Raw genomic sequence first — 56457 nt, 5'->3', positions numbered from 1 at the left:
CAGGGGACGAGCTTCCAGCCGACACCGGTCGAGCCGGTGGCGATCCAGGCGCTCGCCCCCTCGGGCGCGACGGCGATCCGCGGCACCGTCGCAGAGATCTTCGGCAACAAGTTCGTGGTCCAGGACCCGACCGGCCGCGCCCTCGTCGAGACCGGCCGCGAGGGGGAGGACGGCAAGCTCGTCGCCAAGGGCGAGGCCGTCACGGTTCAGGGGCGGTTCGAGACGGGCTTCCTGCACGCCCGGGTTCTGACCCACGGGGACGGGCGCAAGGTCGTCCTCGGCCCGGCCGGCGGTCCACCCATGGGCAGCCTCGACTGGGCCAAGGACCGGATCGGCCTCGGCCCGAAGCCCGACCTCCCCGCCCTGACGGCCGCCGTGCAGGCGGCCGGCTATAGCGATGTGCGCGTCACCGGCCGTGGCCCGCGCCACCTCGAGGTGGCTGCCAAGGATCGGGACGGGCAGGAGCACCAGCTCCATGTCGGCTTCGACGGGCAGGTCCGGGAGCGGCCGGTACCCGCGCGACCGCCGGTGTGAGCCCGCGCCGGGGCGGGACGGCATGCAACCCTTCCCGCCCTGCCGCGTCCTCCTCTGTCTCTCACCTGACGAGGATGCCCGCCGTGGAGCCGATGAAACCGATGGAACCCATGAAGCCAATGGAACCCATGAAGCCGATGAAGGGCATGGAGCCCTGGTGGCCGAAGGATCTCGGCGATCCCGCGACCAGTGGCGCGCAGAATGGAATGAAATACGCCTTCTTCCCCGACAAGCACCGTCTGCTGATCGAGCGCGACGGGCAGATCTCGACCTACGATAGCGGCGACCACCGGATTGGTGGAGTCTCGCAGGCGGACGGGTCCTCGAAGTCGCTGACCTTCTCCAGCCAGAACGGCGACGTGGATCTCGGCTCGCTCAAGAAACTCGACTGAGGCCGCCGTGGACAGGCCGGATCGGCGCCCTTAAGCCCGGCCCGGCCATGCGAGACGCCCCGCCGAGACCCCCGACCCCATGCGCGCGCTGATCGATCTCGTGCGCGCCATGCGGGCGCCGGACCGGCGGCGGCTGGCGCTGATCGCGTTGGGCCTCGCGGTGGCGGCGCTCCTGGAGGTGGTGGGCGTCGCCGCGGTGATCCCGTTCCTGACGCTGGTGGGCGACCCCTCCGCGGCCACCCGCATCCCCTATCTGGTCCAGGCCCGAGCCTTCCTCGGCCTCACCGACGAGCGCGCGTTCCTGCTGGTCACCGGCGGCGCCGCGCTGGTCGCGATCCTGGTCACCGCCCTGGTCAATGCCGGGCTGACCTACGCGCAGCTCCGGTTCACGCATCTGGCCGGCTACGGCTTCAGCCGGCGGCTGCTGTTCCGCTACCTTGATCGCGAGCGTCTGTTCTTCACGCAGGCCAACAGCGCCGAGCTCGCCAAGAACGTGCTGTCCGAGACCGACCGCCTCGTGGTCGGTGCCCTGACGCCCGCCACGGTGCTGGCCTCGCGGGCGAGTTCGGCGCTCGCGGTGATCGCGTTCCTGCTGGCCTACGCGCCGCAGCTCGCCTTGATCCTCGGCGGCGGCTTCGGCGGGCTCTATGTCGGGATCTACCTCGTGATGCGGGCCCGTCTCGCCCGGCTCGGCGCCCGCACGGTGGCCGACAACGAGGCCCGCTTCCGGATCGTGCAGGAGACCTTCGGGGCGCTCACCGAGCTGAAGCTCTATGGCCGGGCGGAGGCCTTCGCGGCCCGGTTCGACGCCCCGGCGCGCGCCTACGCGGTCGCCACCGCGACGAGCCTCCTCACCGGCCAGATGCCGCGCTTCGTCATCGAGGCGCTCGCCTTCGGTGGCGTGATCGTGGTGGTGCTGTTCGCCCTGGCGCAGGGTCTCGATGTGGCGGGCATCCTGCCGCTGCTGGGGCTGTTCGCCTTCGCGGGCTACCGCATGCTCCCGGCCTTCCAGAATATCTTCACCTCGGTGGCGCTGATGCGCTTCACCCTGCCGGCGGTACGGGTGATCGTCGACGAACTCGCGCACGAGCGGCCCCCCCTGTCCCGCACGACGGAGCGCCTGCCGTTCACGCAAGCGATCCGCCTGGAGGGGATCGGCTTCGAGTACGGCACCGGCCAGCCGGCACTGGCCGACATCGATCTGACAATCCCGGTCAACACGACCATCGGCCTTGCCGGCCGGACAGGTTCGGGCAAGTCGACCCTGGCGGGTCTGATCCTCGGGGTGCTGAGCCCCGGCGTGGGGCGGATCACCGTGGACGGGTGCCCCCTCGATCCCGACACGCTCCCGGCGTGGCAGAACCGCATCGGCTACGTGCCGCAGGACGTGTTCCTGGTCGACGGCACCGTGGCAGAGAACATCGCACTGGGCCTCGACGCGCCGGATCGCGCCGCCGTCGAGCGGGCAGCCCGGCTCGCCGGAGCCCACGACTTCATCGCCGCCCTGCCGCAGGGCTACGACGCGCGGGTCGGCGAGCGCGGGGCGCGGCTCTCGGGCGGCCAGCGCCAGCGCCTCGGCATCGCCCGGGCGCTCTATCACGATCCCGACGTGATCGTGTTTGACGAGGCGACCTCCGCCCTCGACGAGGAGACTCAGGGTGCCGTGATGCGGGCGCTGCGGGCGCTCTCGGGCCGGCGGACGCTGATCCTGATCGCCCACCGCCTCTCGACCCTGGAGGGGGCGGACGCGGTCCATGTGCTCGAGGCGGGGCGCCTCGTCGCCTCCGGGCCACCCGAGGCGGTGCTGCCGGGCCTCGGCACGGCGGCGTGACGAGGCCCCTTGCGTCCTGCCCTGCCTCCGTTACCTCGGCTCTCCGAGGCAGGACCGGGAGACGACCGTGAGCACGCGCATCGAGCTGAAAGCAGCGGACGGCACCACGGCCACGCTCGCCACCCACGGCGCCGAGCCGGTCTCCTGGCGGGTCAATGGGACCGAGTACCTCTGGAACGGCGATCCCGCCCATTGGAACCGTCATGCGCCCTGGCTTTTCCCGGTGGTCGGCGCCTCGGCGGGCGGGCGGGTGAAGGTCGGCTCCGAAAGCTACCCGATGGGCCAGCACGGCTTCGCCCGGGACCTGTCCTTCACGGTGGTGGATCAGAGCGCCGAGGCCGTGACGCTGCGCCTCACCGACGGGCCCGAGACCCGGCCCCACTACCCCTTCGCGTTCCGGCTCGACGTCACTGCCCGGGTGCGCCCGGCGGCCCTCGACTTCGATGTCACCGTCGCCAATCCCGGCGACACGCCCCTGCCCTACGCGCTCGGGTTCCACCCGGCCTTCCCTTGGCCCTTCGCGGCTGGGGCGCGGGCGAAGGATGGCGGCTACGCGGTCGTCTTCGATCGAGCGGAGCGTCCGTTCGCCCCGCAGGTCGGCCCCGGCGGCCTGCTGCTGCGCGACGAGCAGCCGATCCCGCTCACCGGCGACACCCTGCCCCTCGATCCGGCGATCTTCACCGAAGCCTTCGTGGTCCGGAACGCACGCAGCCGCGCGATGCGCTTCACCGGGCCCGATCGGACGATCCACATGGAGATGGCGGATTTTCCGCATCTCGCGATCTGGACCAAGCCCACGGCGCCGTTTCTCTCGCTCGAATGCTGGACCGGCTACGCCGACTGGGCGGATTTTTCCGGTGACCTGACCGAGCGGGATTCGCAGCGCCTGCTTCCGCCGGGAGCGGAGACGCGCCACGGCGTCCGCCTGACCCTGGAAGGCTGACAGGTGCGCGTCTGGGTGGCGCGGCCGGAGCCCGCGGCGACGCGGACCGGCGCGATGCTGGCGGCGCGCGGCCACGCGCCGCTGGTTGCCCCGGTGCTTGCCGTACGTCCGACCGGGGTGCGGCTGCCCGACGATCGATTCGACGCGCTGCTGCTCACCAGCGCCAACGCGATACCGGCCCTACGGGATGTCCCGTCCCTACCGGTCTTTGCTGTCGGTGCGCGCACGGCCGCGCTGGCGACGGAGGCCGGACTCGGGCCGGTACACGAGGGGCCGGGCGATGCTATCGGCCTCGCGGCCCTGGTGCGCCGGATCCTGCCGCCCGGCGCGCGCCTCCTCCACGCGGCGGGGGCCGACAGGAAGCGTGAGCCCGCTGCGACGCTGACGGCGGCTGGTTTCCGGGTCACGACCGTCGTGGCCTATGCGGCGGAGGCCCTGCTGGCCCTGCCCGATCCGGTCGGTCGCGCGCTCGTCGGTGGAGACCTCGACGCCGTCCTGCATTACTCCCGGCGCAGCGCCGCCCTCGCCCTCGCCCTGGCGGAAGGCGCAGGCCACGGCGGAGCTTTCCGCCGCCTGAGGCATTACTGCCTGTCGGCGGATGTCGCCGCACCCCTGGAAGCGGCGGGTGTTCCGGTCCATTTCGTCGCGGCGCGTCCGCGGGAAGCGGAGCTGCTGGACGCCCTTGCGCTGCCGCCCGGCCCGGCGTGCGGTGACAGGGAGGCCGGGCCGCCGCATCTCGCCCTCGCGCCCGGGGCCGGGGCGGTGCTAGGGGGGCGCGGCGACGCCGAAGAGTTGGAGGACTTGCCCGTGACGCCACCACCCAGCGACGCCGACAAGCCCGGATCCGGCGGCCGCAAGCCGGATTCCGCGCCCGCTAAGCCTGGACAGACCAACCCATCCGGGGCTGAGACCCGGCCCGGCGCGTCCGCAACGGGCGCGACCGGCGGCGCGAAGCCGGGCCCGTCCGGGCCCGCCGCGAGTCAGTCCCAGCCTGCCGGCATGACACCCAGGCCGGCGACCGAGCCGGTCGTCGCCGCCAAGCCCGGATCGAACGACGCCAAGCCCGGATCGAACGACGCGAAGCCCGGATCGAACGACGCCAGGCCCGGATCGAACGACGCGAAGCCCGGATCGAACGACGCGAAGCCCTCCGCGGTTTCGGCCGCGCAGCCGGGTGCCGCCAAGCCCGATGCCGTGAAGACCGAAGCGACCGGGATGGCCCCGCCCAAGGATGCGTCCGGCAGGCCCGAGGCCGGCCGGACGGATCCGCCGAAGCCAGGATCCGCCCCGGCACCGGACGCCGCCAAGATGGCTGCCGCCTCGGCCACATCCCCGGGCTCGACCGCCTCGGCGACGGGTGCGGCGAACGCCGCGTCCGGCAAGCCGGAGGCCACGAGGACCGAGCCGCCGAAGCCCGGCCAGCCGGGTACGGGTCAGCCGTCGGGCTCCGGGTCGCAATCCGGGCCCCGTCCAGGCGGATCACCCACAGGCGCCGCGGGTGCGGTGACTTCCGCAGCGGTCACGGCCGGGCCGATCCTCGATATGAAGGCCAAGCGCATCCCCGATCCACCGGGCTCGGGCAAGGGACCGAGCCCGGAGGTGAAGGCGGGGGGCAAGGAACAGCCCAAGGATGCTCCGAAGGACTCGGTGAAGGGGCCGATCCCGGGCGTCGCCGCCAGCCCGGCCTCCGCCGCTCCGCCTGCGCGGGCGCGGGCTGGGTTCGGCTCCCTGGCGACCGCGGGTTTGCTCGGCGGCGTGATCGGCGCGGGGCTCCTGTTCGGGGCGGAGACGGCCGGGATCGGCCCAGATCCGCGCCTGAACACGCTGGACCAGAAGCTCTCCGGGCAGATCGCGGCCCTGAGCGGTCGTCTCGATGGGCTCGCGCCCCGGGACGCGCTGACGGCCCTCGACAAGCGGATCGGCACGGCCGAATCGACCGCCAAGCAGGCCCTCGACAAGGCGGGAAGCGCCGCCGCGCCGGCCGCCGCCGCGCCGGACGGCACCGCCTCCGGTCAGGCGCCGGCGGTCCCGGCCGATCTGGCGGCGCGCCTCGACAGCCTCGATCAGCGCGTGGCCGCGCTGCAGGAGGAGCCGGGCCGCGATCAGCCGACCGATTCCAAGCTCAATGCGGTCCAGGATAACGGCAAGGAAATCGCCGATCTCGACGCCCGCCTGAAGGCCCTGGAGGCGAACGGGGCCAAGGCGAGCGCGGCCGAGGACACATCCAGAAAGCTCGCTGCGCTGCAGGGCGAGGTGGAACAGAAGGTCAAGGCGAATACCGAGGCGGATGCCGCCCTCGGCCAGCGCCTCGATGCACTCCAGCAGACCGTCGATGCGCGGGTGAAGGCCGCCACGGATGCGATCCAGACGGCCACGCAGGCGAGCCGCACCGCCGCCGAAGCCGGGCAGGCCCAGGCCGCGGAAGCCTCGAAGGCGGTCGAGCGCCGGCTTCAGGAGCAGGCCGACAGGATCGCCGCCCTGGACAAAAGCGTGGCGCAGCGTGCCGAGACTGCGACCGTCCAGGCAGCCCTGCGGGTGGTCGTGGCAGACCGCGTGGCTTCGGCGCTCGAATCCGGATCGGCCTACGCGGAGCCCCTGGCGAGCCTGCGCAAGCTCGATCCGTCGACGGAGGCGCAGGCCAAGGCGCTCGCGCCCTTCGCGCAGACCGGTGCGCCCACGGCGAACCAGCTCGCGGATGAGTTCCGGCCGATTGCCGAGCGGATGGCCGCCAAGCGGCGGGCACAGCGGGCCAAGTCGGCCGCCGAGACGGGTGATTTCCGCGCCAAGCTCCTGAGCATGGCCGACGGCCTCGTGCAGGTGCGCAAGGCCGATGCCCCGGCGCCGGAAAGCGCCGATCAGCCGGAGGCGAAGGTCCAGGCGGCGCTCGATCGGGGCGACCTTCCGGCGGCGGAAGCCGCTTTCGTGGCCCTGCCGGCGGACGCGCGGGACGAGGCCGGCGATTTTGGCGCCAAGCTCAAGGCGCGGACCGAGGCCGAACAGGCCGCGCGGACGCTCATCGGAAACGCCTTCCAGGCCCTGCCGACCGGCTCGGGATCCGGCACGCCCGCGCCAAACCCGGCGTCCAACTCGCCCGCCGCACCCGGCCGTTGAACCGGTGACGGCATCGAACCGCGCGCCGCGCGGCCGCAACCTCTCCGGGCGGGCGTGCAGGCGCCCCGCCCCTCCCGCACCCAGCGACCGTCGCCGCGCGGCCGTCGACAGGAGACACTGACCCCATGTGGCGCGCCCTCGCCTTCCTGGCCCTGCTCGCACTCGCCGCCTTCGGAGCGGTCTGGATCGCCGACAGGCCCGGCACCGTCACCGTCGTGTGGAACGGCTACCAGATCGGCACCAGTCTGGCGGTCGCCCTCGTCGGCGTGATCGCCGCGGCCATCGTGCTCGGCCTGCTCTGGGCGATCGTGCGCGGCGTGATCGGCCTGCCGGAGGCCCTGGTCCGCGGATCGGCCGAGCGGCGCCGGACCAAGGGACTCTCGGCCCTGTCCCGCGGCATGGTGGCGGTGGGTTCGGGCGATCCCCTGGCGGCCCGCCGTTATGCCGGCGATGCCGAGCGGCTCCTCGGCACGGAGCCGCTGACCCTCCTGCTCAAGGCGCAGGCGGCCCAGATCTCCGGCGACCGGGACGCGGCCGAGAGTGCCTTCCAGCGCATGGTCGATGACCCTGAGACCCGGGTGCTCGGCCTGCGCGGCCTGTTCGTGGAGGCCCGCCGCCGGGAGGACGAGACCGCCGCGCGTGCCTACGCCACCGAGGCCGCCCGCCTCGCCCCGAGCGTCACCTGGGCGAACGAGGCCCTGCTGGAGGCCCAGAGCGCCGACGGCGATTGGGGTGCGGCCCTGGAGACCATCGAGCGGCGCTCCTCGCTCGGGTTGATCGACAAGGCGACCGCCCGCCGCCAGCGGGCCGTGCTGCTGACGGCGATCGCGGGCGAGCACGAGGCCGGCGAGCCGGACCTCGCCACCGAGCGTGCGCTGCAGGCCGTGAAGCTGGCTCCGGATCTCGTTCCGGCCGCCTGCATCGCCGGACGGCTGCTGGCTCGCCGCGGCGATTTCCGGAAGGCGGCCCGCATCGTCGAGGCGGCTTGGAAGGCCAATCCCCATCCGGACCTTGCCAAGGTCTATCTCGGCCTGCGGACCGGCGATTCGGTCCGCGACCGCCTCGCCCGGGCCGAGGTTCTGGCCAAGCTGTCGGTCTGGGATCCGGAGTCCCGGCTCGCCTTGGGCCAAGCGGCCCTCGATGCGCGCGACTACAAGCGCGCCCGCGAAGCCGTGAAGCCGCTCCTCGCCGAACGGCCGACCGCGCGCGCCTGCCTGATGATGGCGGCGATCGAGGAGGCCGAGCACGGGACAGCCTCCGGCCAGGCCCGCGAATGGCTCGCCCGGGCCGCCCGCGCGCCCCGCGACCGCATCTGGATCGCCGACGGGGTCGCTTCGGAGACCTGGGCTCCGGTCTCGCCGGTGAGCGGCCGGCTCGATGCCTTCGCGTGGCGGGAGCCGCCGAACACGCTGACCGCCCCCGCCGCGGTCGAGCCGGAGGCCGACCGGAACCACGCCACGCCGCCCGCCCTCGTCCCGGCTGGTCCGAATGGAGGGGAGTCGGCCCCGTCCCGGCCGAGCGGGGCTGAAGCGGATGCCGTCGTGCCGCATGGCATCGCGCCGGCGCCCGGAACGGGCGGCAAGGCCGCCGGGACCGACCCGATCTCGGCCGGGATGGCGGCAGCCGCGCTGCCCGCCTCCAAATCGGCCGAGCGAGCGGCGCTCAAGATTGGCTGAGTCCGCCCGGGCCGGCTTTGATTTAGCAGTCGATTGGCGGTGCAAGTCTTGTATCAGGGCTTGCAGACCGGGTGTCCGGCGCGCAAGCATTGGTCAATAGGCCTTTGGGGTGCTCTTTGCCGAAGCGGATGCCGATTCGGCAGAAAGCGCACCGGGCCGTGCGTTGCGCCGCGCTCGACCCCGGAGACTCGATCATCCGCCTCCTGATGCCCGCTTCGGACAGGCCGCCGGCTCGGCCGACTCTGAATCCGGTCCAGCACCGCGGTGTGCGGCCGTGACGAGTCTTGACGATGACGGCGAACCGCGGCGGCAGGTCGGCGCCCTTCCCTTCCGGTTCGGGCGGGACGGGAAGCCGAAGGTCCTGCTGGTGACGTCGCGCGAGAGCCGGCGCTGGGTGATCCCGAAAGGCTGGCCGATGAAGGGGCGCAAGCCGTTCGAGGCTGCGGCCCGGGAGGCTTATGAGGAGGCCGGGCTGCGTGGGGCGATCGGCAAGCGGCCGATCGGGCACTACCTCTATCAGAAGCGCCTGAAGAACCTCGACGCGGTCCAGTGTCAGGTCAAGGTCTTCCCGCTCAAGGTGCGCAAGCAGCTCAAGCACTTTCCTGAGGAAAATCAGCGGGATCTGCGCTGGTTCACGCCCGCGGAGGCCGCCGAGGCGGTCACCGAGCCGGGGCTGGCCGCCCTGATCCGCACCGCCTGCCGCTGGTAAAACCTCCGGATGCGGCGTTGCCAACGCGGCGGCGATCCGTTATGGCCCCACTCGACCGGACGGACACGCCCTTGCGGGGGCGCCCCGGACACCGGCTGCGGTAGCTCAGTGGTAGAGCACTTCATTGGTAATGAAGAGGTCGACAGTTCAATCCTGTCTCGCAGCACCATTTCCATCGATCATCTGAACAGGTCCGGCTGACGACAGGGTGTGGTAACCGCTCGTCTCACACAGCGGTTTTATACAGCATCCTTCCGAATGGCCCTGCCTCGGGAAGACCTGCAGTCAGGGGTCTCTCCGCGATGCTAGCGAACTCGTCGCACGGGCGATCTTGGTCGTGCAAACGGTTGCTGGATTCGCGGCCTCCTTGTCGTGCAGCCGAAGCCCTTCGAGCAGGTCTGCCGGGCGCACGTGGTCTGCCGAGACATCGTGCGCGAGGAAATCTGATCAGAAGCGATCACCGTCCGTTTGCGCTGCACCGGACAGCCGCACTGTAACTCGGGACCATGGCGGGACGTTCTTGCCTGGATCCCCGCTGCGAACGCAGGCACTGCGCGAGCCGCTGACCTCGATCCGGATTTTCGAGACGCTGTGAGGACTTGGCTGGAGAGGCGGCTACGACGCGCTGCGCCGCTGCGCTCGGGATTCAAGCGTGAGCGCGCGACCATTACGACACCGGCTTTCGCGCCCGACAACTTGGCCTCGACGGGGCGACTGCGCAGGCCAAGGCCCGGCCTGATCCCCAGGAGCGCGCGGATCATTTGGCAGGTGGTCGCGGCCGAATGGCTCGCGCCGGTGTCCTGCACCGGCCGCTTCGACAATATCCACGCCGTGCCGGCCGCCCTCGGCTTGCCCTGCCGCCCACGCTTCGTCACCAAAGATTCCGTCGCCGCCTGTGCGATCAACGGCCCGATCGAGGAACGGGCCGATGGCGAGCGCGTCGAGAATCCGTCAGGAAGGGGGCGTGGTCGGCTGACATGCCCCGCGCCTTCGTCCGCGATCCGACCCTCCCCGATGGCAGGCACGACGCCTGTCGGCCCGAGTCTGTCAGAATAACATGCTGATTTCGTGGTTTCTTCGTCTGCTGGTGCGGTGAACGTGTTGATTTGATTTTCAAAGATCGACCATGTTTTCAAGAATTGGTGAATCTTAGCAGGGTCGATTGATTGTCGAGAAATCGAAAAGGTGATCCCCTTGCTCGGGGCCGGCTTCATCGATTCGCGACGGTGCATCCTCGTGGAGCCCTCCGAGCAGGTTCATCGTGGCTGCGTCGCCGCTCGGCTCAGACGCGGGTCGCGGCTCCGGGCTGATCAACGGCCAAGCCAGGCTGCATGAACGGGACCGGTCGCCGTATCGGGTTTCGATGCGCCGATGAAGATCACCACCGGGCCGTGGGCGGCACGCCGGGGGTCGTAAAAGTCCAGCAGGTCCGGGTAGATCCGCTGAAGGAAGGCCGGGGATCGGCCGCTGCGGCGCAGGAGGTGGTCGATCACCACCTGATCGCCGTGGACGGCATTCGGCACCGGGCCGCAAGAACCCGGCTTCATCCAGCGCTCCGGATCGGCCGCGAAGGTCGTGTAGAGGTCGGCAAGCCCCGCGTCGGACCAGCGCAGCAGCGCGCTGGAGAGGCGGCCCGCGTGGAAATAGTCCTCCATCGCGGCGAGGCCCGGCTCGGCCAGGGCGTCGGCCGGGCCGGTCAGGACGGTGTCGAGATCGCACAGGAGTGTCGGACCGGTGCTGAGACCGGGGCGGAACGCCTCCATCTTGGACCACCAGATCGGCCAGTCGTGACGAAGCGGCACCGTCTCCACGCCCGGCACGGACACGGGCAGATCCGTGAGGCAGAGCAGGCGCTCGAAGGCCGGGGCATGACGGCGGATCCCGGCCGCGAGACGCGCGACCCAGGTCGCATCGTAGCGCCCGCCGCCCTTCAGCACCGTGATCAGCGTGGCCATGAGGTCAGTGGTCCTGCGGAATTGGCGGATGCACGCGAAGGCGACCGGCCGACTCGGCTTCGGTGAACCAAGCCCGCTCGGCCGCCCAGGGATGGCCGGGCCAGCCTGCGAAACCGAACCCGTAGGCCTGTGCCGGCGGTGCGTGGGCCGCGCGGTCGAGCAGCAGCGCCAACGTCACCAGGAAACCGGTGCTCGGGTTCGGCGGCCCCGCCGTCCAGGGAGCGAGCCCGGAATGCGCCCGTGCATGCAGCGCGTCGGACAGGAGGTGGATCGGGCGGCCCAGCGGTTGCAGCAGGGCCAACATTTCGCGCGTCCAGCAGATCGGCTCGGGCACGTTCTGCGCCGCCGGCAGGGTCGGGAAGGGCAGGATGAAGGCCTGTGCCGCGCGGACGACCGGGCGCTTCAGGAAGGTCGGGTTCGCCAGCCATTCCCGCGTCTGGCCGCCCCGGTTGACCAGGGCAAGATGCGTCACGCGGCGTCCGGCGCCGCCGCCAAAGCCCGCCGCGTTGTTGAACCGCACCACGCTGTCGGCCGCATCGATGGCCGCGCCAGCCGCTCCGATCCCGGGGGCGTTGCCCACGATGGCGAGGGACCCCTCGGCGGGCAGGCCGGCGCTTCCGGCGGAGAGGGGGTCGACGTCGGGGGGCATGTGCGTCAGGGGGTTTCGCGGATCAGCGGAGGTAAGGCGCCCGGCCGGTGCAGCCAGCCCTCCGCCAGCCGCTTCCGCCGGAGAATGACCATGCGCCGATGTTTCGTCTGCGCGGCCGACATGCTTGCGCCGAGCGGCCGGCACTTGGTCTATCCGGGCGGGCAGCGCCGTGCCTTCCCGGTTGCCTGCGGCTCCTGCGGGGTCCTGCTCGCGGCTGAGGCGGATCCGGGCGCGTGCCGGGCTCACCTCGCCCGCAGCCTGTCGGAACCCGTCTTCGCCTCCGATCCGAAGGCACCCTACGGGCTCGATCTCTACACCCTGCGCTGCGCCGCCACCCGGCATGGCCTCGGCGCCCGTCCCCTCGATGCGGCGGGTCACGCGGATCTCCGGCACCCCCACGGCACCCGGGCGGCCAGGGCGGCCCTGTTCGCCCTCGACGCGACCGGCGGATGCAGGGTCTCGCTGGGCCTGCTCTGCCGTCCCGAGGACCGCGATCGGGTGATCGCGGCCCTGCCGGCGCAGGCCGCCTGGACGGATGACGTCGTGATCCTGCTCGACGGGCCGGTGATGGCCCCGGTGCCGAGCCCGGTCGCCGGCCTCGCGGAGGGCGCGGTGCGCATCGCGGCGCGACCCCTGGACGGGGATTTTGCCGCGCAGCGCAACGCCCTCCAGACCCTCGCCCGTCACGGCTGGGTGCTGCAACTCGACGCCGACGAGGCGCTCGGTCCGGCGACCGCCCGCTTGCTGCCGGGCCTGGCCGCCCTTGCGGAGGCCGGGGGCGTGGTCTCGATCGGCCTCCCCCGGGCCAACCGGGTCGACGGCGTGCTCTCGGACGTTTTCCCGGATGTCCAGTACCGGCTGAACCGCACGGGCCTGCGCTTCGCCGGCCGCGTGCACGAGCGGCCGGTCCTCGATGGCGGATGGCCGGACAGCTTCATCACCCTCCATGGAGCCATCGAGCACAGCCTGAGCGGGGCCCATGTCCGGGCGCGGTCGCAGCGCTACGAAGCCCTGGATCCCGGTCGGGGGCGTCCGGAGGAAGCGATGGCGCTGCTACGCCCCTACGCCGACTGACGAATCCGGTGCGTTCCTCCGCGGTCAGGCGCTCCGCGCCGCGGCGATCGCCCGTCGGTAGAGCGCCAGGGTCTCGTGCCCGAGGCTCACTCGGTCGAAGCGGCCGGAGGCCGCAAGGGCGCGGGCGCGGTACCCGCGGCGCAGCTCCGGATCGGTGAGGAGCGGACGCAGGGCGTCAGCCAGGGCCGGCCCGGTGGCGGCCGCGGCCAGGGGGCCGGCGCCGGCGGCGCCCACGAAGGCGCGGGCGCTCGCATCCTCCGCGCAGGCGACGACCGGGCGGCCATAGGCCAGGGCTTCCTGATAGACGAGGCCGAAGCTCTCGTAGCGTGAGGGCGCCAGCACCGCGTGGGCCTCGGCATAGGCCGCCGACAGGCCCGGGCCGTCGATCCGGCCGCGGGCGCGGATGTGCCGCCGGGCGGCGTCCGGCAGATCGGGTGGCAGATCGCCCGGCGGTACGCCGACGAGGTCGAGCTCGAAGGGCGGCAGGTACCCCGCTGCCCGCTCCGCGGCGAGGAGCACGATTGCGGCGAGGAGCGCGTCGAACCCCTTGCGTGCCTCCGCCCGCCCGACGAAGAGCAGGCGCACCGGTTCCGCGGCCTCCGGGTAGGCGGCGCCGCGGGCCGCCGCGGCGAGCGCGGGTGGGAGGCTGAGCCCGATCACCGCAGCGGGCTGCCGGCCGGTGAGTCCGTAGGTCCGGGCGACCACGTCGCCGTGGGCGGCGGTGTTGGCGATGAGGCCAGCGCTCGCCCGGACCTGCCTGCGTTCCAGGCGGTCGGCCGTCCAGCCGTCGAGGCTGTTCCGCGGGCTGTCGGCCGGGTCGCGGGTGAAGGTGGCCGGCGTCGAGCTGCGCGTCACCAGGGGCAGGTCGCGGAAGCCGGCGAGCAGGGCGGCCGGCGCGTACCAGTTCGTCGATTCGAGCACGTCGAAGGGCGCCGCGGCATGGGCGGCACGTACGGCGCGCCGGAATGCCAGCGGCGCAGCCAGATGTCCGGCCGATCCCCAGAGGCGCAGGCGTGCCAGGGGTCTGCCGGGCGGCAGGGCGAGACCCGACACGGCGACGCCGTCGATCCGTTCGTGTCCGGTCCGGTCCAGGGTGAAGACCGTGACCTCCGCGCCCGCTTCGGCGAGGCTCTCGGCGATCTCGCGGGCCGCGGTCGAGAGCCCGCTCGGCGATGGCGGGTAATCCCAGGCCAGGAGTGCGGTGCGCATCAGGCGGCAAGCAGGCGCTGGTAGAGCGCGATATAGTCCCGGGCCATGCGCTCGGCGGTGAAGCGTTCCTCGAACCGGCGGCGGATTCCAGCGCGATCGAGCCGGCCGATCCGGGCCAGGGCCGCGACGGCCTCCGCCTCGGTGCAGACGATGAAGCCCGTCACACCGTCCTCGACGATCTCGGGGACCGAGCCGCGATCCCACGCGATCACCGGGGTGCCGCAGGCCATCGCCTCGATCATCACGAGCCCGAAGGGCTCGGGCCAGTCGATCGGGAACAGGAGCGCCCGGGCGCCGCCCAGGAGCTCGCCCTTCCGGGCATCGTCGACGGGGCCGAGATAGGTCGCATCGGTGCCGAGTAGCGGACGCACCCGCTGATCGAAGTAATCCGGATTGCCGACATCGATCGTGCCGCCGAGCCGGATCGGCAAGCCGGCGGCGCGGGCAACGCGGATTGCCACGTCAGGCCGCTTCTGGTCGGTCATGCGGCCCACGAACGCCACATGGTCGTCCGGCACGGCACGGTACGCGTAGCGCGCCCGGTCGATGCCGTGATGCACGATGCCGGCGCGGTTGGCCTCCGGGATGCCGGAAGCCTGCGCGGCCGAGATCGCTGCGACCGGCAGGTCCGGAAAACCCCGAAAAAACAAAGCCCGGTCGAGCTCGTCGACCCGCCAGTGGATGGTGGTCAGGCTGTGTCGGCGACGCGTGCCGAGCAGCGCTGCATGGGCGAATTCACCGTGGCAATGCACGATGTCGAAATCGTCGAGCCGCCGCCGCAGGGCCTCCAACTGCAGGGCGTCCAGGGCGGCTGGCACCCCGGGTGCGACGCGCCCGTATTGCCGCTCCAGAGCCGCGAGACTCGGGTAATCGCCGATGCGCGGCAAGTCTGTCGCACTGTCCGCGGGAGCAAACAATGTTAATTCCACGCCCAAGCTTCGCAGCGCCGTGCTGAGATCGTGCACAACCCGCTCGGTGCCACCATGATGATCCGGGGGGACGGGAAAAATGTTCGGCGCGACCTGGGCAACGCGGAGCACGATAGCCTCTTTACATATGTTAAGCCGAGGGGCGGCAAGGGATTTATATAAGTTAAGATCCCGCAGGCGCTCGACGTCCGTAGCCTGCGCCTGATGTTTGTTCTGCATATCGCCCTGCAGGGCTGCCTGCGCGGCGACGGCGTCGTCTATGGGCTCACGGCCGATACCGGCGGCCATATCCGCTATCTGCTCGATCTGGTCGCGGCCTCGGCGCAGGACCGCGACGTCAAGCGGATCGTGGTGGCGACCCGCCTGTTCCACGGCCCCCTCGGCGCCGCCTACGCCGTGCCCGAAGAGCCGATCGCCGACAAGGTCACGCTCGTGCGGCTCGCGAGCGCGTCTGCGGATTATCGCGTTAAGGAGGCAATGCACGCCGAAGTCGCGTCCTTTGCCGAGAATCTCATTGCCTGGATCGCCGCGCAGGATCGGGCGCCGGATGTGATCCACGCGCATTACGCGGATGCGGCGACGGTAGCGGCCCTGGTGGAGGATCGCCTCGGCATCCCGTTCGTGTTCACGGCCCATTCGCTCGGTCGGGTCAAGGCGCGGATGCTGGGCGCCTCCCCTATCCGCCCCGATCTCGCCCACCGGATCGCCGCCGAGGAGGAGGCCCTCGCGCGGGCCCATCTCGTCATCGCCTCATCGCGGGACGAGGCTGAGGTGCAATATGCCGGCTACGCCGCCTACGATCCCGGCCGCGTCCGCGTCCTGCCCCCGGGCAGCGACCTCGCCCGCTTCGCCGCCGCCCACCGCCATCCCCGGGTCGACGCCGCGATCGACCGCTTCCTGGACGATCCGGACAGGCCGGCGATCCTGGCGCTTGCCCGTCCGGTGGCGCGCAAGAACCTCGCCGCGCTGGTGCGTGCCTATGGCGAGAACCGCGCGCTCCAGGCCTGCGCCAATCTCGTGATCGTCGCCGGCACCCGCGACGACATCGACACCCTCGACGGCGACATGGCGGCGACCATGCGCGACCTCCTCGTCCTGATCGACCGCTACGACCTCTACGGGCGCGTCGCCTACCCGAAGACGCACCGTCCGGAGGACGTGCCGGCGATCTACGCCCATGCCCGGGCCCGGGGCGGCCTGTTCGTCAACCCGGCTCTCAACGAACCCTTCGGCCTGACGCTGCTGGAGGCCTCGGCCGCCGGACTGCCGCTGGTCGCCACCGACAGCGGCGGCCCCAACGACATCGTCGAGACCTGCGGCAACGGCCTCCTGGTCGATCCCCGCGTGCCGGAAGCGATCGCCGAGGCCTGCCTGCGGATCCTGGGCGATCCGGCCCTCTACGCCCGCTGCGTGGCCGGGGGCGCCCGGGCGGCGGCGGCCTATGACTGGGACCGGCACGCCGCGCGCTATCACGTCCTGCTGCGCGCGCTGCTGGACGCGGAACCGCCCGCCCCGGCGCCCCGGCAATTGCTCGTCTGCGACATCGACAACACGCTGGTCGGCTGCGATGCGGCGATGGGCATTTTCCGCCGGTGGCGCAGCCGGCAGGCGGGGCTGGCGTTCGGCGTCGCCACCGGCCGGTCCTTCCACAGCGCCATGGCGGTGCTGGAGCAGCAGGACAGCCCCAGGCCCCAGGTGATGATCACCTCGGTCGGCTCCGAGATCTACCATCTCGACACCAACGGCGTGACCTACACGGCGGACACCGCCTGGAGCCGGATCATCGCCACCGGCTGGGACCGGGCCGCGGTGCAGGCGACCCTGGCCGGGCTCGCCGGGCTCGTACCCCAGGGTCCGCTGGAGCAGCGTGCCCTGAAGCTGAGCTACTTCGCCGACGCTGCCGTCGCCCGGTCCGTCCGCGCGTGCTTGGCCCAGGCCGGACTCGCCGCCCGCGTGATCCACAGCCACGGCCGCTACCTCGACGTCCTGCCGGCGGCGGCCTCGAAGGGCACCGCGGTCGATCACGTTCGGGCCCTCTACGCCCTGCCGGAGCATGCGGTGTTCGTGGCGGGCGATTCCGGCAACGACATCGAGATGCTGGGCGCCCGGGTGCAGGCGATCATCGTCGCCAACTACTCCGACGATCTGGCGAGCAACGCCGCCCTTCAGCATTCCTACGTGGCCCGCCGGACCCATGCCCGGGGGATCATCGAGGGGGTCTCGCACTTCCGCCGAATGCTGGCCGATGTCGGCTGATCCCGGTGGAGCGCCGGGCCCGAGCGTCCTGACCCTGGTCCGCGGCCGGGCGGACCGCCTGCGCAACCTGATGCACGGGCTCGCCCGTCAGACCCTGCCACCACGCGAACTGATCATCGCCTGGATGCAGCCGGATCGTGCGCCGGACCTGCCGGATCCCGGCTGTCCGGTCCGCCACCTCCACGTGCCGGGCGAGCCGATGCCGCTCGCAGCCGCACGCAACCGGGCCGCCGAGGCGGCCAGCGCGGATCTCCTCGTCTTCCTCGACGTGGACTGCATCCCGTCGCCCGGGCTGGTGGCGGCCTACGTGCAGGCCGCCGCGACGACCCGGGGCCTGTTCCTCGGCGAGGTCCTCTACCTGCCGCCGGGGGCGGTCGCGAACGAGCGCGACCCGGCGATGCTCGATCGCCTCGGGCAGATCCATCCGGCCCGGCCCGTCCTGCCGGAAGCCGGCCTGCGGCCGGAGCCCGATGCGGGCCAGCTCTGGGGCCTGTCCTTCGCGCTGCCGGCCGCGTCCTGGCGTGCCGTCGGCGGCATGGACGAGGCCTTCGTGGGCTACGGCGGCGAGGAGACCGACCTCGCCGCCCGGCTCGCCGCCTCCGGGCTGCCGGTCTTCTGGGTGGCGGGCGCCCGCGCCTACCACCAGCACCACCCGGTCCACGTGCCGCCCCTGCAGCATTTCGCGCCGATCCTCGCCAATGCGAGGCGCTTCCGGGCGCGGCACGGGCGTTGGTGCATGACCTACTGGCTCGATCAGTTCCGCGCGGCCGGCCTGATCGACTGGCACGCCGACGCCCCCGCGATCCGCCTGATCCGCCCGCCGACCGCATCCGAGATCGCCGCCGCCCTGCGGCCCGACGCCCTGTTCTCCTGAGATCGAGCCCGAACCCAACGCCATGAAGAAGCCGATCGCGTTCTTCGTCCATCACCAGGGACGCGGCCACGCCAACCGCACGATGGCGGTGGCTGCCGAATTCGCCCGCGACCGGCCCGTCTCGGTGCTCACCGCCGATCCGCGCCTGTTCGACGGGTTCAGCCGCGACATCGAGATCGTGGCGCTGCCCAACATGATCGGCGCCACCGTTCCCACCGCACGCCTCTACGCCGAGCCGACGCCGCAGGTGATGCACTGCGTGCCCCTCGGCCTGACCGAGATGCGTCGGACCATGCGGACCATCCTCGACCACTTGGACAGCCGCGATGTCGGGCTGTTCGTGGTCGACGTCTCGGCCGAGATCGCGCTTCTGTCCCGCATCGCCAGCGTGCCCGCCGTGCAGATCCGCATGCATGGCGACCGCTCCGATATCGGCCATGTCGGCGCCTACGAGGCCTGCGTCGGGATGCTCGCCCCCTTCGACGAACGCCTGGAGCAGGACGATTATCCCGCGCGCCTGCGTGCCAGGACCTTCTACAGCGGCGGCCTGTGCACCAGCGTCGACCGGGTGCCGGAGCGCGCGGAGGCCCGCGCCAGGCTGGGCCTGGATCCCGACCGGGGGATCATCGTGGCGGTGACCGGTGGCGGCGGCAGCGGCACGCCCTACGCGCCGCTCACGGTCGCGGCCCGCGCCGAACCCGACGCCCTGTGGCTGACCCTCGGGCCGACCCACCGCGAGGGTCACGAGACCGACTTCTCGAATCTGCGCGAGCTCGGCTGGGTCTCGTCGGTCACCGACTACCTCGCCGCCGCCGACATCGTGATCGCCTCGGCGGGCGACAACACGGTCCACGAGGTCGCCCGGGTCGGCGGCCGTCTGATCGTCATGCCGGAATGGCGCTACTTCGCCGAGCAGACCCGCAAGGCCGAGGCCCTGGTCCGCCTCGGCGCCGCCGTGCAGGCCCCCGCCTGGCCGGGGGATCTCCAGGGCTGGCGGGATCTGCTCGCCCGCGCCCGCGCCCTCGACGGCACCGCCCTGCGGAGCCTCTATACCCCCGACGCAGCCGCCCGGGCCGCCGGCTGGCTCGAAGGGCTGACGGACGCCCTCTGGGACCACGGATCCGCCGGGGCCGAACCCGCCGCGCTCCCGGGCCTCGCCGCCGAGTGACCCCCGCCCTCCCTTCGCCCCAACCGGAGCCCGATCGCCGCATGTCCACCGTCTCCGTCGTGACCCTCGCGAAGGGCCGGCCGGCGCATCTGCGCAACGTGCTCCGCGGCCTGGAACGCCAGACGCAGGCCCCCGCCGCCTTCATCGTCGCGGTGATGCAGGACACGCCCTACGACCTGCCCGAGGTCGGCTTCCCGGTGCACCAGATCCTCGTGGGGGGCCGCGAGCTACCACTGGCGGCGGCGCGCAACCGCGGCGTGGCGGCGGTTGACAGCGACGCCGTGGTCTTCCTCGACGTCGATTGCATCCCGGCCCCCGACCTCGTCGCCGACTACGCCCGGGGCTTGCGCGAACTCGACGGGCTGCTGATGGGCGAGGTGCTGCACCTGCCCGAGCGCGCCACATCGGGCGCCTGGGACTATGACGGCTTGGAGGCCGTGGCGGAGCGGCATTCCGACCGCCGGGGGCCCCCGGCCTCCGGCATCGAGATCTGCACCGATTACCGTTGCTTCTGGTCGCTCAACTTCGCGATCCGGCGGGCCACCTTCCTGGCGACCGGCGGCTTCGACGAGCGCTACACCGGCTACGGCGGCGAGGACACAGACTTCGGCAAGATCCTCGATCAGAGCGGGATCCCGATCGCCTGGATGAAGGGCGCGCGCGCCTATCACCAGTACCACCCGCACCACATGCCGCCTGTCCATCACCTCGACAGCGTGGTGCGCAACGCCGAACTGTTCGAGGCCAAATGGGGCTACCGCACGATGGGCCACTGGCTCTACGCCTTCAAGGTGATGGGCCTGATCGACGACACGCCCGACCGTCCGATCCGCATCCTGCGCCGGCCCGACGCCGCCGATCTCGCTCTCACCGGCCAGCAGAGCCATCAGCCGTATACGAACTCCGCCTCGGTCATTCGTGCCATCGAGGCCCGGGCGGGCGAGCCCGCGCCGGTGACGGTGTGAGGATCGCCCTCCTCGCCCATCTGCGCCACCCGATCGCCCCGCCCTTCGCGGGCGGCCTCGAAGCCTACACCTGGACCCTCGCCGACGGCCTCGCCGCCCGGGGCCATGCGGTCACGCTGTTCGCCTCCGGCGACAGCGACCCGCGCTTCGCCCTGGATCCTGTGATCCCGGTCCATCACGAGCGCAGCCACGCCGGCCTGGAGCACCGGGGCGATGCGGGCCTCAAGGCCCATCTCGACGACGGTTACGCCGCCGCCTGCGACCGGATCGGAGCCGGAGGTTTCGATGTGCTCCACAACAACAGCCTGAGCCGCCTGCCCCTGGAGAAACGGCGCTTGGCCGCGATCCCCACCGTCACATCGCTGCACGTACCGCCCTACGACGCCCTGCGCTGGTTCGTGCAGGCGAGTCCCGCCCCGGGACACCGGATCACCGCAACGTCCCGGGCGCAGCTCGATGGATGGTGGCCGGACGGGGCGCCGCCGGAGGCCTCGGTGCTCCACAACGGCATCGATCCCGCCGCCTGGCCCTACCAATCACGGGGCGACGGCAGCGCCGTCTGGTGCGCGCGGATCACGCCCGACAAGGGCGCGCATCACGCGATCGCGGCCGCGCGCCGGGCCGGGCTGCCGCTCACCCTGTTCGGCCCGATCGAGGAGCCCGGTTACTGGGCGACGCAGGTTGCGCCCCAGCTCGGTGGAGCAATCCGCTACGGCGGTCAGCTCAGCGGCGCGGCCCTGGCCGCGGAGGTCGGCCGTGCCTCCGTGTTCCTGGCCACCCCGTGCTGGGACGAGCCATTCGGGCTGGCGGCCGTGGAGGCGATGGCCTGCGGCGTGCCGGTCGCCGGGTTCGCCCGGGGCGCCGTCGCGGAGGTGATAGGCGAGGCCGGATCCCTCGCCGCGCCCGGCGACGCGGCGGACCTGGCCCACGCCATCGGCACGGCGCTCCGGATCCCGCGGCCGGTCCCGAATGCGCGCGTCCTGCGCCACTTCACCCACGCGCACTGGCTCGACCGCTGCGAGGCGCTCTACGCCCAGGCCCGCGCCGCGGCCGCGCCGGCCTGCTGAGACGCCCCGCACAGCCCGCCAACCCCATGAAGCCCGCACGGCTGACGCAGCCGCGCTTCCCCGCGCCACAGACCCCGAGCCGAGACATGACCCGACAGGACCTCATCGCCGCCCTGTGGCACGGTCGCGACCCGTTCGCGGACCCCCCGGGGGATCTGCGTCCCCTCGATCTTCAGGGCTGGCGCAGCATCCACCCCTATCTCGAGGAGGCGGTCATCGATCTCCGCCCGGCCGTGATCGTCGAGATCGGGACCTGGAAGGGGGCGAGCACCCTGTACCTCGCGCGCACCCTGGCGGAGCACGGTATCGCCGGCACGGTGGTCGCGGTGGATACGTGGCTCGGGGCCGTCGACCATTGGGCCGATGAGAGCCTGTTCGCGGAACTCGCCACGGAGCACGGCTTTCCGAGCCTCTACCGGACCTTCCTGGGGAACGTCCTGCGCGAGGGCATTGCCGACCGGGTGGTGCCGCTGCCCCTCGACTCTGTGAACGCCGCCGAATTGATGCGCCTGCGCGGCTTGCACGCCGACGTCATCCATCTCGATGCCGGCCACGAGGAGGCTTCGGTGGCGGCCGACCTGCGGGCGTGGTGGCCGGTGCTGCGCCCCGGGGGCCTGTTCATCGCCGACGATTACGACCGCCTCGGCGGGCGCTTCCCCGGCGTGACCCGGGCCGTCGACGCGTTCTGCGCCGAGTTCGGACTGGCGGGCCCCTGGTCGCTCCGGGGCAAGTGCCGGTTCGCCAAGCCGGATTGAGAGTCGGCGATTTCGCCCGGCAGTGAGCGGCCGGTCATTGCCCCGCGGTCCGCAGGCCCGGGGCATTCACACGTCACCATCGGACAGGTGATGAACGGTTCCGCGCCGTCCCCCCGGTCCGGGAACGGCGCGGCAACGTGGGATCGCCACACCGATCGAACGAGACGCGCGCAGTCGATGTGTGAGCTCGCGCGATGCGCGGGGAGCGTCTTCCGTCATCACCGCCCTGGCGAACTGCGCGCGTCGGGGGTGCGAATGCATAATTCTTGCTTCCGTATGCCGTCGGGTTGTTTACCCGACCGCCACGCCGGCCCCTCGGTCATCTCCCCCCCTCTGTCTGGGGGCCGGCGTGGACGCCCGGCCTGCCATGTCGGCCCCTGCCTGATGGCGCCGGTGCGTGGGAGGGCTCCGAACGCGGCACTGAGCGATGCGGGATCGAAAGGCCGCGCCAGCGCACAAGCGACGGAAGCTTGAACTCTTTCGCGGGGCCTGCTTATTGAACAGGGGACCATTGCGGAGGTCATGTCCCGTAAAGCCGCATCCCTGCGGCGGCTTGTCTGGGTTGGCCACTCCTGTATCCGCGAAAGGTCCGGCCGCCCGCGGCGCGCCTCGATCATCGGACTGGCGGCACAGAGATCGGTCGAGCCGGAGCCGGACGGGGTGTCAGAGACGAAGGTCCCACACGCATGACAGGTCCCGGCGATGAGCCAGACAAGATGGCTGAAGTCGCCGGGCTGGCGGCGGCGATTGCCGATCGCATCCTCGATCAGCATGCGGCGGGGACATCGATCCCGCCCGAGCAGTTCAGAATGCTCGTCCGGGCGGCCCGGATGCTCCTGGATCACGGGGTGCCGTGGCCGCCGTCGGTCGAGCACGTCGTGATGGAGGTCGCCCGTCGCCTGGAGGGGGCCGAGGCGCCCGCGACCGAGGAACTGCCGCCGCGGAGCCACGACGTCGTCGTGCATCTGACGCAGGCCCTGAGCGCCTTCAAGCGATCCTGAATGGACCGCGCAACCAAGCCGGCGCAATCGTTGCGGAGGCGATCCGTGCAATCGGAGCGCCTTGCGAGCGCGCATCCTCTCCGTCGGACAGGTGATTTCCGAGGGAGCAAAGCCAGCCGGATCTTCGTTGCGGTGTTCGACAGGAACGGCATCACTTTACGCGCCGGGGACAGTGCGACGCGGCTGGCCGCCGCTCGGAGCTGGGACCGTGCGGCGTCCGGTTTGGAAGCGCGTCAGGAGGTTGGCCGGTTGGCTCGTTTGATCTCGATCGCCGCTGCGGGAGCAGCGGCGCTGCTAACGTCAGGATCCGCCTGGGCAGCCTCCGACATCACGATCGCGTCGATCGCGACCGGTCGGCTCTACGTCATCGGCACCACCGATCAGCCGCACATGCCGGTGGAACTGGACGGCCAGTTCCGCACCGAATCCGACGATCAGGGTAAGTTCCAGTACGAACTGGTCTATCATCCGCCGCGCTGCATCGTCTCGGCGGCGATCGCCGGCAAGACTTACGAGGCGGTGGTCGGCAATTGCGGTGAGACCTGCGCGCCGCCCACCGGCGCCGCAGCCCCGCGCGGTGGCGGCAGGCCCGCGCAATCCGCGGCGCCCGGACCGACGGTCTCGGCGGCTGCGCCGGGTGGATCTGCGGAGCCTGCTCAGGGCGCGCCCGCACCGACGCCGCCCCGGTCCCGCATCGCGCGACCCCCGCTCCCGCCGCAGCGCCCGACCTCCGGTCTCGGCACCTGACCGCCCTCTGGCGGGAGCCGACTCAGGCCGGCGAGGCGAGCGGCTTATCCTTCTCGACCGTGTAGGTCCCCGCCACCCGCGTGGCACCGGAGCCGTTGCGCAGGCTGTGCGGGGTGACCGCCGGGACCTGAAAGCTGTCGCCGGCCCGCAGGGTCCGGTTCGGCTGGCCGTCCACGAGCAACTCGGCCTCGCCCGCCAGGATGACCGAGGATTCGATGCCCGGATGCGTGTGGCGCGCGACGATGGCCCCCGGCGCGATCTCGGCGGCGACCTGCACCACGACATACTGTCCCCCCGGCAACGCCTCCGTGCTGAGGATTTTCCGCGTGACACCGGTGGTCTGACCGGCCGGCTGCGCCTGCGCGTCGGTCGCGACGGCCGCGAAGCCGCCCGCCACCGCGCAGAGCGCACAACTCACGAAGCCTCGTCGCGTCACCATGGGCGTTCCTCCGGCGCGCGCCGGCTCGTTCGGGCCGGATCTTGCGCGCATGCGCAGGACGATGCGCCATTTTCGGACGTCCGCAAAGGCGACGCGGCGAGCCCGGGCCGCGGGGGATTCCAGGAGGCTCCGCGTCACGGCCCGCGTCGACGGACGAGCGGGATGCGTGGACCATCGGCGGGTCGGGACGGTCAGGCGCTAGGCCAGAGGCCGGATCGCATCGCCTGGTGTGAGGGCCAACGGCTGCACCGAAGCGGCAGCCGGATCAGGCCAGGAGGGTCGCCACAGCGTAGGCGACGATCAGGAAACGGTCCGGTGAGGCGAGCACCGCGCTGCCTTCCCGGTGATCGAGGACGAGGGTACGGATTGCGGTGAACATTCACGGGATCGGCGATCACGGATCTTCCGATCGGGGTGCCGCCGCACTGTGCCCGTTCGAAGTCTGTCACGGGTCCGGCCAATGCGTTCCCGGACCTGTCGCCGGCCGGCGACACGCCCGCGAGAACGCGGCTATCGGCTGCGCGCGTTCGGATCGCTGACGGCCCCCGCGGCGGCCGCGCTGAGCGCCGCGCTGATGACGACGAGGAGACTTGTTGAGAGCATGGAACAGGCTCCAGGGACTGGAGCGAACCAGCACGCATGGTAGTTAATGGCTGGTTAAACAGATGCTCCATCCAACAGGATCGACGGAACATTACACCCACAACACCAGTCGAACGCCATTACGCTGAGCTTCCATCCCGCGAGCCGGCGGTCCGTCCCCATGGTCAACCAGGACAACCAGCGTCGGAACGTTCGGATCGCCAACAGAAGCACCGGTCTTCGCCCCCGCCGTGCGGGACAGACCTCAGAGCCAACGCTCGTCGATGTCGGTGGCATTCCGGTCGGCAAGGGGTTGCGTGTCGTCGCCTTCGGCGAAGATCACGACATCGTCGGGACCGACATCGCGGGTGGCGTAGAAGTCCCAGCGGCGATGGATGACCCGGGGGCCGCCGAAGATCCGGAAGGCGTTCCAGTAGCGGTCGTCGCGGAACCCGACATAATGGATGCAGCGCGTCGTCATCCGCAGCGCATCAGGACCGCCGGGCGATCCACCGCGCCAGACGCGGTCGCAGCGGCAGGGACAAACGGTAGGCGATCTCGGCGATCGCCAGCACCGGGCGGACGCCGAAGATGCGCAGGTTGAGCAGGCGGCCGAGCCAGCGCCAGCCCGGCAGGTTCCTCCAGACATGGGCGAACGCGTCCGCGCCCGAGACCAGCCGGCCCTCCGCAGTGCGCACGTGGAAGCGTCGCAGGGCGGCGGCGCGGGTGAGGCCGGGTCCGAGCGCCGGCGCGGGCCGAGAGCATCCGACATCGACGAAAGTCAGCCGGTCGGCGCCGGCGCAGGCCCGGTAATGGCCGATCTCGGCGCGACAGAGCGGACAATCCCCGTCGTAGAAAATCCTGAGGGTCTCGCCGGATGCGCCGCTCATGGAACGTTCAGGGCCTCAATTGGCTGGCGGCACCAGGATCAGCTTGCCCTTGAAGGGCGCGCTCTGGTTGCGGCTGCTGGTGCAGGCATACTCTTCCTGGCCAGCCTTCATGGTCCGCAGCCGCAGGGTGCCCTGGCCGTTCTGCTTGATCGTATAGCCCTTCTCGCTCTCCACGTGGACGAGATCGCCGTCCGAATGCTGGATCAGGCCGTTCTCGAACTGGCCGGGCGCGGTGAGGATCACGGGGGCATCGGCGGTGCTCTTGATGTGGAGCACGACGTTCGTGTTGGCCGGCAGGCGAAGTTCGGCCGGATCGCAGACCGGCTTGCCGTCCTTCATGCTGACGTTGAGTTCCACCGGCGGCGTCACGTCGCTCGACGGGGGCGGAAGGGGCTTGCCCTGCGCGAAGGCCGGACCCGCGGCGAGACAAGCGACGAGGGCCGCCGCGCCACGTGAGAAAGTCAGCATCAGGGGCATCTCCGGGACAGGTTTTCGGCGTCCGCCGACGTCACCGTCAGAAAGGCGACGCGCTCCGCACTGTTCCCGGGCGCAACGCCGCACCGGCTCATCCTCCGGCGCTGACGGGCACCGATGCCGGGCCTGCGCCGGCCTCAGTCGAGGGCATAGCCGAGCAGGCCCTCGGTCGCCTGCCCCTCGCACTTTGCGTCGGTCGACGCGAAGTGATCCCGCCCACCGGCGAGGCAGCGGAAGATCGGGTGGCTGCCAGGGTGGGGCGCTTCGTAGAGGTAGCCGGTCTGCCCCAGCGGGGTCCGCCCCTCGCAGAGCGGGTCGCGGCTGAGGAACTGGCTCGCGCCCGCCATGCAGCTCATCAGCTTGGCGGTCCCCGGCTGCGGGACGAGGAACACCGTTCCGAGCGCGGATTCCGGCCCGTAACCCCTGGGGATGTAGCCGGTCGTCATCCAATGGCCGCCGGGCCCTAGCGCCCGCTTCAGGGGCGCATGGTTGGCGGCGGGCCGCTCGGTCGCCACGGCGATCCGCCAGGTGCCCGGGTAGGGATCGCCCCCGGAGAAGTAGACCGTGACGGTCGGCAGGAAGGGCGTGAGGCTGCCGAAGGGATCGCGCTGAAAGCCGGGGCTGTGATTGAGGTAGAACCCTGTCACGTCGGTGTTGAGGAAGCCGACAGGGGTCCATTGCGCGGGCGTGCCGCCCAGCAGGGCTTTCAGCGGCATCCGGTAGAGACCCATCTGGAAGGTCTCCCGGTCAGGATTGCGGGTCGGATCCTTGCAGGTGACCTGCTGACAATTGCGCCCCGGCAGGCCCGTGATCACGTAGACGTCGCCTGAGGACGAGTCGTAGCTGAAGTCGGAATTCGGATTGATGGTCGAGCCGTCGCGGGTCCGGTTGGGAACCCGCACCGGCGGCTCGAAATGCACGGCATCCGCCGTCCGGCGCACGTAGAGATCGCCGAACCCCGCCACGCCCTGCGGACCGGTCAGATCGGTGGTGAAGACGAGCAGGCTGGAGCGGCCGTCGAGGTTGACGGTCGCGGGCTGCCCGGCGCCGTAATTGCCCTGCGCGACGGCCGGGTTGAGCGGGGCGATGACCGGTTCGGGATAGTCGATCCAGGTTATCTTGTCGTTGGAGAAGGCCAGACCCGTATGGTTGTTATGGCCCGGCAGGTTGTCGGCACCGGAGTAGTACATGGCGTAGGCATAGGGCCGACCGTCCGCGGGGTTGTGGAACGTGCCCTTGATGACACTCGGATCGCAGACATACTGGTGATTCCAGGATCCGGGCGTGGGCTGGAACACGACCTGTGCCGGCGAGAAGCCTGCCTGCGCGGTGTAGGTCCGGTGGAAGATCACGTCGGTCTTGCCCTGGCCGCACCACCAGATGTCGGTCGTCTGGCCGTCGGTGATGATGCTCGGGGCGTAGTTGTATCCGCTCGAATTGGCTTCGTTGACGAAGAGCGGTTGCGCCTCCGGCCCCTGCCAGTCCGCCTGTGCCGCCGTCAGGGAGAGCGCCGCGGCTGCGGCGAGGCATGAGAGGTGCAGCGTCCGTTTCACGGTCATCCTGTTCCGGTGCCAGGGGCACGACTGACCTCACCCCTGTGCGGGGCGCGGATCGGTCTCAAGGCCTCGGTTATATCGTGACGCGGGCGTGCGCCCAGCGCCGCGTCGATCCAGGATCGCGCCCGGGGTAACCCAACGGGCACCTTGACGGTCGCGGCCGGAATACACACTCTCGCCATAGCAACATGCAGAATACCTGTCTCATCACAGAGACCATGCGGGCGGACTGGCGCAGCGCCCGCGGGCGCACGATCGCGTGTCCGGGATGATGCGGGTTCCGTGACGGTCTCTCGGCATCCCGCGCCCTGCCGCATCCATCCCCTGAAAGGACTCAGAGGCCCGTGAATTCGACCGCCCTGTTCGCGATGGTGAGCTTGGTTCTCGGCTGGGCCGTCCTGGCGGGGGCAGCGCTCGTCAGCGGTCGATTGCCGACCTTCGCGTTCCTGATCCTCACGCTGATCGCGCTTTATCTCTACGTGCCCTGGGTTCGGCTCCGCGCCAGCGGGATCGACGGCTCCAGCCGGCCGGTCCGGTTCTGGACGAATGTCGCCATGCTGGTCGTGACGGTGGCGGCCTGCCTAGCCCTCTGCGTGATGCTGGCCCGCCGGACCGGATTGCTGTGATCTGGATCCCCGCCGGGATCCGTGCAGCGCCCGGATATCAGCCGAGTCTGCCTCATGTGAGAGCGGATTGCCGCGCGCATGCGCGGCCTGATCGGGCCCGCTCGCGTTTCGCTTGGGGTCGACTGGGTCGCGCGTCGCGCACCGCCGATCACGCCGTGGCCGGCGGGAAACTGCCCGGGACCCGACTTGGCCTCATCCGGTTCGCGCGGGGTGGGACCCTTTCCTGGCTCGACGGCGGCGCAACCGTCCGGCCCCGCCCGGCCGGGATGCAAAGCCCGTCCCCGGCACATCAGGCGGGATTGGCCCAGTTCTCCAGATAGGTCGGGTCGAACTGCGCCAACTTTTCCAGGCGCGGGCGATCGAGGACCGTCAGCCGGCCGCCATGCAGGTGGATCAGCCGGCTGTCGCGCAGCCCCTTGAGCACCCGGTTGACGTGGACCGCGGTCAATCCCAGGGCGTCGGCGAAGTCGCTCTGCGTGATCCGCATCTCGAAGCTGTCCTGGGGGGCGAGGCCCACCGCCGACAGCCGCCAGCGCAACTCGCACAGCAGATGCGCCATCCGCTCGATTCCGACGCGTCGCCCGAGACTGACGATCCATTCCCGGGCGATGGCCGCCTCGCGGCGCAGGCGATGGCCGAGGTTGGCGGTCAGATCGTGGTGATCCAGCGTGGCGATCTGCGCGAGGGGGATCTCACCCACGGTGCATCGGGTGAGCGTATTGACCGTGTACTCAGTGCGGTGCGCCAGGATCGCTTCCGGGTCGCAGATATCGCCCGGGATCAGGATGGCGGTGATCTGTCGGCGCCCGTCCCTCAGCATGCGGCTGCGGCAGGCATGGCCGGCGAGCAGCAGGTGAGCGACATTCGGTTTCGCGCCGGGCAGGAGCAGATCGTGCTGCTTGGGAATGTCCCGCTCTCGCACAGGCAGGCCGAACCTTCTGGCGAACCCCTCGGGTGTTTCAGGAGCCGTCGTGAGAAGCTGGGCCAAGTCGGCGATCTGGGCAGCGTACATGGGAAGCACTCCAAGCCGTTGGCGATGCGGCGACCTGGATTTTCGATCTTGATGTGCGCGCGATCGACGCATCTCCCTGTTCAAGTCGGCAGAATATAATTGGACCAACATCGTATTGCACATTTGGCAAAGTGTTCACAAGCGAACATTAGATGTTCGTACAATTGAATTGTGTAATCGCGCCGCGATTGCCGTCGCGGATTTGTCGAGGACGGACGGCGGCTTGCTCGTTCCACAGGCCTCCGCACTTCAGCCTGCCGGTATGTGACAGCCCCTCCGTCGAGCGACGCAGGACCGGCTGGCGGCCTCATTGGGCCATCGGTCAAGCTATTTCGGTCTCATGCACCACGCGCGAACGCGATGCTAACATAGGTTCATGCGTATAAATCTATGTGGGTGAGGATTTTTCCGTCGCCGGGACGTAAAATATCTCTTCGAGCTGACCTTCAAATCTTGATTTCGATCAGGAAAATCGAATTTCGATCGCTCAAATCGTTCCAAATGCGTCCGTCGACTGAACCGATCTCCTGAAGCCGGGTTGGTCAGAGTGCGAGGTCCGATGCTCCCAGGGAGTACGGACCCGGCGGCCGATCGTGCTGTGGGCTCAAAAGCGTGCCGTGCCTCTCGCGAGGGACAGACAACATGTATTTTCACGACAAGCGCCTGCAGTACCCTGTCAAGGTCGAGAGCCCCGATCCGATCTACGCCCGCATGCTCCAGCAGGCGATCGGTGGCATCGAGGGCGAGATCCGGGTTGCATTCCAGTACTTCTTCCAGGCCTGGGGCAACCGTGCTCCGACCACCAAGTACCGTGACATGCTCCTCCACACGGCTACCGAGGAGGTGGGCCATATCGAGATGCTGGCGACCGCGGTGGCGATGAACCTCGAAAACGCCCCCACCAAGGTCCAGGAGGCCGGCGCGGCCGACGCCATCGTCGGAGCCGTCATGGGCGGCGAGAATCCGCGCCACATGGTCGAGGGCATGCTGCACCGGCACCTGCTCTCCACCGGCATGGCGGCTTTTCCGGCCAATTGCGATGGCGTGCCGTTCGACATGAGCCACATCTACGCGAGCGGCAACATCGCGGCCGACATGTACTGCAACGTCGCGGCCGAGAGCACAGGGCGTGTCCTGGCGACCCGCCTGTACAACGCCACCAATGATTCCGGCATGCGTGACATGTGGAGCTTCCTCATCGCCCGCGACACGATGCACCAGCAGCAATGGCTGGCGGTGATCGAGGAACTGGGCGGCGATGCCGGCACCCTGCCGATCCCGAACTCCTTCCCGCAGGAAAAGGAGAACCAAAAGTTTAACTACAACTTCTTCGCGACCGCTGCGGACGGCTCGCCGCCCCCGGCCGGCCGCTGGACGGAGGGCGCCGCCATGGACGGCAAGGGCCAGTTCAGCGTGGTCCAGAACCAGCCGATGGGTGAGGAGCCGGTCCTCGGTCCGGCGCGTCCCGACAGCGGGGCGGAAAGCCAGCAGATCGGGTGACGGCACGGTGCTCCGGCCCGCCGGAGCACCATCCTCTTCCGGCGATCCGGGCCATCGGCGCGGATCGCCGCCAGTGCGGACGAGGCAGCGAGGTCGCAGGACCGTGACAAGCGGCACATTCGTCGATGGACGTGTCAACCTCGTCCGAACCGAGGCGGAGCGTGCGCCGCTGGTCCGGCGGTTGGGGCGGATCGAGGGGCAGGTCCGGGGCCTGCGGGCGATGATCGAGGTGGACCGCTACTGCCTCGACGATATCCAGCAGATCCGGGCCGCTACGGCGGCTCTGCGCGAGGTGGAGCTCCTCATTCTCGGCCAGCACCTTGCGGCGGGTCTGACCCTGGCGATGCAGCCGCAGGACCGCGAAGCGGTGCTGGAGGATCTCCAGCGCGTCCTGCGGGCCGCAATGGCGGAGACGCGGTAGGGCTTGATGCTTGCCGGTCTCAGTGCCGCGTCAGCGTCTCGACCACCGCGCCAGGCTCGACTGTCTCCGAGAAGCGGGCGAGGCGCCGCCGACTCGCTTCGCTCAGGCCGCCGGCATGGGCGAAGGTCGTCAGCGCGATGCCGACGAGGAAGCGCGCCTCCTCCGCGGTCACGGCCCGTCCGCTCAAGGTGCTGGCGGCGCCGCGTACGGCCAGAACGGCCTGCTGAAACGCTGGATCGTCTTCGAGGTCGGAGAGGCGTGTCATACGTGTCGTCCCGCGTTCGGCGTCTGGTTGCAGCAATACGGTCTCGGTTCGCGGGCCGCCACCGCGATGATTGTCCGCACCGACGTGTCCATGCATCGCGGCGCAGGTCAGGATGTCGCGAGAACTATCCGTATCGACGCCCTGCCGTCGGGTCGACGTTTCGCTCGAACTAGCAGCCTAAGTATCATAGATCAATCTCAAGATTGCGATCTTGGCTGATCTATGTTGCAGCGGTGCTCCTGGGATTTAGCAAACATGGCCGGACCGATACTCTCAGTTTCTCACAGGTGATCGGCGATCATGCTTCAACATGCCATCGACGGCGAGACGATCGCCCGGCAGGGTCCCCGGCTTCCGGACAGCGTCCAGTCCCACCTGGGCCATCTGCTCGCGGCGACCTACGCGCTGGGTGCGGCCGAACCGACCGTCGCGGACCGTTTCGCCGACCTGCTGAAGCTGCTGGACGCGGCCTTCGGTCGAGCCCGGGACAGCCGCGAAAAGGAGTTTCAGGCCTCCCTCCTGCGCATGGTGCCGAACCTGCAGCGCTTCGCACGATCGCTGCTGCGCAATCACGTCGGAGCCGACGACCTCCTGCAGAATACGCTTCTGCGGGCGTGGCGCTCGCGGGCGAGCTTCGTGCCCGGCACGAACCTGGAAGCGTGGCTGTTCACGATCATGCGCAACCAGTTCTACAACGAGCACCGCAAGCGCGGTCGCGAGGTGCAGGATGAGGACGGCGCGCAGGCGGAACGGATGGTGTCGCTGCCGGAGCAGGGCGGCCATCTCGATCTCAGCGACGTGCGCCTCGCCCTCGACCGGCTGGCCCCGTCGATGCGGCAGGCGCTGGTGCTCGTGGCGATCGAGAACCTCACCTACGAGGAGACCGCCGCGGTCATGCACTGCCGGATCGGCACCGTGAAAAGCCGGGTCTGGCGTGCCCGGACCCAGCTCGCCGAGATGCTGGGCTATACCGGCCTGGAGGTCGGCACCGACGAGGTCATGCTGGCTGCGGCCGGGCCGCGGAGCCGCAGAGCCGCCGCCGTTTCCTAGAACCCGGCTCGCGCCGCGCGGGGCTCGCGCTAGGCAACCTTGCACGCGTAGAATGATTCAACCCTTACGCGCGCCCGGAGCCGCAGTCCCCGCATGTCCTCGTTTACGCCCGCCCGCCGGACCCTCGTTCTCGGTCTGCTCCTCATCGCCTGCGCGGCTCCGGTCCGGGCGATGCCCGGGCCTGCGGCGCGCGCATGGCTTTCGGATCTCGTCACGCGGATCGACGCCGCGGACCGCGCCGGGCGGCGGGCGGTATCCGGCCGGCCGATTCGCACCGTGGTGGTCCATGTGGAGATCGCCGCCGACGGGGCGATGCAGCGCATCGAGATCGAGCGAAGCTCGGGCGCACCGGATCTCGATCAGCGGGCGCTGCGCGCCGTCAGGGGGGTGGGTCCGCTCTCGGCGCCGCCAGTCAGTCTGCTGGGGCATACGGGCGTGGCCGATCTGAGCATTCCGGTCGAGCTCATGCGCTGAGGAACCTCAGACCGACGTCGATCACCGGAGATGATATCGATTTCATCAATTCTGGATATCGATCCAATCTGTTTGGATCATGTTGCCCTGCAGCATAAATAGCTTCTCGACGCCGGGCAGGACCCGGCCCACGAGAGGTTCGACCATGACGTTGCGTCCCTTTTTCCTCGCCGCCGTTATCGCCCTTCCGACGACGGCTGCGGCCCTGGCTGACGAAGCCCTCACCCTGACGCCGCCGCTCTATCGCGATCAGGCCCGGATCACGGCCGCGACGCGCCCGGCCTCCGAGCTCGTCACGACACCGCGCCTCGTTCCGGCGGCCCCGGCCGCCAGGCGTGTCGTCGCCACGGCGGTGCCGATGCGCTGATGCCGTCGCCGCGATCGGGCTCCACGGTTGTCGTGAGTGCGCCCCTCCGCTCACTGTGCATCGTTGCCATGCCCTGCGGGCGGGCGTTCCCCCGCCCGCGCGGTGTATGATCGCACACATATGGAGGGTGCGATGGCTTACAGGATCTCGTTTCGGAAGGGGAAGCGGATCAGCTTCACCAAGCTGTGGCCCTGCGAATTGGAGGCCGCAATCGCCCACGCAAAGGCGCAACTCCCGGCGCAGCGGGCGCAGAATGGCGCCACCTCGGTGAGCGTCATCTGCGAACGGACCGGCGAAGTCCTGTTCACCTTCGCGGAGGAGCCCGAGACGGCCGAGTCGTGACCGTTCGTCAGGCCCCGGCCGGAACCTGCACGGTCCAAGGCTGCACGAACGTGTGTTCCTCCAGATTCAGACCCGGTCCACCGCGGTCGATCACCACGAAGTCCTGCCGCGCTCCGAACGGCGTCAGTACCCCGTGCCAGGTATTGCGCGCGTAGCAGATGCCCTGAAACGGCCGCGCGCTGACGAAGGCTCGCGGCCGTCCGGGTTGGCCCCCCTCATCGGGACAGACCACGATCAGGAATGGCGCGGCGCTCAACGGGACGAAGGCCTGGGCCCCGAGCGGATGCCGCTCGACGAGGCTGAGACGCAGGGGCAGCGGATAGGGCTCCGCCTCCACGAGGCCGATCACCGTCCGGGCGCCCTCCCCCACCACCTCGATCGCCGCGAGATCGTGGAAACGGCGCGCCATGCCGCCGTTCATCGGGCGCGGCGCGACCGTCGCCATATCGATCACCGTCCCGAACGGCGCGAAGGCCGCCTCCGTCAGGGGCTCGGCCGTGACGAATCGCGTCTCGGGTTCCGGTCTCATCGCGCCGACCCACCCACGGCCAGGGCGGGGTGCCGGTTGACGTCCTTGTAGAGCAGATAGCGGAAGCGGCCGGGGCCGCCCGCGTAGCAGGCCTGCGGGCAGAAGGCGCGCAGCCACATGAAGTCGCCCGCTTCGACCTCGACCCAGTCGCGGTTGAGCCGGTAGGCGGCCTTGCCTTCGAGCACGAACAAGCCGTGCTCCATCACGTGCGTCTCCTCGAACGGGATGGTCCCGCCGGGCTGCATCGTGACGATGGTGACATGCATGTCGTGGCGCAGATCGTCGGGGGCGACGAAGCGGGTCGTGGCCCAGGCTCCGTTGGTGCCCGGCATGGCGGCCGGTTCGATCTCCGAATCGTGCATCACGATGGCGTCCGGTGCACCGAGACCCGGCGCAGACTGGTAGCGCTTGCGGATCCAGTGGAAGCGGGCTGGCGCGGCGGCGGCGTTGCGCAGGCGCCAGGGCGCACCCGGTGGCAGGTAGGCGTAGCTCCCGGGGCGCAGGGCGTGGGTCCGACCTCCAAGCTCCAGGCTCGGGCCGCCATCGACCACGAACAGCACGCCCTCGGCCTGTGCATCGGGCTCGGGGGACTCGCTGCCGCCGCCGGGGGCGACCTCCATCAGGTATTGGGCAAAGGTCTCCGCGAAGCCCGACAGGGGCCGCGCGAGGATCCAGGCCCGCGTCCCGTTCCAGCCGGGCAGGAAGCTCGTGACGATGTCGCTCATCACGCCCCGCGGGATCACCGCGTAGGCCTCCGTGAAGACCGCGCGGCCGGTCATCAGCGCCGTCTGCGCCGGCAGGCCGCCGCAGGGGGGATTGTAGGGCGTCTGGGTCATGGCATGTCTCCCGCGGCGTTCAGGCCGTTTGGGGCTCGGCGACCGGCGTGTCCAGGATGGCCGCCGTGTCGGTCGTCCGCTGACCGTTCAGGACCCGGTGGGCCTGCGCCCGGTCGATGTCACCCTCCCAGGCGGCGACCACGATCGTGGCCACCACCTGCCCGAGCAGCGGCGCGAAGAAGCGCCTCATCGCAACCTCCCGGATGTGCTCGGGCCGGCTTGACCCGGGCCGCTCGTCCGAGGGCGTGGACGGAGGACCGCGGCCTGGCGGCGGCATTGCCCCCCTGGAAGAGCTCGATGCCGCGCACGACACCATCCCGCCGGGACATCCAGACGTCAAATATCTGTTTCATTGGCATTGAGACTATGGACATCTAGAACTTGGTCATGGAACTCCGGCACCTGCGTTACTTCCTGGCGGTCGCCAGGCATCTGAGCTTCACCGCCGCCGCCGAGAGCCTCGGGGTTGCGCAGCCGCCCCTGAGTCAGCAGATCCGCGACCTTGAGGCGGAGATCGGCACGCCTCTGTTCGAACGCACGACGCGGCGCGTCGCCCTGACCCCTGCCGGACTGGAATTCCAGGCGCAGGCCACCGCAATCCTGGAGAAGGCCGGTATGGCGGTCGAGCGGGCGCGGGCCATCGGGGCCGGCGCGGCCGGAATCATCAATGTCGGCCTCACCGGATCGATGCTGGCCGGCCCCCTCGCCCGGGCGATCCGCAGCTTCGCGCGCACCTATCCGGCGGTCGATCTGCGCATTCACGAGATGGCCCCGGATCGGCAGATCGCCCTGCTCAAATCCGGGCAGACCGATGTCAGCTTCCTGCGCTGCCCGCCGTCCGACGTCGACTTGATCCGCGCCTGCGCCTGGGCGGAGACCGTCCGGCTCGTGCTGCCGCGCGGCCACCGGCTGGCCGACGCGACGGTCCACTTGGCGGATCTGGCCGACGAGCGATTCGTGTTCCTGCGCCGCGCCGATTCGCTGTTCGCGAAATACCTGTGGGATCGCTGCGTCGAGGCCGGCTTCACGCCGGACATCACGCATGAGGCCGTGGAGGCGGCCTCCCTGACGAGCCTCGTCGCGGCCGGGCTGGGTATCGCCATCATCCCGGAATTCGTCGCCCGGCTGGCGCATGCGGACGTGGTCTATGTGCCCCTGCAGGGGCCGCCGATCCGCGCCGACGTCTACGCCCTGTGGACCCGGGCGAAGCAGCCGCTGATCGAGAATTTCGTTCGTCTCGTGCAGGTCGGCCGGGGCGCGGAAGCCTGACTGCGCGGACGGGCGTGACGGCCCTGTGCGATTCGCCTGATCCTGTTGGCGGCCACGGGCCGGACCCTTCGGCGTCGCCGGCGCCCCGCGGGCCAAGCCGCACCCATCGAAATCAACCTGAACGCCGATCTGCGGGACGCTGCAGAAAAATTCATCATCAACCCGTTCGAGCCGGCTGAATCGTATTGAGATAATCACCTTTCTTTGTAGTGGAATTTACATCAAAAATCTGGGCATTCTCGTATTAATCGTAAGTTGTTTCATATCTCGAATTATTAGATGGTCGAACTTATATCAGTGAAATCGATCTGGACTATGCATCGGTCAAATGGGGAGTCTCCGAACAGTTTATTGATTTGAAACTTGATGCTTTGTATGAGCTTGGCCGTGCAATCGTTCTGCGCGGTCGTCGCTGGCGTGCGGCCCTAACCTGAGATGAGCGGAAAGACGTCATGGCTCTCGTGAAGAAGACCGCCCTGCCCGGCCCCCAGACCTTGGTGCGGAAGAGCGAGCCAGCCAGTGTCAGCCAGCTCGGGCGGCTCAACGAGGAGAACCGGCGCCGCGCCCGGACCTTCGCCAAGCAGCAGAAGGCGGCCGAGCGCATCGCCGCCGCCACGACGCAGCTTGCCAGCGGCATCGCCGAGGCCTCTTCCGCGGCGGAGGAGCTGCGCAAGGCCATGGAGCAGATCGCCGCCGGGGCCGAGCAGGCGGCGGGGGCCTCCGAGCAGTCGCAGCGCGCCGTGAGTACGGTGTCGGAGGCGAACACCGCCGCCCGCAATGAGGCCGAGGGGTCCCGCCAGAAGACCGAGGCGCTGCAGACGCTGATCGCCGGGGTCAGCCAGCAGATCCAGCTCAGCATCGGCTCGATCACCACCGCGGCCGAGCGTCAGACCGCCTCGGTCACGATGATCGTCGAGCTGGAGCGGCAGGCCGCCAATATCGGCGACATCGTCCGCGCCGTGGCCCGGATCGCCGACCAGACCAACCTGCTCGCCCTCAACGCCGCCATCGAGGCGGCCCGCGCCGGCCAGCACGGCAAGGGCTTCGCGGTGGTGGCCGACGAGGTGCGCACCCTGGCGGAGACCTCCGAGAAGAGCGCGCAGGAGATCCAGGCGCTGATCGGCCGGATCCAGGAGGACGTGAAGGTCATCGCGGACGGGATCAACCGCTCGGCCGAGGGCGCCCGCCAGGAGGTCGAGAAGGGCCAGGCGATCATCGCGCAGCTCGAGACTGTGCGCGTCGCGATGGTCGAGGTCGCGACCGGCGCCGACGCCATCGCCACGGTCGCGATCGATGCCGAGAAGGGCGCCGTCGAGGCGCAGAAGGGCGCCGAGCTGATCGCCGCGGCCGCCGAGGAGCAATCCTCCGCCTGCCAGGAATCGCTCAAGACGATCGAGCAGCAGACCACCGCGCTCGGCCAGAGCGAGCAGGCCTCCGCCGAGCTCTCGACGCTGGCCGACGAGCTGAAGAACTCGACCGATATCGGCAAGAGCGCCGAGGAGGTCGCCTCCGCGGCCGAGGAGCTGTCCTCGGCGGTGGAGGAGATCAACCGGGCGGCCGCGCAGATCACGACGGCCCTCGACCAGATCGACCGGGGCGCCCAGCAGCAGACCTCGGCCGCGCAGCAATCGTCGGCCGCCATCGCGCAGATCGAACGGGGCGCAGCCGTCGCCCAGGCCCGGGCCCAGGAGGCCCTGGACAAGGGCAGCACGGTCACCGGCCAGCTCCAGGAGAACCGGGCCGCGGTGGACGCCCTCGTGGCCGGCGTGACCCGGTCGCTGGAGGAGACCGACACGAGCCGCGAGCAGATCGGCGGCCTGGAGCAGGTTAGCCGGAAGATCGACAAGATCGTGGACGCGATCACCACGGTGGCGATCCAGACCAACATGCTGGCGGTGAACGGCTCGATCGAGGCGGCCCGGGCCGGTGAGTTCGGCAAGGGCTTCATGGTGGTGTCCACCGACATCCGGAACCTCGCCCGGGATTCCTCCGAGAATGCCGAGCGGATCAAGGACCTCGTCAAGTCGATCCAGGACCAGATCGTGGTGGTGAGCCGCGACCTGGAGGCGATCTCGGCGGCGGCCGCCAGCGAGGTCGAGAAGAACAAGGCGATCACCCGCGACCTGCACACGACCGCCAACGACATGGCGGGTGTGCTCGAGGGCAACCGGAAGATCCTCCAGGGCTCCGAGATCATCCTGCGCAACATCGAGGAGGCCAAGCGCGGCATCGACCAGATCGCCACGGCGGCCCAGCAGGGCAGCCAGGCGGTCGTCGAATCCCAGCAGGCCGCCCGCGAGCAGGCGAAGGGCGCGGAGGAACTCGCCGCCGCGATCGAGGAAGTCGCCTCGCTCGCCGACGAGCTCCAGAACCAGGAGTAAGGGGCGCCGCCCCGGCCCGGTGCCGACGCTGCCGCGGCGTCGCGCGCCCCCGCATGCAGGCCGTTCCACCGGGACGGCCCCCTGACCCAAGCTCTGTCCGGAGCCCCCCATGTCCAACGACGCCCTCGCCACCGCCGCATCGGACGACCCATCGGCGGCCGCGCATGTGCGGCAGTTCGTGACCTTCCACGTCGAGCGCGAGACCTACGCGGTGCCGCTCGCCGAAGTGCAGGAAATCATCCGCCTGCCCGTGATGGTCGACGTCCCGCTCGCGCCCCCGGCGCTTGCCGGCCTCGCCAACCTGCGGGGCTCGGTCCTGCCGGTCGCCAGCCTGCGCCGGCTGTTCTCCCTGCCCGACCGGAGCCACGACGATGCGACCCGGGTCGTGGTGATCAACCGGGGCGCCGGTCATGGCGGCGGGCCAGGGGGTGGCCACGAGAGCACCTCCGGCTTCGTGGTCGACCGGATGGCCAGCGTGATCACCGCCGAGGCCGGCGAGATCGAGGGCGCCGACGGCCTGAGCGCCAGCGCGGAGACCGACCTGCTCGCCGGGGTCATCAAGCGGGCGGGCGGCATGGTGATGATCATCGATCTCGGCCGCCTGCTGCAGCGGAGCGGATCGGGGCGCGCCGCGGGCGGTCGGACCGTCGACAATGCGATCGAGTTCGGCGCCGCGACTTCCGAGCGCGGTGCGACGGAGGGCGGTGCGTCGGACGAGATCCAGCTCGTCTCCTTCGAACTGGCCGGGCAGGAATACGCCCTGCCGATCGAACACGTGCAGGAGATCGTGCAGCTGCCGGAATTCGTCAGCGAGCTCCCGAACGCCGAGGGGCACGTGATCGGGGTGATCAACCTGCGCGACCGGCTGCTGCCGCTCGTCAGCCTGCGCACCTTATTCGGCCTGCCCGCGGCGCCCCTGGGCGAGCAGAACCGGATCGTGGTCGTGTCCCTGGGCGCCGCATCCGCGTCCGTGGGCATCGTCACCGACACCGTGAAGGAGGTGCTGCGGGTGGCCCGTGCGGTGGTCGACCCGCTGCCCGATCTGCTGTCGAACGGCGGTTCGCTGCGCGAGGTCGAGTCGATCTGCCGGCTCAACGGCGGCAAGCGTCTGGTCTCGATCCTGTCGGCCGGCCGCCTGTTCGCCCCCAGCCAATTGTCCGGCGCCTTGGCCGTCGAGGAGGGAACCATGCAGGAGACGCGCGGCGGGACCGAGGTGACGCGGGCCGACGAGGAGGAGCAGTTCGTCGTGTTCCGCCTCGCCGACGAGGAATACGGCGTGCCGATCGAGGCGGTGCACGAGATCGTCCGCGTCCCCGAGCAGCTGACCCATGTGCCGCGGACGCCCGCCTTCATCGAGGGCGTGGTCAACCTGCGCGGGGCGGTGCTGCCGGTGGTCGATCAGCGCCGCCGCTTCCAGCTCCCGGATGCCGAGCGCAACGACCGCCAGCGGATCATGGTGTTCGCGATCGCCGGGGTGCGCACCGGCTTCATCGTCGACTCGGTGTCGGAGGTTCTGAAGATTCCCCGTTCGGCCATCGTGCCGGCGCCGGACCTCGCGCAGGACGACGACAACGCGGTCGAGCGGATCGCCAACCTCGCCGACGCCAAGCGCATCATCCTGATGGTGAATGTCGACCAGCTCCTGAGCCGGCACGAGGTCGCCGACCTCAAGGCGGCCTGAGACCGCCCTCACCCTTCACCCCAACCGTTGGCCACCGCGCCGCTGACCAGTCTTCCGCATCCCGATGCCCAAGCTCCTGATCGTCGACGACTCCGCCCTGATGCGCAAACACCTGCGCATGATCTTCGAGGAGACCGGCCAGTTCGAGGTCCAGACCGCCCGCAACGGGCGCGACGCCCTCGATCAGCTCGGCCGCTTCGAGCCCGATGTGATCACCCTCGACATCAACATACCGGAGATGGACGGGCTCACCTGTCTGGGCGAGATCATGACGGTGAGCCCGCGCCCGGTGGTGATGATCTCCTCGCTGACCAGCGAGAGCGCGGCCGTGACCCTCGAAGCGATGCAGCTCGGGGCCGTGGACTACGTGGAGAAGCCGGGCGGCACGGTGTCGCTCAACATCGCCGAGGCCCGCGACGAGATGGTCCAGAAGGTCCGCGGCGCGGTCGGGGCCAAGCCGCGGCGCGCCCGCGGCCTGGTCGACCGGGTCCGGCGCGGGCACACCGAGATCGTGAGCCGGAAGGCGCCCCAGCCGGCGACCCGGGTCAATGGCTGCGTCCTGATCGGGGTCTCGACCGGGGGGCCGCGCACCCTGGAGGAGATCCTGCCGGAGCTGCCCGGTACCCTGCCCTGGCCGGTGGTGATCGCCCAGCACATGCCCGGCCCGTTCACGGGCCCCTTCGCCCAACGCCTCGACCGGATCTGTGCCCTGAAGGTCGTCGAGGTCGCCGGCCCGATGCCGCTGGCGACGGGACACATCTATATCGGCCGGGGCGACGCCGACGTGGTGATCGAGCGCAAGCTCGGCCGGCTCGCGGTCAACTCGGTGCCGAGCGATCCGTCCCTGCGCTGGCATCCGAGCGTCGACCGGCTCGTGCGCAGCGCCCGGGACCACATGCCCGCCGACGCCCTGATCGGCGTCGAGCTCACCGGCATGGGGGATGATGGGGCCGCCGCCATGGCGGAGCTCAAGGAAGCGGGCGGGCGCACCGTCGCGGAATCGGAATCCAGCGCCGTCGTCTTCGGCATGCCGGCCGAACTGATCCGCCTCGGCGGCGCCACCCTGACCCTGCCTGCCCGCACCATCCCCGGCCAGCTCGTCAGCTGGCTGTCCTGAGATCGTCGCCGAGATCGCCATGGCCCTTGTCCGCAAGCACCCCGCCGCCGCGCCGGCCCCCGTCCAAGGGGATCCCCGCGAGGCCCTGGAGGGCGCGACGGCCGCCGAGCGCCGGGAGGCGGCCCACCGGCTGGCGGCCGATCCCGACGCGGTCGATCCGCTGGCCGACCGGCTCGCCCGGGAGGCGGACAAGAGCGTCCGCGAGGCGATCCTCCTGGCGCTCGGCCGCATCGGCACAGAGGCGGCGGTCGAGCGCCTGTTCGACCTGCTCGGATCCGAGGATGTCTGGCTGCGCAATGCCGCGATCGAGACCCTCGCGGAGATGGATGCGGCGGTGATCGGGGCCCTCGACCGGGCGCTGTCCGACCCCGACAGCGACCGGCGCATCTTCGCGGTCAACATCCTGGTCTCACTGCGCCACCCGGCGGCGGCGGACTACGCCCGCCGCGCCCTGGCCGAGGACGATCACGTCAACGTCGTGGCCGCTTCCATCGACGTGCTCGCCGAGATCGGCACCCCCGAGATGATCCCGGAGATCGAAGCCGCGGCGGCGCGCTTCCCGGACGCGCCGTTCCTGACCTACGCGGCCCGCGCCGCGAGCCGCCGCATCGCCTGATCGGCGGCCCGCATGACCGCCCCCTCCAACCCGTCGACGCCGGTCGTCACCGACAGCGACTTCGTGCGCTTCCGCGACTTCTTCTACCGCAAGACCGGCATCATGTTCGCCGACAACAAGCGCTACTTCGTCGACAAGCGCCTGCAGGAGCGGATGCTGGCCTCCGGCCAGACCCAGTTCCGCGACTACTTCAACATGATCCGCTTCCAGGCGAGCGGCGAGGAATTCCAGACGCTCGTCAACCTGATGACCGTCAACGAGACGTATTTCTACCGGGAGGAGTATCAGTTCCGCTGCCTCGTGCAGTCGATCCTGCCCGAGGTCACCCGCCGCAAGCGGCCCGGCGATCCGGTGCGGATCTGGTCCGTGCCCTGCTCCACCGGGGAGGAGCCGTACTCGATCGCCTTCCAGCTCCTCGATACGTGGCCCGACGTCGACCGCTACGACATCGAGATCGTCGCCACCGACATCGACACGACGGTGCTCGAACAGGCCAAGCGCGGGCTCTACGGCGACCGCTCGGTCCAGCACGTGCCGAAGGCGACGCTCGAGCGCTACACGCGGCGGGTGCGGGGCGCCTACGAGGTCATCCCCGACATCCGCGACTCGATCGCCTTCGCGCGGGTCAACCTCTCGGACTCGCTGTCGACCCGGCAGTTCCGCAACTTCGATGTCGTGTTCTGCCGTAACCTGCTGATCTACTTCGACGACGCCTCCCGCCGGGACGCCGCCCAGACGATCTACGAGGCGCTGCGGCCCGGCGGATTCGTCTGCCTCGGCCACTCCGAATCGATGAGCCGGATCTCCTCGCTGTTCGAGCTGCGCAAGTTCACCGAGGCGATCGTCTACCAGAAACCCCTGAGCGCGGAGGCCTAGGATGGCCCGTATCCTCGTGGTCGATGATGCCACCACCGTGCGGATGTACTACCGGGACGTGCTGGAAGAGGCCGGCTTCGCGGTCGAGGAGGCCGTGAACGGGTTCGAGGGCCTGGAAAAGGCCGTCGCCGAGAGCTTCGACCTGATCCTGGTCGACGTGAACATGCCCAAGATGGACGGCTACGCCTTCCTGCGCCAGGGCCGGACCATGTCCGAGCTGCAGGTCGTGCCGGCCGTGATGATCTCCACGGAGAGCGCCGCGCAGGATCGTGAGCGGGCCTACGCGGCGGGCGCCAATCTGTACCTCGTCAAGCCCGTGCGCCCGGAGGTGCTGACCGAGGTCGCCACCGTGATGGCTGGAGTCGTGCCGTGACCAACGCCCTGCTCGCCCAGTTCATCCCGGAGGCGCGCGAACTCCTGGAGCGCGCCGGAAGCGGCATGCTGGCCCTGGAGAAGGCGCACAGCACCGAGGCCCTCGACGAGATTTTTCGGGCGGTCCACACCCTCAAGGGCACGTCCGGCCTGTTCGATATCGCGCCGCTGACCAATCTGGTCCACGCGGCCGAGGATCTCCTGGTGGAGGTCCGGGCGGGCAAGCTCACCCTGGAGCCTGAGATCGTCGACGGGCTCCTCGACAGCCTGGATCTCGTCGGGCACTGGATCGACGTGCTGGAGACCCGCGAGGTCCTGCCGGACGACGCCGAGGCTGCGATGTCGGGCCGGGTCGTGGCGCTGCGCGGCTGGCTTGAGGCCGGCGGCCCCGCGGCGGCGGCGAACGCTGCGGACAGCCAGGCGGCGCCGGACTGGCTCGGCGCCCTGCCCGAGGTTGAGCGCCAGGCCGCCTACGCGGCCGGTGCGCCTCTGGTCGCCTGGAGCTACGAGCCCGACGAGGCCTGCTTCTTCCGCGGCGACGACCCGGCGCACCTCGTGGCGCAGGCGCCCGGGCTCGTCGGCCTGCGCGTGCTGCCCCGGGGGCCCGTCCCGCCGCTCGAAGCCTACGATCCGGTCCTGAGCTGGCTGCGCTTCGAGGTTCTCTGCGCCGCCTCCGCCGAGGCGGTGAGCGAACACCTGCGCTATGTCAGCGATCAGGTGCAGGTGAGCCCGATCACCCCCGAGGATCTGATCGTCCTGGAGGGACCGGAGGACGATGCCGAGGTCTTCGGCGATTTCGGTGCCCGGGCCCGTCTGCTGGTGGCGACGGGCGCGCGGGCGGAGCTCAAGGCCGCCGCCGCGGGCCTGCTGGGGATCATCGGCCCTGCGACCCGGCAGGCCGGCGCCCTCCGCTGGATCGCGGCTCTGTCCGCGACGGCTGCCGCCGACGCGCTGCTCCGCCTCGTATCGGCCATCGATGGCGCGGCGCCCGGCACCGCGCCCACTGGTCCGGCGGCAGCGGGCGTGACGACTGCCCCGCCCCCGGCTGCGGTTCCGGCTTCTCCCGGGGCGGAAACACCGCTGCGTCAGCGTGCCGAGGCGATCCTGGCGGCCCAGGCCGAAATGCTGGCTGTGCCGGTCGATGCGGCGCTGAACGCGGGGCGGCTCGAATCGGTGCGGACGGTGGTGCGGCGCTGCCTCCGGCACCTCGCCCCGCCCCGGGCGGAGGCGCTGAGCGCCGCCCTGGCCCGGTCCGGCGACGCGGCGGCGCTCCTCGCTGTCCTCCGGGATGCGGCGGACGTGAGCCCGGCCGCTGCCGTCGCGCCCGCCCCGAAGGTGGCTCAGAAGCCGGCCGTGCCCGCGGCGGCGCTGCCGGCCGGCCCATCCCCAGAGGCCGCCGAGAGCGGCCCGGGCACCGGCCCCGCCCGGATGCTCCGGGTCGATCAGGCCAAGGTCGACACGCTGATGAACTTCGCGGCCGAATTGGTGGTCGCCAAGAACGGGCTCGCCTACCTCGCCGGCCGGGTCGAGCAGGTCAGCGGCTCGCGCCAGCTCGGTCGGGAGATCAAGGAGCAGTACGCGGTCATCGACCGGATCGCCCAGAGTCTGCAGGTCGGCGTCATGGCGATCCGCATGATGCCGGTGAGCCAGGTGTTCCAGCGCTTCCCTCGGCTGGTGCGCGACACCACGCGCAAGCTCGGCAAGGAGGTCGAGCTGGTGATCCAGGGCGAGGATACCGAGGCCGACAAGAACGTGCTGGAGAGCCTCGCCGACCCGCTGATCCACATGGTCCGCAACGCCCTCGATCACGGGATCGAGACGCCGGCCGACCGCGTGGCCGCCGGCAAGCCGGCCCGGGGGACGCTCCGCCTCTCGGCCCGGCAGGAGAACGACAACGTCATCATCGAGGTCGCCGACGACGGGAAGGGCATCGATCCGGAGGTGGTGCGGGACAAGGCCCTGCGCGTCGGCCTGATCACCCCGGATCAGGCCGCCCAGATGGCGTCCGAGGACTTCGTCAACCTCGTCTTCGCGCCCGGTTTCTCGACCAAGGAGCAGGTCTCGGACCTCTCGGGCCGGGGCGTGGGCATGGACGTGGTGCGCTCGGCTGTGCGCAAGGCGGGCGGCGACGTCTGGCTCGCGAGCCGCCTCGGCCAGGGTAGCTGCGTGACCGTGCAGTTGCCGCTGACCATGGCGGTGACCCGGATCGTCACCGTGGAGTCCCATGGACAGCAATACGGCGTCGCCATGGATGCGGTGGCCGAGACCGTGAAGGTGCCCCAACGCCAGATCCACCGGATCAAGCAGCGCGAGACCTTCGTGCTGCGCGACGCGGTGATCCCGCTGGTGCGCCTCGCCGACAGCCTCGGACTCGGCCCGGCCGAAGGCGCACCGCCGGACGAGGAGGCCGTGATGGTCGCCCGGATCGGCCGCGAGCGGGTCGGCATCGTGGTCGACGGGTTCCGCGAGCGCATGGAGGTCATCGTGCGGCCCCTCGACGGGCTGCTCGCCGGCCTTGTGGGCTTCTCCGGCACGGCGCTGCTCGGCGACGGACGGGTGCTCCTGGTCCTCAATCTTCCGGATCTGATCTGATGCCCCTCGAACAAGACGGCACGACCCTCCGGCTCACGGGGCATTGCCCGGTCGAGGATGCCGAGCCCCTGCTCGACGTCCTGCGGGCGACCCCGGATGCGCTGGTGGATCTCACCGGGGCCGCATGGCTGCACACCGCCGTGCTGCAGGTGCTGATGGTCGCGGCCCCCGCCCTGCGCGGTCGTCCGGATGGTCCGGTGCCGGCGGCCTGCCTTGCCGGCCTTCCCACCACGGCGGCCGGATGAGCGCGCGGATCCTCGCGGTCGCCAATCGAAAGGGCGGCACCGCCAAGACCACCACGGTGGTGAACCTTGCCGCCGCCCTTGCGCATCGCGGCCTGCGGGTGCTGCTCGTCGATCTCGACACGCAGGGCCATACCGGCCTGGGCTTCGGGGTGCGGGCGGCGCCGGGCGAGCCGACGGTGCACGACCTCTACCGCAACGCCGGACCGGTCGATCTCGGACGCGCCATCCGCCCCACGAACGTGCCACAGGTCGACATCGTGCCGGCCGACCGCGGCTTCTCGGGCCCGGATGGCGTCGTCGCGCCCCTGGGGCTCGCGACGGCGTTGAAGCCCCTGGCCGCAGATTACGCCATCACCCTGATCGATACCGCGCCGACGGCCGACGCCCTGTTGATCAACGCCCTGGCGAGCGCGCACCACGTCCTCGTCCCCACCCAACTCCATCACCTCGCGGTCGATGGCGTCGGGCAGTTCGCGCGCTCGTATTTCCAGGTCGCCACGACCCTCAACCCGGACCTGGGCGGCCTCTCGATCATGCCGGTTCAGGTCGATCTGCGGATCACGATGCAGCGGGAGGCGCTGCAGCGGCTCGAGGCGCGTTTCGGCCGCGAGCGCCTGCTGCCGGGGATCCGGCCGGACATTGCACTGGCGGAGGCTTTCGGACGCGAGGTTCCGGTTAAATACTTCAAGCCGCGGTCACGGGCGGTTCACGATTTTGACGTGCTATGCAGTCACGTCATGGAAAAAGTCTTTGCGATCTAAAATGTCCCATTTCTGGCAAAGTTGAAATCATTTTAAACTGTCATTGTTGAAGAGAAAGGTTGGGACATGCACAAGGTTTTGATTGTCGATGACTCGCCGACCATCCTGGCTAGTATGACGGGTATTCTTGGAGGCGCCGGATATATTTCCGTAAAGGCCGCCCATGCTGAGGATGCCCTGGCGCAGGTCATGGCCGGCCTCAGCCCTGCATTGGTCATCACGGATTATCATATGCCGGGCATGCACGGCGTTCAGCTGATCCAAGAGCTGCGTAAGCTTACGCAGACCCGCTTCACGCCGATGCTGGTGCTGACGACCGAGTCCCAGCAGGAGAAGCGGGATGAGGCGCGGAAGGCGGGTGCGACCGGTTGGTTGGTGAAGCCGGTTCAGGCCGACAAGCTTCTGCAGGTGGTGAAGCAGGTGGCCCCGTCGCTCCAGGCCATCGCCGCCTGATCCAAGTGGGAGGTCCCGCCGAAATCCGTACGCGAGCTTCGGCCCTCTATCCCTTCGCCGATGACACAATAAGCCGGAGCGCCTGATACCCTCGATGCAAACCGCGGCCCCAGCCAGTCCCAAGATCGAGTTGAAGACGCTCCTGATCAGCGGCGGTGCCGGCTGTGCCGTCGGGGTTCTCCCAATGATCCTCGGGGCCGCACAGCCGGTCCATCTCGTGATCGCTGCGGCCTCTGCGGTCTGCGGCGGATTGGTGGCGCGCGCGATCCAGCAGCCCGCCCGCCCGCTCGCGGTCAATCCGGCGCCCATGGCGCGCCCTGCAACGCCCATGATCCGGCCCCCGGCGGCCGACGAAGCCGCGTGGCGGGCGCCCAGTGCACGCCAGCCGGATGAGATGGCGCCCAATGTGGCGCGGGAGGTGGCTCAGGATCTGGCCGACCTCGGACCCTTCTTCTCGGTCACGCGCGAGCAGCTGCGCAGCATCGTCGGGCAGACCGAAGGCGCCGCCGCCGCCATCATGACGTCCCTGGACGCGCTCAACGCGGCGCAGATCCGCAGCGCCGGCTGCCTCGATGACACGCGCGAGCGGATCGTCGGCGTGGCTGAGCAGAGTGACGCCGCCCTGCACACGCTGGCACGATCGCTGGGGACCTACCTCGACGGACGCCTCCGGGAGACCCGGGCGGAGCGCGGTGCGGTCGATGCCGCGGCAGCGCAGATGCGTGGGCTCGATACCCTGATCATCTCCCTGGAGAAGGTCGGCGCGTCGACGCGGATGCTCGCCCTCAACGCGAATATCGAGGCCAGCCGGGCCGGCATTCACGGCGCCGGGTTCAAGGTGATCGCCCGGGAACTTCAGGATCTTGCCCAGGCGTCTCAGTCGGCCATGGCAGAAGCCCGGACGCAGGTCTCGAACGTGCAGCGGACGATCGGTCAAGTGCTCGCCGCTGAACACGGGACCGAAGGGACGCAGAGCGAGCAACAGCGGCTCCAGGCCCTGATGACCGAACTCGACAGCATCGCTGAGACGACGACCCGGGTGCTGCTCGGGATGGTCCGAAGCGACCTGACGGAGGTCGCGTCCCTGACCAAGGCGGTCGGCAACGAGGTCCTGTCGGTCTTCGGGCAGGTGCAGTTCCAGGACGTTGTCCGCCAGCAGATCGAGGCGATCGACGAGTCGAACACGATGCTGGAGCACTGCCTCGACGGGCTCCGGCAGAGCCTGAGCGGGCACGAGCCCGAGGCGCCGGTCCGGCCCGCCGCCATTCTGGAGACGGCGCGGTCGCGCTATGTCACGCAGATCCAGCGCCACGTCGACGCGCAGGTCATGGGCCGCCCGACTGACCAGGCGGAGACGCTCGCCATCGAGCTGTTCTGAGGATGCCGCGGCTCGTACGACCAGGGCCGCCATCCGATGGGATCGTGCGATCCCGCAGGATTTTCGCGTTGTAACTCTTGGACATGGCCTGGTTCCGCCGATCCCCACGCGCGGTGAGATCGGCGCGGCCGGTTCTCGACTTCCCCGTCTCCCGCCCCCCCGCCCTGCCCCTGCTAATGTCGGCCGCCGAACTGATCGTTTCCGCGCGTAGATGAACCCCAGGTGCGTGCAGCGACTTGCGCAGATATCCGACACCCATGGAGGCGGGAAATGACTGACCCTGGGGATGTGGCGGATCAGCTTGCCGCACTGCGCGCCGACAACGCCCGCCTGCGCCGCCTGCTTCATGAAGCCGGCATGCCCGACAGCCTGCGGCACGGCCTGCGCACCACGATGGCGATGCTGCGCACCATCATGCTTCGGTCCGCCGAAAGCGCTCAAGATGTCGAGACCTACGTCACCCATCTGGACGGGCGCCTGGGCGCTCTGCTGCGCGTGCATTCCACCACGGACATGCTCGGCGAGATCGATCTGCATTCCCTGATTTCGGACGAGCTGATGGCGCATCTCGTGCGCGAGGGCGAGCAGGCGACGATTGAGGGCCCGCGCGTGCGGCTTCAGCCCAAGCCCGCCCTGAGATTGGCTCTGGCGCTGCACGAACTGACGAGCAACGGGATCGAGCACGGCGCCCTGGCCCTGCCACGGGGACGCGTGACGGTGTCATGGCGGATCGAGCCGGGTGAGCCCGATCCGATCCTCGTGGTGGAATGGGGTGAGATCGGCGGGGCTGGCGTGACGCAGCCCGCACGCCGGGGTTTCGGAACGACGCTGTTGGAGGACATGCTGGCCTACGAGTTCGAGGCGCAGACAGCCATCGCCTACGGGCCGGACGGTCTGCGCTATACCCTCCGGATTCCGTTCACGGTCCGGATCGGCCGCTTGGCCGATCCGGCGCCGGCGTCGGATGATGACGACGCGAGAGCCTAGGCGGCGCCCTGTCTGGTTCGGCCTGCCGGGCGACGGCGCTGCCGGACCGGCGGCGATCTAAACGCTGCTGCGGCATAGCAATCGAGCCGCTACCGGCGGGGCCGCGCTGGTGCCGCCCGGGATCAGGCTGGGGGTCGACATCGCCACCAGCGAGCGCATCGACGGCGACAGGCTGCGCACGGTCGCCGACCCGGTACCGCTGATCGGCCCGCCTCGCGGCGGCGTCCTGTCCTGGGTCTGCGCAGTCAGCGGCTGTGCTGGAAGGCTTTTGGCCAGGACACGCCCCGGCCAGAGCTCCCACAGTGAGGATCGGAACCGCGTATCGTGTGCTGACGACTCGCCGGAGCACGCGCGTCCGGAGAAGCCATCAATTTGCTCCGCTGCCTTCTGGCGACAGTAAGCATGACGACATCAACCACGACATTCGACCATCGTCTTGAGAAGGACGAAGGCGGCGTGACCTATCTGTCGAGCCTGACATCATCGAGGTCGGACATGACGGACGAAAAGCGACTCTCGGGTCGGACGGACTGCTTCAGCGCAGGCCATATCGTGGTGGCGGATTCGGACAGGCGGCTGCGCTGCCTTGTCTGGAACATGTCGGATACCGGCGCCCTGCTGGAGGCCGGTGAGGAGGACGCCGTGCCGGAGACGTTCACCCTGCTGACTGCGATCGATCAGACATTCCGACGCTGCACGGTCGTCCGGCGCACCGGTGCGCGGTTCGGCGTGGTTTTCGCCGAGTAGCGGACCATCAGTTCCGGCTATCAGCCGATCTGGTTTCGACCCGATTCAGTCGCCGTTGCGTGGCCGCGCGGCTCCCGAAAGCGGACGGACGTTCCGCCGGTGCTCTGGCCGCGATAAGCTCATTGCGCCTCTTCGAGCCGCCTCAGTCCATTCATGCGACGTCGCAGCTCCGCCCCGGCGTCGCGGCGTCCTGGGCCAGGCCGGTGATGCGGTTGCTGGCCGCCCCAGGTCCGAAAGAAGCGTCCGCCCTCAGGGGTTCGCGGCTTTGAGATCGCGCGGCGTGCTTCCGAAGCGCCGACGGAAGGCGGTGCTGAAGACCGACGCGTTGGTGAAGCCGCACCGGTACATAATCGTCGCGATGCTGTCGCCGGAAGGTACCGACAACTGGCGATGCGCTCGGTCGAGGCGCGCGTCGCGGATCGCCGCCGCCACCCCCTCGCCATCGGCGAAGGCGGCGTAGAGACGGCTGCGGGAGACGCACAACGTCCGGCACAGGGCGTCGGGACCGAATTTCGGATGGTGCAGGCTGCGCTCGATGTGCACCGCGGCCAGTGACCGCAGCGCGGTCGCCCTGACGTCGCCCGTCGGAGCGCCCACCAAACCACGAAGCAGATGGAGGGTGCCCTCGTTCGCGATGCCGGCCTCGGCCTCCGTCATGCCCGGCACCAAGGCTGCGTAGGACCGCAGATAGGTCGCGAACAGTGCATTGAGGGGGCTGCGGCCGATCAGGCGCCCGGCATAGGCGTCCGGCTCGCCGATATGGGCCTTGAAATCCGCACGTGTCGCGCTCAGCCGGATTTCCTCGTAATCCTCGTAGGCCCCGATCAGGAACGGACGTCCGGAGTCGGTGATGCTGATGTCGCCGGGAGACATCCGCCCGCCGCGGGTCCCCTGGGCGACATACTGATTGCCGCGCAGGACGAGGGCGATTGTGATGGTGTCGCGCCCGTCCTGGCGGACATGGCGCGCCGAGCGCTCGACATCGACCCGCGGGCCTTCGGTGTGCAGCAAGGTGCCGTGGGCCGTCACAGCGACGAGGCGACTGGCTGCGAACGACCGCCGTTCCTCGACCCCAGCGATGGAGACGCCGGACATGGCCAGCGCCGTATCGCACCAGAACTCGAACGCTCGCTTCGACTCGACTTCGGCCGTGCTCTGCCTCAGCGTTTTGACGCGGTGGCGCTCGGTCAATCCATGCTCCTTGATTCAGATGCTTGCGGATCGGGACTTGCTCCTTCTGCAAGGTATGCCTGTTTGCCGGATAGCAAGACTTCGAAGTCGGTATTTTTCCTCTGTGTCCAAAAGGCGCGCCGCGTCGACGCGGGACGATAAAGCAGGTCGATGGTGGAGCAGGCACGTGTGAACGGAAGCGTCGCAGACAAGATCAGCTTCGGTCGATCGACTGACTTGAGGCGGACGTCCTCTCTTCAGCCAGAACGGCGCGCGCAGTTGGGTCGAGTCGCCCGCGGGTGGGCCTTCTGAATGTCAACGACGATCCGCAAGCGGATCCCACTCTTACATTTGACGTCCAGGAGCGGACCGGCGGTAATCCACCCCGGGCGGCCATTCCGCCCGGCCCGACGCAACCCTTCACAGCCGGCCATGCGGACCTCGAGAACGGACGGATGTCCCGCCGCTCCTGTGGCTGTGATGCGCCCAGCTGCCATTCGACGAGCCTCGCATCCCGGATGCGGATAGTCCGGCAGCCGCGGTGGCCTTTCGACGGCCCTGTCCAAACGCCGCGTCGGCGGAGCGCGGCCTCCTGAGGCTCTGCCGATCGTATCACACGGTGATGAGGCTCGCCTCGGATCCGGCCCAGGAAGATGGAGATCAGGTCCGACAGACGGCTTACGGCGCAGGGCAGGCCGGGGCAGCGTCGGCAGCGTCGAGGACCGGGGGTTCCTGAAGCCCGTCAGCACAGCCGATCGGACGCGTCCGGGAGCCGTGCTGCCCCTCGGGTGACACGGTGCACGGTCTATCGGACATAGCCTCCGATACCGCCTGATGACTGGAGGAGCACCGAATTTTCCAGTCGCCTGCTTGGTTCGCAGCTATCCGACGTTCTCGAATGCCCCCGATCGACGCGCCAGGATCTCCGCGGGGCCGCTGAAAACGGCTGAAACACTGTCATCCTGCCATCAAGATGGCCGATCCATAAGGCCCGGCCGCAACGTCGCGGGCTGGGATTCGAGGGTGATGGACGGCGGGACCCCGACGGTCAGAGAGGTGGCGGCGCGGGCCGGCTGCTCCATCGCTACGGTCAGCCGCGTCGCGACGGGCAACGGCCCTGTGAGCGAACCCATGCAGAAGCGCGTGGTGCAGGCGGCGCTGCAACTCGGCTTTCCCCTGTCGTCCCCCCGCGACGACCGGCGCGCCGTCCTCGGCGTTCTCGTACCGAGCCTGACGAATCCCGTCTTCGCAGGCGTCGTGGCCGGCGTGGAGCAGGTGGCTCAGGCGAACGGCCTGTCGGTCATCCTGGCGCAGACGCATTACGACACCGCCCGGGAGGTCGGCATCGTGGCGGCCCTCATGGCGGACTACCCGACCGGACTCGTCATGACGGTCTGTGATCCGGCCACAAGCGAGGCCCTGGCGCAGGTTGCCCGTCAGCGGCTTCCCGCCGCGACCGTTTACAACGAGAACGTCCCGGCCGGACTCGGCGCCGTTTCCATCGACAACCGGGCGGCGATGCGGCGACTCACCGAGGAGCTGATCAGGCTCGGCCACCGGTCGATCCTGTTTCTGGGCGGGCGCTTCGCCTCCTCCGACCGGGCGGCCCGCCGCCACGCGGGCTATCGCGACGCGATGGCGGCCGCGGGACTCCCAGCCCTTCCGTCTCAGGAGGTCGACTTCGTCGACGCGGCCGAGGATGTCGACCTGTCGCCGGCCTTCCAGGCGCATGCGCCGAGCGCCATCGTCGTCTCGAACGATCTTCTGGCCGTCACCGTCATCGCGTCCCTCAGACGGATGGGCCTGCGGGTGCCGGAGGATGTCTCGGTGACGGGCTTCGACGGCATCGACCTCGCCCGGCACATGTCGCCGCGGCTCACCACCATCGTCCAGCCCTCGCGGACCATGGGCGTGCTCGCCGCCTCGATGGTGCTCGGTATCGCCCGGGCCGGGCGCGCGCCCTGCCGCTTGCGCGCGGATTTCAGCTTCACCCCCGGCGAGACCATCGCTCCGGTCTGCCGGGATCGGCGCTTCTTCTCCTCCCTCAACGCAGCGTGATCGATCCAGCCATGATCCTCAAAGGCACCCTCGCCAGCCTCGCGGTTTTCGCCGGGCTTGCCTTGGCCCCTGCCAACCCGGCGCAGGCCGCAGACGTGATCTGCTACAATTGCCCCCCGGAATGGGCCAATTGGGGCCAGATGCTGACCGACATCAAGACCGATCTCGGCATCGATATCCCGGCCGACAACAAGAATTCCGGCCAGGCGATCGCGCAGATCATCGCCGAGAAGGCGAGCCCCATCGCCGACATCGCCTATCTCGGCGTCAATGCCGGCATCGCCGCCGCCGGCCAGGACCTCGTGCAGGCCTGGAAGCCCGCACGCTTCGACGCCATCCCCGAGGGGCTGAAGGATCCGCAGGGCCGGTGGTGGACGGTTCACCAGGGCACCCTGGGGCTCTTCGTCAACGTCGATGCGTTGAACGGCGCCCCTATTCCCGCCTGCTGGGCCGACCTGAAGAAGCCGGCCTATGACGGCCTCGTCGCCTATCTCGATCCGACCTCGGCCGCCGTCGGCTACGTCTCCTCGGTCGCGGTGAATCTCAGCCTTGGCGGCAGCCTCGACGATTTCACCCCGGCCATCGCGTTCTTCAAGGCGCTGGCCAAGAACAACGCCATCGTCACCAAGCAGACATCCTATGCCCGTGTGGTCTCCGGCGAGATCCCGATCCTGCTCGATTACGATTTCAACGCCTACCGGGCGAAGTACACCGAGAAGGGCCGGTTTGCCTTCGTGCTCCCCTGCGAGGGCAGCGTGAGCTTCCCCTACGTCATGACCCTGGTGAAGAACGCGCCGCATGCCGAGAAGGCGCAGAAGGTGCTCGACTATCTCCTCTCCGACAAGGGGCAGGCATTCTGGGCGCGGGCCTATCTGCGACCGGCCCTGCCGATCGCCATGCCGCAGGACATCGCCGACAAGTTCCTGCCCGCGAGCGACTATGCCCGCGCCAAGGCCGTCGATTGGGGCAAGGCGCAAGGCGCGCAGAAGGCCTATTCCGAACGTTACCTCGCCGAAGTCCGATAACGGCGACCGCAGCCTTTCCGCCATCGCGGCGAAGGCGAAACGATCCAGGGACGCACGGATACCGCGCGGCGTTCCGCGCCCCTGGTGCCGCTTCCTTCGCGATGCCGGCATCGCCCCTCCCAGCTTGCCCCGAGAGACCCCGTGCGCACCCGGCGCTTCGACCTGCTCCTGATCCTGCCGCTCGCGATCTTCACGCTCGCGTTCCTCCTCCTGCCGCTGGCGCGGCTGGGGGTGACGGCGGCCGGGGGCGAGCGGGGGGCGATGGCCTTCCTGGCCATCCTCACCGAGCCTCGCTACCGCACGAGCCTGATCGCGACGCTCCTGCTCGCGCTGGCGACCACCGCCGCCACGCTGGCCATCGCGACCGTCGCCGCGCAGACCCTCGCGAACCGGCGCTTCCCCGGCCGGGGGCTGCTCCTGTCGCTCCTGACCTTCCCGCTCGCCTTCCCCGGCGTCGTCGTCGGCTTCCTGGTGATCCTCCTCGGGGGACGGCTCGGCCTCGTCGGCAGCGTCACGAAGGCGGTGGCCGGCACGAACGTCGTCTTCGCCTATTCCCTGACCGGGCTGTTCCTCGGCTACCTGTATTTCTCCGTGCCACGGGTCCTGCTGACCCTTCTGGCGGCGGCGGAGAAGCTCGATCCGGCCCTCGGGGAGGCCGCCCGCTCCCTCGGGGCCGGGCCATTGGCGATCCAGCGGGACGTGGTGCTGCCCGCCCTGTTTCCGGCGCTCTACACCGGCGGCGCCCTCTGCTTCGCCACCGCCATGGGGGCGTTCGGAACCGCTTTCACCCTGGCGACCAACGTCGATGTGGTGCCGATGCTGATCTATACTGAGTTCACCCTGGCCACGAACGCCGCGATGGCGGCGGCGCTCTCCATCGCGCTGGGTGTTGTCACGTGGCTGGCTCTGATGCTCGCCCGCCTGCGCGCCACGGGGGCTTGAGATGGGCCGCCGCTGGACGACGTGGACGGGGATCGGCCTCACGGCCCTCCTGATCCTGTTCCTGACCCTGCCGGTGCTCCTGTCGATCGTGGCGGGGCTCAGCGTCAACTATGCGCGGGGCCTCTCCGCCGGCCTGACCCTCACCTGGGTCGTTCAGGTCTGGGACCTCTACGCTGACACGATCCTGCGCAGCCTGATCGTCGCGGCGGCGACGCTGGTGTTGACGCTGCTGATCGGGGTTCCGGGGGCCTATGCCCTGATCAGGCGGGGTGGGCGCGTGGCCCGCCTCGTCGAGGAGGTTGTCACCCTGCCGGTGGCCATTCCGGGGCTCGCCCTGGCGCTGGGGCTGATCATCACCTACGGCGGATTCGGGACCTTCCGTCAGTCGACCCTGTTCATCGCCGTCGGCCACGTCCTGTTCACGCTGCCCTTCATGCTCCGCGCGGTGATGGCCGTGCTGGAGACCATCGACTGGCGGGTGCTGGACGAGGGGGCGGCGAGCCTGGGCGCCCCGGCCTGGCGGCGGTTCGTCGATGTGATCCTGCCGAATATCCGCGAGGGCATCCTCGCCGGATCGCT

General features: G+C 69.9%; 56 protein-coding genes, 1 tRNA gene and 1 pseudogene (2 of these 58 only partly in view). 43 read left to right on the top strand and 15 right to left on the bottom strand.

Translation table 11 applies throughout. The annotated features are described in order from the left end of the window. The 9 genes and pseudogenes from MKK88_RS29210 to MKK88_RS29170 form a co-directional block, all read left to right on the top strand. Window positions 1-534, top strand: the 3' portion of a protein-coding gene (locus MKK88_RS29210) for a DNA-binding protein (protein ID WP_244006203.1). 144 nt of this gene lie to the left of the window's left edge; only the last 534 of its 678 coding nucleotides appear in the window; its start codon lies off the left edge, out of view; the stop codon is at window positions 532-534. A gap of 128 nt (window positions 535-662) precedes the next feature. Next, the gene (locus MKK88_RS29205; RefSeq protein WP_244006201.1) at window positions 663-926 is read left to right on the top strand and encodes a hypothetical protein; all 264 of its coding nucleotides are present in this window, start codon (window positions 663-665) and stop codon (window positions 924-926) included. A 79-nt stretch (window positions 927-1005) separates the two neighbouring features. Next, a complete protein-coding gene (locus tag MKK88_RS29200; RefSeq protein ID WP_244006199.1) occupies window positions 1006-2757 on the top strand; it encodes an ABC transporter ATP-binding protein in 1752 nt (583 codons plus the stop codon). 67 nt (window positions 2758-2824) lie between these two features. Continuing rightward, window positions 2825-3700 (top strand): aldose 1-epimerase family protein, encoded by an 876-nt coding sequence (locus MKK88_RS29195; RefSeq protein WP_244006193.1) that lies wholly within the window; start codon window positions 2825-2827, stop codon window positions 3698-3700. A gap of 3 nt (window positions 3701-3703) precedes the next feature. Beyond that, window positions 3704-4399 (top strand): annotated as a pseudogene (locus tag MKK88_RS29190) (uroporphyrinogen-III synthase); the annotation flags it as partial. Between the two features lie 2537 nt (window positions 4400-6936). Then, window positions 6937-8487, top strand: coding sequence for a heme biosynthesis protein HemY (locus tag MKK88_RS29185; protein ID WP_244006192.1), 1551 nt, complete (start codon window positions 6937-6939; stop codon window positions 8485-8487). Between the two features lie 274 nt (window positions 8488-8761). Continuing rightward, a complete protein-coding gene (locus MKK88_RS29180; RefSeq protein WP_244006190.1) occupies window positions 8762-9196 on the top strand; it encodes an NUDIX hydrolase in 435 nt (144 codons plus the stop codon). A gap of 94 nt (window positions 9197-9290) precedes the next feature. Next, window positions 9291-9365 (top strand) — tRNA-Thr (locus MKK88_RS29175). Window positions 9366-9964: 599 nt separating this feature from the next. Next, window positions 9965-10252 (top strand): hypothetical protein, encoded by a 288-nt coding sequence (locus tag MKK88_RS29170; protein WP_244006189.1) that lies wholly within the window; start codon window positions 9965-9967, stop codon window positions 10250-10252. Between the two features lie 254 nt (window positions 10253-10506). Here the strand turns inward: MKK88_RS29170 and MKK88_RS29165 are convergent, their stop codons facing one another. Next, on the bottom strand, window positions 10507-11151 hold the full coding sequence (locus MKK88_RS29165) for a hypothetical protein (protein ID WP_244006187.1): 645 nt from the start codon (window positions 11149-11151) through the stop codon (window positions 10507-10509). 4 nt (window positions 11152-11155) lie between these two features. Further along, on the bottom strand, window positions 11156-11800 hold the full coding sequence (locus MKK88_RS29160; RefSeq protein ID WP_244006185.1) for a hypothetical protein: 645 nt from the start codon (window positions 11798-11800) through the stop codon (window positions 11156-11158). Between the two features lie 90 nt (window positions 11801-11890). On the opposite strand from MKK88_RS29160, the gene MKK88_RS29155 reads away from it, so the two are divergent. Beyond that, on the top strand, window positions 11891-12874 hold the full coding sequence (locus MKK88_RS29155; protein ID WP_244006183.1) for a hypothetical protein: 984 nt from the start codon (window positions 11891-11893) through the stop codon (window positions 12872-12874). Window positions 12875-12898: 24 nt separating this feature from the next. Here MKK88_RS29155 and MKK88_RS29150 read toward each other — a convergent pair whose 3' ends face one another. Both MKK88_RS29150 and MKK88_RS29145 read right to left on the bottom strand, forming a co-directional pair. Next, complete coding sequence (locus MKK88_RS29150; RefSeq protein ID WP_244006181.1) at window positions 12899-14083, bottom strand: glycosyltransferase family 4 protein; 1185 nt, start codon at window positions 14081-14083, stop codon at window positions 12899-12901. Continuing rightward, window positions 14083-15123 (bottom strand): glycosyltransferase family 4 protein, encoded by a 1041-nt coding sequence (locus MKK88_RS29145; protein ID WP_244006179.1) that lies wholly within the window; start codon window positions 15121-15123, stop codon window positions 14083-14085. Before MKK88_RS29145 ends, MKK88_RS29150 begins: the two co-directional genes overlap by 1 nt. A 93-nt stretch (window positions 15124-15216) precedes the next feature. On the opposite strand from MKK88_RS29145, the gene MKK88_RS29140 reads away from it, so the two are divergent. The 8 genes from MKK88_RS29140 to MKK88_RS29105 all read left to right on the top strand — a co-directional run bounded on the left by MKK88_RS29140 (window position 15217) and on the right by MKK88_RS29105 (window position 23845). Next, the gene (locus MKK88_RS29140; RefSeq protein WP_244006177.1) at window positions 15217-17268 is read left to right on the top strand and encodes an HAD-IIB family hydrolase; all 2052 of its coding nucleotides are present in this window, start codon (window positions 15217-15219) and stop codon (window positions 17266-17268) included. Beyond that, window positions 17258-18142 (top strand): glycosyltransferase family 2 protein, encoded by an 885-nt coding sequence (locus tag MKK88_RS29135; protein WP_244006171.1) that lies wholly within the window; start codon window positions 17258-17260, stop codon window positions 18140-18142. Before MKK88_RS29140 ends, MKK88_RS29135 begins: the two co-directional genes overlap by 11 nt. 22 nt (window positions 18143-18164) lie before the next feature. Continuing rightward, entirely contained in the window at window positions 18165-19310 is a 1146-nt protein-coding gene (locus MKK88_RS29130) for a glycosyltransferase (protein ID WP_244006169.1), read from the top strand. A 41-nt stretch (window positions 19311-19351) separates the two neighbouring features. Beyond that, entirely contained in the window at window positions 19352-20275 is a 924-nt protein-coding gene (locus tag MKK88_RS29125; protein ID WP_244006167.1) for a glycosyltransferase family 2 protein, read from the top strand. Next, window positions 20272-21342, top strand: coding sequence for a glycosyltransferase (locus MKK88_RS29120; protein WP_244006161.1), 1071 nt, complete (start codon window positions 20272-20274; stop codon window positions 21340-21342). The genes MKK88_RS29125 and MKK88_RS29120 overlap by 4 nt, the downstream gene beginning before the upstream one ends. 86 nt (window positions 21343-21428) lie before the next feature. Next, complete coding sequence (locus MKK88_RS29115; RefSeq protein WP_244006155.1) at window positions 21429-22097, top strand: class I SAM-dependent methyltransferase; 669 nt, start codon at window positions 21429-21431, stop codon at window positions 22095-22097. Window positions 22098-22813: 716 nt separating this feature from the next. Then, window positions 22814-23098: a hypothetical protein gene (locus MKK88_RS29110; RefSeq protein WP_244006153.1), complete on the top strand. Its 285-nt coding sequence runs from the start codon at window positions 22814-22816 to the stop codon at window positions 23096-23098. Window positions 23099-23347: 249 nt separating this feature from the next. Continuing rightward, window positions 23348-23845 carry a hypothetical protein gene (locus MKK88_RS29105; protein ID WP_244006151.1) on the top strand — a complete coding sequence of 166 codons (498 nt, stop codon included), beginning with the start codon at window positions 23348-23350 and terminating at the stop codon, window positions 23843-23845. 22 nt (window positions 23846-23867) lie between these two features. On the opposite strand, the gene MKK88_RS29100 is transcribed toward MKK88_RS29105, so the two are convergent. From MKK88_RS29100 to MKK88_RS29080, 5 genes are all read right to left on the bottom strand, one after another. Further along, window positions 23868-24284: a cupin domain-containing protein gene (locus MKK88_RS29100; RefSeq protein WP_244006149.1), complete on the bottom strand. Its 417-nt coding sequence runs from the start codon at window positions 24282-24284 to the stop codon at window positions 23868-23870. Between the two features lie 847 nt (window positions 24285-25131). Then, window positions 25132-25347, bottom strand: a complete 216-nt coding sequence (locus tag MKK88_RS29095) for a hypothetical protein (protein ID WP_244006147.1) — start codon at window positions 25345-25347, stop codon at window positions 25132-25134. 10 nt (window positions 25348-25357) lie between these two features. Further along, window positions 25358-25756: a thiol-disulfide oxidoreductase DCC family protein gene (locus MKK88_RS29090; RefSeq protein ID WP_244006145.1), complete on the bottom strand. Its 399-nt coding sequence runs from the start codon at window positions 25754-25756 to the stop codon at window positions 25358-25360. A 15-nt stretch (window positions 25757-25771) separates the two neighbouring features. Next, window positions 25772-26224 (bottom strand): cupredoxin domain-containing protein, encoded by a 453-nt coding sequence (locus MKK88_RS29085; RefSeq protein WP_244006143.1) that lies wholly within the window; start codon window positions 26222-26224, stop codon window positions 25772-25774. Between the two features lie 143 nt (window positions 26225-26367). Further along, window positions 26368-27789: a hypothetical protein gene (locus MKK88_RS29080; protein WP_244006140.1), complete on the bottom strand. Its 1422-nt coding sequence runs from the start codon at window positions 27787-27789 to the stop codon at window positions 26368-26370. 341 nt (window positions 27790-28130) lie between these two features. Here MKK88_RS29080 and MKK88_RS29075 point away from each other — a divergent pair, with 341 nt between their 5' ends. Next, on the top strand, window positions 28131-28412 hold the full coding sequence (locus MKK88_RS29075; RefSeq protein WP_244006138.1) for a hypothetical protein: 282 nt from the start codon (window positions 28131-28133) through the stop codon (window positions 28410-28412). 289 nt (window positions 28413-28701) lie between these two features. On the opposite strand, the gene MKK88_RS29070 is transcribed toward MKK88_RS29075, so the two are convergent. Further along, window positions 28702-29424 (bottom strand): Crp/Fnr family transcriptional regulator, encoded by a 723-nt coding sequence (locus tag MKK88_RS29070; protein WP_244006136.1) that lies wholly within the window; start codon window positions 29422-29424, stop codon window positions 28702-28704. Window positions 29425-30066: 642 nt separating this feature from the next. On the opposite strand from MKK88_RS29070, the gene MKK88_RS29065 reads away from it, so the two are divergent. Both MKK88_RS29065 and MKK88_RS29060 read left to right on the top strand, forming a co-directional pair. Next, window positions 30067-30924: a manganese catalase family protein gene (locus tag MKK88_RS29065; RefSeq protein ID WP_244006135.1), complete on the top strand. Its 858-nt coding sequence runs from the start codon at window positions 30067-30069 to the stop codon at window positions 30922-30924. A 103-nt stretch (window positions 30925-31027) separates the two neighbouring features. Beyond that, window positions 31028-31345 carry a metal-sensitive transcriptional regulator gene (locus tag MKK88_RS29060; protein WP_244006133.1) on the top strand — a complete coding sequence of 106 codons (318 nt, stop codon included), beginning with the start codon at window positions 31028-31030 and terminating at the stop codon, window positions 31343-31345. A 19-nt stretch (window positions 31346-31364) separates the two neighbouring features. Here the strand turns inward: MKK88_RS29060 and MKK88_RS29055 are convergent, their stop codons facing one another. Then, window positions 31365-31610 (bottom strand): hypothetical protein, encoded by a 246-nt coding sequence (locus MKK88_RS29055; RefSeq protein WP_244006128.1) that lies wholly within the window; start codon window positions 31608-31610, stop codon window positions 31365-31367. Between the two features lie 300 nt (window positions 31611-31910). On the opposite strand from MKK88_RS29055, the gene MKK88_RS29050 reads away from it, so the two are divergent. The 4 genes from MKK88_RS29050 to MKK88_RS29035 all read left to right on the top strand — a co-directional run bounded on the left by MKK88_RS29050 (window position 31911) and on the right by MKK88_RS29035 (window position 33843). Further along, a complete protein-coding gene (locus tag MKK88_RS29050; RefSeq protein WP_244006126.1) occupies window positions 31911-32660 on the top strand; it encodes a sigma-70 family RNA polymerase sigma factor in 750 nt (249 codons plus the stop codon). Window positions 32661-32753: 93 nt separating this feature from the next. Further along, entirely contained in the window at window positions 32754-33134 is a 381-nt protein-coding gene (locus tag MKK88_RS29045; protein ID WP_244006124.1) for an energy transducer TonB, read from the top strand. Window positions 33135-33279: 145 nt separating this feature from the next. Beyond that, complete coding sequence (locus tag MKK88_RS29040; protein WP_244006122.1) at window positions 33280-33501, top strand: hypothetical protein; 222 nt, start codon at window positions 33280-33282, stop codon at window positions 33499-33501. A 132-nt stretch (window positions 33502-33633) separates the two neighbouring features. Then, window positions 33634-33843, top strand: a complete 210-nt coding sequence (locus MKK88_RS29035) for a hypothetical protein (RefSeq protein WP_244006120.1) — start codon at window positions 33634-33636, stop codon at window positions 33841-33843. A gap of 7 nt (window positions 33844-33850) precedes the next feature. Here MKK88_RS29035 and MKK88_RS29030 read toward each other — a convergent pair whose 3' ends face one another. The 3 genes from MKK88_RS29030 to MKK88_RS29020 are packed head-to-tail and all read right to left on the bottom strand — an operon-like array spanning window position 33851 to window position 35398. Beyond that, window positions 33851-34372 carry an ureidoglycolate lyase gene (locus MKK88_RS29030; protein WP_244006113.1) on the bottom strand — a complete coding sequence of 174 codons (522 nt, stop codon included), beginning with the start codon at window positions 34370-34372 and terminating at the stop codon, window positions 33851-33853. Continuing rightward, a complete protein-coding gene (locus MKK88_RS29025; protein WP_244006111.1) occupies window positions 34369-35208 on the bottom strand; it encodes a bifunctional allantoicase/(S)-ureidoglycine aminohydrolase in 840 nt (279 codons plus the stop codon). The genes MKK88_RS29030 and MKK88_RS29025 overlap by 4 nt, the downstream gene beginning before the upstream one ends. A gap of 19 nt (window positions 35209-35227) precedes the next feature. Beyond that, window positions 35228-35398, bottom strand: coding sequence for a hypothetical protein (locus tag MKK88_RS29020; RefSeq protein WP_409566725.1), 171 nt, complete (start codon window positions 35396-35398; stop codon window positions 35228-35230). A gap of 197 nt (window positions 35399-35595) precedes the next feature. On the opposite strand from MKK88_RS29020, the gene MKK88_RS29015 reads away from it, so the two are divergent. The 14 genes from MKK88_RS29015 to MKK88_RS28950 all read left to right on the top strand — a co-directional run bounded on the left by MKK88_RS29015 (window position 35596) and on the right by MKK88_RS28950 (window position 50683). Continuing rightward, window positions 35596-36477 carry a LysR family transcriptional regulator gene (locus tag MKK88_RS29015; RefSeq protein WP_244006104.1) on the top strand — a complete coding sequence of 294 codons (882 nt, stop codon included), beginning with the start codon at window positions 35596-35598 and terminating at the stop codon, window positions 36475-36477. 452 nt (window positions 36478-36929) lie between these two features. Continuing rightward, window positions 36930-38858, top strand: coding sequence for a methyl-accepting chemotaxis protein (locus MKK88_RS29010; protein WP_244006103.1), 1929 nt, complete (start codon window positions 36930-36932; stop codon window positions 38856-38858). Between the two features lie 109 nt (window positions 38859-38967). Next, complete coding sequence (locus MKK88_RS29005) at window positions 38968-40539, top strand: chemotaxis protein CheW (protein ID WP_244006101.1); 1572 nt, start codon at window positions 38968-38970, stop codon at window positions 40537-40539. A gap of 64 nt (window positions 40540-40603) precedes the next feature. Further along, a complete protein-coding gene (cheB, locus tag MKK88_RS29000) occupies window positions 40604-41656 on the top strand; it encodes a chemotaxis-specific protein-glutamate methyltransferase CheB (protein WP_244006099.1) in 1053 nt (350 codons plus the stop codon). Window positions 41657-41675: 19 nt separating this feature from the next. Next, a complete protein-coding gene (locus tag MKK88_RS28995) occupies window positions 41676-42272 on the top strand; it encodes a HEAT repeat domain-containing protein (protein ID WP_244006098.1) in 597 nt (198 codons plus the stop codon). A 12-nt stretch (window positions 42273-42284) separates the two neighbouring features. Then, window positions 42285-43148, top strand: coding sequence for a CheR family methyltransferase (locus tag MKK88_RS28990; RefSeq protein WP_244006091.1), 864 nt, complete (start codon window positions 42285-42287; stop codon window positions 43146-43148). A 1-nt stretch (window position 43149) separates the two neighbouring features. Beyond that, the gene (locus MKK88_RS28985) at window positions 43150-43521 is read left to right on the top strand and encodes a response regulator (protein WP_244006089.1); all 372 of its coding nucleotides are present in this window, start codon (window positions 43150-43152) and stop codon (window positions 43519-43521) included. Then, window positions 43518-46112, top strand: coding sequence for a chemotaxis protein CheA (locus tag MKK88_RS28980; protein ID WP_244006088.1), 2595 nt, complete (start codon window positions 43518-43520; stop codon window positions 46110-46112). The genes MKK88_RS28985 and MKK88_RS28980 overlap by 4 nt, the downstream gene beginning before the upstream one ends. After that, a complete protein-coding gene (locus MKK88_RS28975; RefSeq protein WP_244006086.1) occupies window positions 46112-46357 on the top strand; it encodes a hypothetical protein in 246 nt (81 codons plus the stop codon). The genes MKK88_RS28980 and MKK88_RS28975 overlap by 1 nt, the downstream gene beginning before the upstream one ends. Then, on the top strand, window positions 46354-47118 hold the full coding sequence (locus MKK88_RS28970; protein ID WP_244006084.1) for a ParA family protein: 765 nt from the start codon (window positions 46354-46356) through the stop codon (window positions 47116-47118). Before MKK88_RS28975 ends, MKK88_RS28970 begins: the two co-directional genes overlap by 4 nt. Before the next feature lie 66 nt (window positions 47119-47184). Next, complete coding sequence (locus MKK88_RS28965) at window positions 47185-47571, top strand: response regulator (RefSeq protein WP_244006082.1); 387 nt, start codon at window positions 47185-47187, stop codon at window positions 47569-47571. Window positions 47572-47665: 94 nt separating this feature from the next. Then, on the top strand, window positions 47666-48949 hold the full coding sequence (locus MKK88_RS28960; RefSeq protein ID WP_244006080.1) for a methyl-accepting chemotaxis protein: 1284 nt from the start codon (window positions 47666-47668) through the stop codon (window positions 48947-48949). 270 nt (window positions 48950-49219) lie between these two features. Then, the gene (locus MKK88_RS28955; protein ID WP_244006074.1) at window positions 49220-49936 is read left to right on the top strand and encodes an HWE histidine kinase domain-containing protein; all 717 of its coding nucleotides are present in this window, start codon (window positions 49220-49222) and stop codon (window positions 49934-49936) included. Between the two features lie 495 nt (window positions 49937-50431). After that, the gene (locus MKK88_RS28950) at window positions 50432-50683 is read left to right on the top strand and encodes a PilZ domain-containing protein (RefSeq protein ID WP_244006072.1); all 252 of its coding nucleotides are present in this window, start codon (window positions 50432-50434) and stop codon (window positions 50681-50683) included. Between the two features lie 249 nt (window positions 50684-50932). On the opposite strand, the gene MKK88_RS28945 is transcribed toward MKK88_RS28950, so the two are convergent. Beyond that, complete coding sequence (locus MKK88_RS28945; RefSeq protein ID WP_244006070.1) at window positions 50933-51874, bottom strand: helix-turn-helix domain-containing protein; 942 nt, start codon at window positions 51872-51874, stop codon at window positions 50933-50935. 1005 nt (window positions 51875-52879) lie between these two features. On the opposite strand from MKK88_RS28945, the gene MKK88_RS28940 reads away from it, so the two are divergent. The 4 genes from MKK88_RS28940 to MKK88_RS28925 all read left to right on the top strand — a co-directional run. Continuing rightward, the gene (locus MKK88_RS28940) at window positions 52880-53911 is read left to right on the top strand and encodes a substrate-binding domain-containing protein (RefSeq protein WP_244006068.1); all 1032 of its coding nucleotides are present in this window, start codon (window positions 52880-52882) and stop codon (window positions 53909-53911) included. Between the two features lie 11 nt (window positions 53912-53922). Further along, window positions 53923-54936, top strand: coding sequence for an extracellular solute-binding protein (locus tag MKK88_RS28935; protein ID WP_244006066.1), 1014 nt, complete (start codon window positions 53923-53925; stop codon window positions 54934-54936). Window positions 54937-55077: 141 nt separating this feature from the next. Then, on the top strand, window positions 55078-55878 hold the full coding sequence (locus tag MKK88_RS28930; RefSeq protein ID WP_244006064.1) for an ABC transporter permease subunit: 801 nt from the start codon (window positions 55078-55080) through the stop codon (window positions 55876-55878). 1 nt (window position 55879) lies between these two features. Next, on the top strand, window positions 55880-56457 hold the 5' portion of the coding sequence (locus MKK88_RS28925) for an ABC transporter permease (protein ID WP_244006062.1). 217 nt of this gene lie beyond the right edge of the window; 578 of the gene's 795 nt are visible here — the first part of the coding sequence; its start codon is at window positions 55880-55882; its stop codon lies off the right edge, out of view.

The sequence above is a fragment of the Methylobacterium sp. E-005 genome, from assembly GCF_022829725.1.
Classification (GTDB): Bacteria; Pseudomonadota; Alphaproteobacteria; order Rhizobiales; family Beijerinckiaceae; genus Methylobacterium.
This window is presented reverse-complemented; position numbering and strand designations above follow the sequence as displayed.

Coding starts and splice junctions, on each gene's coding strand:
- MKK88_RS29205 (WP_244006201.1), top strand. CDS start 663: ATGAAGCCGATGAAGGGCATGGAGCCCTGGTGGCCGAAGGATCTCGGC.
- MKK88_RS29200 (WP_244006199.1), top strand. CDS start 1,006: ATGCGCGCGCTGATCGATCTCGTGCGCGCCATGCGGGCGCCGGACCGG.
- MKK88_RS29185 (WP_244006192.1), top strand. CDS start 6,937: ATGTGGCGCGCCCTCGCCTTCCTGGCCCTGCTCGCACTCGCCGCCTTC.
- MKK88_RS29165 (WP_244006187.1), bottom strand. CDS start 11,151: ATGGCCACGCTGATCACGGTGCTGAAGGGCGGCGGGCGCTACGATGCG.
- MKK88_RS29160 (WP_244006185.1), bottom strand. CDS start 11,800: ATGCCCCCCGACGTCGACCCCCTCTCCGCCGGAAGCGCCGGCCTGCCC.
- MKK88_RS29155 (WP_244006183.1), top strand. CDS start 11,891: ATGCGCCGATGTTTCGTCTGCGCGGCCGACATGCTTGCGCCGAGCGGC.
- MKK88_RS29150 (WP_244006181.1), bottom strand. CDS start 14,083: ATGCGCACCGCACTCCTGGCCTGGGATTACCCGCCATCGCCGAGCGGG.
- MKK88_RS29140 (WP_244006177.1), top strand. CDS start 15,217: ATGTTTGTTCTGCATATCGCCCTGCAGGGCTGCCTGCGCGGCGACGGC.
- MKK88_RS29135 (WP_244006171.1), top strand. CDS start 17,258: ATGTCGGCTGATCCCGGTGGAGCGCCGGGCCCGAGCGTCCTGACCCTG.
- MKK88_RS29130 (WP_244006169.1), top strand. CDS start 18,165: ATGAAGAAGCCGATCGCGTTCTTCGTCCATCACCAGGGACGCGGCCAC.
- MKK88_RS29125 (WP_244006167.1), top strand. CDS start 19,352: ATGTCCACCGTCTCCGTCGTGACCCTCGCGAAGGGCCGGCCGGCGCAT.
- MKK88_RS29115 (WP_244006155.1), top strand. CDS start 21,429: ATGACCCGACAGGACCTCATCGCCGCCCTGTGGCACGGTCGCGACCCG.
- MKK88_RS29110 (WP_244006153.1), top strand. CDS start 22,814: ATGGCTGAAGTCGCCGGGCTGGCGGCGGCGATTGCCGATCGCATCCTC.
- MKK88_RS29100 (WP_244006149.1), bottom strand. CDS start 24,284: ATGGTGACGCGACGAGGCTTCGTGAGTTGTGCGCTCTGCGCGGTGGCG.
- MKK88_RS29095 (WP_244006147.1), bottom strand. CDS start 25,347: ATGACGACGCGCTGCATCCATTATGTCGGGTTCCGCGACGACCGCTAC.
- MKK88_RS29090 (WP_244006145.1), bottom strand. CDS start 25,756: ATGAGCGGCGCATCCGGCGAGACCCTCAGGATTTTCTACGACGGGGAT.
- MKK88_RS29085 (WP_244006143.1), bottom strand. CDS start 26,224: ATGCTGACTTTCTCACGTGGCGCGGCGGCCCTCGTCGCTTGTCTCGCC.
- MKK88_RS29080 (WP_244006140.1), bottom strand. CDS start 27,789: ATGACCGTGAAACGGACGCTGCACCTCTCATGCCTCGCCGCAGCCGCG.
- MKK88_RS29070 (WP_244006136.1), bottom strand. CDS start 29,424: ATGTACGCTGCCCAGATCGCCGACTTGGCCCAGCTTCTCACGACGGCT.
- MKK88_RS29065 (WP_244006135.1), top strand. CDS start 30,067: ATGTATTTTCACGACAAGCGCCTGCAGTACCCTGTCAAGGTCGAGAGC.
- MKK88_RS29055 (WP_244006128.1), bottom strand. CDS start 31,610: ATGACACGCCTCTCCGACCTCGAAGACGATCCAGCGTTTCAGCAGGCC.
- MKK88_RS29050 (WP_244006126.1), top strand. CDS start 31,911: ATGCTTCAACATGCCATCGACGGCGAGACGATCGCCCGGCAGGGTCCC.
- MKK88_RS29045 (WP_244006124.1), top strand. CDS start 32,754: ATGTCCTCGTTTACGCCCGCCCGCCGGACCCTCGTTCTCGGTCTGCTC.
- MKK88_RS29040 (WP_244006122.1), top strand. CDS start 33,280: ATGACGTTGCGTCCCTTTTTCCTCGCCGCCGTTATCGCCCTTCCGACG.
- MKK88_RS29035 (WP_244006120.1), top strand. CDS start 33,634: ATGGCTTACAGGATCTCGTTTCGGAAGGGGAAGCGGATCAGCTTCACC.
- MKK88_RS29030 (WP_244006113.1), bottom strand. CDS start 34,372: ATGAGACCGGAACCCGAGACGCGATTCGTCACGGCCGAGCCCCTGACG.
- MKK88_RS29025 (WP_244006111.1), bottom strand. CDS start 35,208: ATGACCCAGACGCCCTACAATCCCCCCTGCGGCGGCCTGCCGGCGCAG.
- MKK88_RS29020 (WP_409566725.1), bottom strand. CDS start 35,398: ATGAGGCGCTTCTTCGCGCCGCTGCTCGGGCAGGTGGTGGCCACGATC.
- MKK88_RS29015 (WP_244006104.1), top strand. CDS start 35,596: ATGGAACTCCGGCACCTGCGTTACTTCCTGGCGGTCGCCAGGCATCTG.
- MKK88_RS29010 (WP_244006103.1), top strand. CDS start 36,930: ATGGCTCTCGTGAAGAAGACCGCCCTGCCCGGCCCCCAGACCTTGGTG.
- MKK88_RS29005 (WP_244006101.1), top strand. CDS start 38,968: ATGTCCAACGACGCCCTCGCCACCGCCGCATCGGACGACCCATCGGCG.
- cheB (WP_244006099.1), top strand. CDS start 40,604: ATGCCCAAGCTCCTGATCGTCGACGACTCCGCCCTGATGCGCAAACAC.
- MKK88_RS28995 (WP_244006098.1), top strand. CDS start 41,676: ATGGCCCTTGTCCGCAAGCACCCCGCCGCCGCGCCGGCCCCCGTCCAA.
- MKK88_RS28990 (WP_244006091.1), top strand. CDS start 42,285: ATGACCGCCCCCTCCAACCCGTCGACGCCGGTCGTCACCGACAGCGAC.
- MKK88_RS28985 (WP_244006089.1), top strand. CDS start 43,150: ATGGCCCGTATCCTCGTGGTCGATGATGCCACCACCGTGCGGATGTAC.
- MKK88_RS28975 (WP_244006086.1), top strand. CDS start 46,112: ATGCCCCTCGAACAAGACGGCACGACCCTCCGGCTCACGGGGCATTGC.
- MKK88_RS28970 (WP_244006084.1), top strand. CDS start 46,354: ATGAGCGCGCGGATCCTCGCGGTCGCCAATCGAAAGGGCGGCACCGCC.
- MKK88_RS28965 (WP_244006082.1), top strand. CDS start 47,185: ATGCACAAGGTTTTGATTGTCGATGACTCGCCGACCATCCTGGCTAGT.
- MKK88_RS28960 (WP_244006080.1), top strand. CDS start 47,666: ATGCAAACCGCGGCCCCAGCCAGTCCCAAGATCGAGTTGAAGACGCTC.
- MKK88_RS28955 (WP_244006074.1), top strand. CDS start 49,220: ATGACTGACCCTGGGGATGTGGCGGATCAGCTTGCCGCACTGCGCGCC.
- MKK88_RS28950 (WP_244006072.1), top strand. CDS start 50,432: ATGACGGACGAAAAGCGACTCTCGGGTCGGACGGACTGCTTCAGCGCA.
- MKK88_RS28940 (WP_244006068.1), top strand. CDS start 52,880: ATGGACGGCGGGACCCCGACGGTCAGAGAGGTGGCGGCGCGGGCCGGC.
- MKK88_RS28935 (WP_244006066.1), top strand. CDS start 53,923: ATGATCCTCAAAGGCACCCTCGCCAGCCTCGCGGTTTTCGCCGGGCTT.